This is a genomic window from Citrobacter sp. MGH 55 (genome assembly GCF_016906145.1).
Taxonomy (GTDB): domain Bacteria; phylum Pseudomonadota; class Gammaproteobacteria; order Enterobacterales; family Enterobacteriaceae; genus Citrobacter_A; species Citrobacter_A amalonaticus.
The window spans coordinates 3,395,561-3,436,406 of the sequence record NZ_CP070239.1; the positions used below are offsets into that span (position 1 = coordinate 3,395,561).

Annotated in this window: 41 protein-coding genes; 22 read left to right on the forward strand and 19 right to left on the reverse strand. The window is 53.8% G+C overall.

Translation table 11 applies throughout. From position 1 onward, the window contains the following. A partial coding sequence (locus JTI98_RS13820; protein WP_252869590.1) for a hypothetical protein occupies positions 1-335 on the reverse strand: 335 nt, incomplete at its 3' end. Positions 336-667: 332 nt separating this feature from the next. Between JTI98_RS13820 and pphA the strand changes: the two genes are divergently transcribed. Then, positions 668-1,330: a protein-serine/threonine phosphatase gene (pphA, locus tag JTI98_RS13825; protein ID WP_043000390.1), complete on the forward strand. Its 663-nt coding sequence runs from the start codon at positions 668-670 to the stop codon at positions 1,328-1,330. Here pphA and JTI98_RS13830 read toward each other — a convergent pair whose 3' ends face one another. The 5 genes from JTI98_RS13830 to yebS all read right to left on the reverse strand — a co-directional run bounded on the left by JTI98_RS13830 (position 1,331) and on the right by yebS (position 7,377). Continuing rightward, entirely contained in the window at positions 1,331-1,522 is a 192-nt protein-coding gene (locus JTI98_RS13830; protein WP_043000391.1) for a YebW family protein, read from the reverse strand. Positions 1,523-1,623: 101 nt separating this feature from the next. Further along, positions 1,624-1,860: a YebV family protein gene (locus JTI98_RS13835; RefSeq protein ID WP_161215572.1), complete on the reverse strand. Its 237-nt coding sequence runs from the start codon at positions 1,858-1,860 to the stop codon at positions 1,624-1,626. Between the two features lie 114 nt (positions 1,861-1,974). Beyond that, on the reverse strand, positions 1,975-3,414 hold the full coding sequence (rsmF, locus tag JTI98_RS13840) for a 16S rRNA (cytosine(1407)-C(5))-methyltransferase RsmF (protein ID WP_216081383.1): 1,440 nt from the start codon (positions 3,412-3,414) through the stop codon (positions 1,975-1,977). 77 nt (positions 3,415-3,491) lie between these two features. Further along, a complete protein-coding gene (locus tag JTI98_RS13845) occupies positions 3,492-6,125 on the reverse strand; it encodes a PqiB family protein (protein ID WP_216081384.1) in 2,634 nt (877 codons plus the stop codon). After that, complete coding sequence (yebS, locus tag JTI98_RS13850; protein WP_043000395.1) at positions 6,094-7,377, reverse strand: membrane integrity lipid transport subunit YebS; 1,284 nt, start codon at positions 7,375-7,377, stop codon at positions 6,094-6,096. The genes JTI98_RS13845 and yebS overlap by 32 nt, the downstream gene beginning before the upstream one ends. Positions 7,378-7,507: 130 nt before the next feature. On the opposite strand from yebS, the gene JTI98_RS13855 reads away from it, so the two are divergent. The 4 genes from JTI98_RS13855 to htpX all read left to right on the forward strand — a co-directional run bounded on the left by JTI98_RS13855 (position 7,508) and on the right by htpX (position 11,931). After that, entirely contained in the window at positions 7,508-8,005 is a 498-nt protein-coding gene (locus JTI98_RS13855; protein ID WP_043000396.1) for a GAF domain-containing protein, read from the forward strand. Positions 8,006-8,102: 97 nt separating this feature from the next. Next, the gene (gene proQ / locus JTI98_RS13860) at positions 8,103-8,789 is read left to right on the forward strand and encodes an RNA chaperone ProQ (protein ID WP_043000397.1); all 687 of its coding nucleotides are present in this window, start codon (positions 8,103-8,105) and stop codon (positions 8,787-8,789) included. A gap of 19 nt (positions 8,790-8,808) precedes the next feature. Next, positions 8,809-10,857, forward strand: a complete 2,049-nt coding sequence (gene prc, locus JTI98_RS13865; protein ID WP_043000398.1) for a carboxy terminal-processing peptidase — start codon at positions 8,809-8,811, stop codon at positions 10,855-10,857. A 192-nt stretch (positions 10,858-11,049) separates the two neighbouring features. Then, the gene (htpX, locus tag JTI98_RS13870) at positions 11,050-11,931 is read left to right on the forward strand and encodes a protease HtpX (RefSeq protein WP_042318474.1); all 882 of its coding nucleotides are present in this window, start codon (positions 11,050-11,052) and stop codon (positions 11,929-11,931) included. A 45-nt stretch (positions 11,932-11,976) separates the two neighbouring features. On the opposite strand, the gene JTI98_RS13875 is transcribed toward htpX, so the two are convergent. After that, a complete protein-coding gene (locus JTI98_RS13875) occupies positions 11,977-13,350 on the reverse strand; it encodes an MFS transporter (RefSeq protein WP_216081385.1) in 1,374 nt (457 codons plus the stop codon). A 176-nt stretch (positions 13,351-13,526) separates the two neighbouring features. Between JTI98_RS13875 and kdgR the strand changes: the two genes are divergently transcribed. Beyond that, positions 13,527-14,318, forward strand: coding sequence for a DNA-binding transcriptional regulator KdgR (kdgR, locus tag JTI98_RS13880; RefSeq protein ID WP_043000400.1), 792 nt, complete (start codon positions 13,527-13,529; stop codon positions 14,316-14,318). A gap of 111 nt (positions 14,319-14,429) precedes the next feature. Here kdgR and JTI98_RS13885 read toward each other — a convergent pair whose 3' ends face one another. After that, on the reverse strand, positions 14,430-14,669 hold the full coding sequence (locus JTI98_RS13885) for a YobH family protein (protein WP_043001907.1): 240 nt from the start codon (positions 14,667-14,669) through the stop codon (positions 14,430-14,432). A gap of 160 nt (positions 14,670-14,829) precedes the next feature. Between JTI98_RS13885 and mgrB the strand changes: the two genes are divergently transcribed. From mgrB to rlmA, 6 genes are all read left to right on the forward strand, one after another. After that, positions 14,830-14,973, forward strand: a complete 144-nt coding sequence (mgrB, locus tag JTI98_RS13890; RefSeq protein WP_042318479.1) for a PhoP/PhoQ regulator MgrB — start codon at positions 14,830-14,832, stop codon at positions 14,971-14,973. Between the two features lie 74 nt (positions 14,974-15,047). After that, positions 15,048-15,335, forward strand: a complete 288-nt coding sequence (locus tag JTI98_RS13895) for a YebO family protein (protein ID WP_043000401.1) — start codon at positions 15,048-15,050, stop codon at positions 15,333-15,335. Positions 15,336-15,991: 656 nt separating this feature from the next. After that, the gene (locus JTI98_RS13900; protein WP_043000402.1) at positions 15,992-16,135 is read left to right on the forward strand and encodes a DUF2627 domain-containing protein; all 144 of its coding nucleotides are present in this window, start codon (positions 15,992-15,994) and stop codon (positions 16,133-16,135) included. Between the two features lie 12 nt (positions 16,136-16,147). Further along, complete coding sequence (gene cspE, locus JTI98_RS13905) at positions 16,148-16,357, forward strand: transcription antiterminator/RNA stability regulator CspE (protein WP_001062678.1); 210 nt, start codon at positions 16,148-16,150, stop codon at positions 16,355-16,357. 220 nt (positions 16,358-16,577) lie between these two features. Beyond that, a complete protein-coding gene (gene ftsI, locus JTI98_RS13910) occupies positions 16,578-18,323 on the forward strand; it encodes a peptidoglycan glycosyltransferase FtsI (protein WP_216081386.1) in 1,746 nt (581 codons plus the stop codon). Positions 18,324-18,386: 63 nt separating this feature from the next. Beyond that, a complete protein-coding gene (rlmA, locus tag JTI98_RS13915) occupies positions 18,387-19,196 on the forward strand; it encodes a 23S rRNA (guanine(745)-N(1))-methyltransferase (protein WP_044326810.1) in 810 nt (269 codons plus the stop codon). On the opposite strand, the gene mntP is transcribed toward rlmA, so the two are convergent. The 5 genes from mntP to manX form a co-directional block, all read right to left on the reverse strand. Next, positions 19,193-19,759 carry a manganese efflux pump MntP gene (gene mntP, locus JTI98_RS13920; RefSeq protein ID WP_043001909.1) on the reverse strand — a complete coding sequence of 189 codons (567 nt, stop codon included), beginning with the start codon at positions 19,757-19,759 and terminating at the stop codon, positions 19,193-19,195. The two genes, rlmA and mntP, sit on opposite strands and share 4 nt — an antisense overlap. 417 nt (positions 19,760-20,176) lie before the next feature. After that, on the reverse strand, positions 20,177-20,635 hold the full coding sequence (locus tag JTI98_RS13925; RefSeq protein ID WP_043000404.1) for a DUF986 family protein: 459 nt from the start codon (positions 20,633-20,635) through the stop codon (positions 20,177-20,179). A 61-nt stretch (positions 20,636-20,696) separates the two neighbouring features. Then, positions 20,697-21,548, reverse strand: a complete 852-nt coding sequence (locus tag JTI98_RS13930) for a PTS mannose transporter subunit IID (protein ID WP_043000405.1) — start codon at positions 21,546-21,548, stop codon at positions 20,697-20,699. Positions 21,549-21,560: 12 nt separating this feature from the next. Then, positions 21,561-22,361, reverse strand: a complete 801-nt coding sequence (locus JTI98_RS13935; RefSeq protein WP_042318487.1) for a PTS mannose/fructose/sorbose transporter subunit IIC — start codon at positions 22,359-22,361, stop codon at positions 21,561-21,563. A gap of 58 nt (positions 22,362-22,419) precedes the next feature. After that, positions 22,420-23,388 (reverse strand): PTS mannose transporter subunit IIAB, encoded by a 969-nt coding sequence (manX, locus tag JTI98_RS13940; protein WP_044264749.1) that lies wholly within the window; start codon positions 23,386-23,388, stop codon positions 22,420-22,422. A gap of 371 nt (positions 23,389-23,759) precedes the next feature. On the opposite strand from manX, the gene JTI98_RS21460 reads away from it, so the two are divergent. Next, entirely contained in the window at positions 23,760-23,843 is an 84-nt protein-coding gene (locus JTI98_RS21460; protein WP_371811935.1) for a hypothetical protein, read from the forward strand. Then, positions 23,831-25,390: a CNNM family cation transport protein YoaE gene (yoaE, locus tag JTI98_RS13945; protein ID WP_043000408.1), complete on the forward strand. Its 1,560-nt coding sequence runs from the start codon at positions 23,831-23,833 to the stop codon at positions 25,388-25,390. Before JTI98_RS21460 ends, yoaE begins: the two co-directional genes overlap by 13 nt. 6 nt (positions 25,391-25,396) lie before the next feature. Here the strand turns inward: yoaE and JTI98_RS13950 are convergent, their stop codons facing one another. The 4 genes from JTI98_RS13950 to pabB all read right to left on the reverse strand — a co-directional run bounded on the left by JTI98_RS13950 (position 25,397) and on the right by pabB (position 30,640). Continuing rightward, positions 25,397-26,995: an EAL domain-containing protein gene (locus JTI98_RS13950; RefSeq protein ID WP_043000409.1), complete on the reverse strand. Its 1,599-nt coding sequence runs from the start codon at positions 26,993-26,995 to the stop codon at positions 25,397-25,399. Between the two features lie 151 nt (positions 26,996-27,146). Then, positions 27,147-28,511, reverse strand: coding sequence for an L-serine ammonia-lyase (gene sdaA, locus JTI98_RS13955; protein ID WP_216081387.1), 1,365 nt, complete (start codon positions 28,509-28,511; stop codon positions 27,147-27,149). Positions 28,512-28,696: 185 nt separating this feature from the next. After that, positions 28,697-29,275 (reverse strand): CoA pyrophosphatase, encoded by a 579-nt coding sequence (locus JTI98_RS13960; RefSeq protein WP_043000411.1) that lies wholly within the window; start codon positions 29,273-29,275, stop codon positions 28,697-28,699. Between the two features lie 3 nt (positions 29,276-29,278). Beyond that, positions 29,279-30,640, reverse strand: coding sequence for an aminodeoxychorismate synthase component 1 (gene pabB / locus JTI98_RS13965; RefSeq protein WP_216081388.1), 1,362 nt, complete (start codon positions 30,638-30,640; stop codon positions 29,279-29,281). A 73-nt stretch (positions 30,641-30,713) separates the two neighbouring features. Between pabB and JTI98_RS13970 the strand changes: the two genes are divergently transcribed. Then, positions 30,714-30,893 carry a YoaH family protein gene (locus JTI98_RS13970; RefSeq protein ID WP_043000413.1) on the forward strand — a complete coding sequence of 60 codons (180 nt, stop codon included), beginning with the start codon at positions 30,714-30,716 and terminating at the stop codon, positions 30,891-30,893. Between the two features lie 7 nt (positions 30,894-30,900). Here JTI98_RS13970 and JTI98_RS13975 read toward each other — a convergent pair whose 3' ends face one another. Next, positions 30,901-31,245, reverse strand: a complete 345-nt coding sequence (locus JTI98_RS13975; RefSeq protein WP_043000414.1) for a RidA family protein — start codon at positions 31,243-31,245, stop codon at positions 30,901-30,903. A gap of 129 nt (positions 31,246-31,374) precedes the next feature. On the opposite strand from JTI98_RS13975, the gene JTI98_RS13980 reads away from it, so the two are divergent. From JTI98_RS13980 to rnd, 5 genes are all read left to right on the forward strand, one after another. Beyond that, complete coding sequence (locus JTI98_RS13980; RefSeq protein WP_044257647.1) at positions 31,375-33,285, forward strand: ATP-dependent DNA helicase; 1,911 nt, start codon at positions 31,375-31,377, stop codon at positions 33,283-33,285. Between the two features lie 57 nt (positions 33,286-33,342). Then, positions 33,343-34,038 carry a tRNA (adenosine(37)-N6)-threonylcarbamoyltransferase complex dimerization subunit type 1 TsaB gene (gene tsaB / locus JTI98_RS13985; protein WP_044257648.1) on the forward strand — a complete coding sequence of 232 codons (696 nt, stop codon included), beginning with the start codon at positions 33,343-33,345 and terminating at the stop codon, positions 34,036-34,038. A gap of 59 nt (positions 34,039-34,097) precedes the next feature. Further along, positions 34,098-34,679, forward strand: coding sequence for a Slp family lipoprotein (locus tag JTI98_RS13990; RefSeq protein ID WP_216081389.1), 582 nt, complete (start codon positions 34,098-34,100; stop codon positions 34,677-34,679). A 204-nt stretch (positions 34,680-34,883) separates the two neighbouring features. Continuing rightward, entirely contained in the window at positions 34,884-36,569 is a 1,686-nt protein-coding gene (fadD, locus tag JTI98_RS13995) for a long-chain-fatty-acid--CoA ligase FadD (protein ID WP_061070023.1), read from the forward strand. Positions 36,570-36,800: 231 nt separating this feature from the next. Next, positions 36,801-37,928 carry a ribonuclease D gene (rnd, locus tag JTI98_RS14000; protein ID WP_081048514.1) on the forward strand — a complete coding sequence of 376 codons (1,128 nt, stop codon included), beginning with the start codon at positions 36,801-36,803 and terminating at the stop codon, positions 37,926-37,928. Positions 37,929-37,972: 44 nt separating this feature from the next. Here rnd and JTI98_RS14005 read toward each other — a convergent pair whose 3' ends face one another. Next, positions 37,973-39,058, reverse strand: coding sequence for a tartrate dehydrogenase (locus tag JTI98_RS14005; protein ID WP_043000420.1), 1,086 nt, complete (start codon positions 39,056-39,058; stop codon positions 37,973-37,975). A gap of 103 nt (positions 39,059-39,161) precedes the next feature. Here JTI98_RS14005 and JTI98_RS14010 point away from each other — a divergent pair, with 103 nt between their 5' ends. Together JTI98_RS14010 and leuE are read left to right on the forward strand one after the other, a co-directional pair. Next, a complete protein-coding gene (locus JTI98_RS14010; protein WP_044257651.1) occupies positions 39,162-40,079 on the forward strand; it encodes a LysR substrate-binding domain-containing protein in 918 nt (305 codons plus the stop codon). A 94-nt stretch (positions 40,080-40,173) separates the two neighbouring features. Beyond that, the gene (leuE, locus tag JTI98_RS14015; RefSeq protein WP_044327136.1) at positions 40,174-40,812 is read left to right on the forward strand and encodes a leucine efflux protein LeuE; all 639 of its coding nucleotides are present in this window, start codon (positions 40,174-40,176) and stop codon (positions 40,810-40,812) included. The last annotated feature ends 34 nt before the right edge of the window (positions 40,813-40,846 follow it).

The following is a 40,846-nucleotide window of genomic DNA, read 5'->3' on the forward strand; positions in this document are numbered from 1 at the left end:
TCTTTGATGGCTTGAGGCAAAAGGCGTTTTGACTCAGCTATGAGCCATTCAATAACCTCGAGAGGAATGTTGTCCTCACAATATGTCAGAACAAAATCATGCGTCACGTCTGAATAGAACACCTCAGCCAGTTGTCTGATTGGTGATGTGTTTGCTTCTGACAATTCGAGGTACATGCCATCACGTACGATGTCACTACCGCGAGTGAGCTGATATTTGGGATAAGTCATTACAAAAAGTGGTGCGTACCGGTAATGATTTAAAAGGAGTATTAACTTTAAAGAATACTGGTCAGTTTGTGAATTGATGAATTCTAAAAGTAGGGGCTTTGGCATATCTAGCGATCCCGAAGATTCCACGTCGCGCACTCGAAAAGAGTGGCAACTGTTTGATCTTGAAAGGATGCACTGATAAGTATTGGAAGGTGTATTTTATGGGTATTTGTAATCTAACTTACTGTAACGTAAAAGATAATTCAGGTTGGGCCATAAACAGGAATCGTATTCGGTCTCTTTTTATCTATAGAACGGGTGCTTTTCCTGAGCCTAATGGCATTTCGCACTTATCATTCTGAGTAAACCATACCCACACCCGGGCATAAACGTCCAGCGTTTTTTGCTGCTATTGTTAAATTTGTGTTAGGGCGTGACTGAGGACAAAAACTCTCATGAAACAGCCTGAAAAAAGCTACCAAATGATCGAAGGGGCACAGTGGCGACACATCTGGGTGGTCGGGGATATCCACGGCTGTTTTGCGCTGCTGATGGCAAAGCTGCGGGCCTGTCGCTTTGATCCCTGGCAAGATTTACTGGTCTCTGTGGGCGATCTCATCGATCGCGGTCCTGACAGTTTGCGCTGCCTGCAGTTGCTGCATAAGCGCTGGATGGTGGCAGTCAGAGGGAACCATGAACAGATGGCGATAGATGCATTGCGTACGTCACAGTGGTCGTTGTGGACGATGAATGGTGGCGGCTGGTTTACGGCGTTGCCTGAGCAGAAACGGCATCATGCAACGCTGGCACTGGAATACTGCCAGCATCTGCCGTGGATCCTGGAATTGCATTGCCGCGAGGCGACCCATGTGGTCGCCCACGCCGATTACCCGGAAGATATTTATCAGTGGCAAAAGCCGGTTAACCTTACGGAGGTGTTGTGGCGACGCGCGCGACTGAGTGCGCATCTGGCAGGAGAAGGGACAGCTATCGCCGGCGCTGACCATTTCTGGTTTGGCCATACGCCGTTGCGTCAACGTGTAGACAGCGACAATCTGCACTACATCGATACGGGAGCGGTATTCGGCGGCGAGTTAACGCTGGTACAACTACAGTGATTAAAAGTCGCTGTATTGCTGGGCGGGCGCCCAGAATCCATCGATAAAATCCTCAACCGGAAAGCAGCCGCCCTGACGAATCCGTTGATCGTCCATATAATATAGGCACTGCCGCTCTGTATCGTAAACATCCACTACGATATCTTCGCAACCGCCATCCAGATAACAGACAAACAGAACCAGTGCGAACATCCTATCCTCATTTTGTACAGCCATAACAAAAGTGTAGGAGGAATTAACGCAAGCGGGAAGGGGGAAATAAATAACCCGCCGGCAGACGGGTTCTTTTTGAATCAGGCAAGACGCATGATCCAGGCATCAGACTTACGATCGTAGTGTTTACGGAAAAGAACCGAATGTTCGCCATTCAGTAGGGCCGGAACGCTGGTTTCGTCGTCCCAGGCATCCAGTTGCATGCATAAATCCGGATCAGATTTACACGGAATGGTTAACGTTCGGTCTCCCGGCGACTCGCCGTGTAACTCGGCATCGTCAATTTCAAAGGCGCCAATGCGCACACTGGTTTTCATCATCGTGCTCTCCGTTAATTCGCTGATTGTGGTACGACCAGTTAGGCCGTCCATTTTTCAGCGTAGCCAACGCAGGCAAAAGCGCCAGTCAAAAAATGCGCAAATTTTCTGATTTCAGACGTTACCGGTAAACAATTTGCCATCACGAACCAGTTCACGCGGGTAACTGTTTTTCAGGCGCGAGCCGATCCGTTTGGCAAGGCCAATCGGCTGATGCTGGAAGGTCACCAGCACATCGTCAGTGGCGGGGACGGTCTGCGGATAGACATCGCGACCGCGATACCACTCTTCGGCTTCCTGCTGAGACAGTTCAAACGCACAGCGATGATTGACATCAGCCAGCGCGATGACCGCTTCGTGCTGCCAGCGATAACCTTTATTATGCGTTTCAGCCAGCTTAATACCGAGGCGGGAGAAACGGACTTTGCCGATCAGCGGTTCTATCTCCGCCGGGAAAAGCCAGACCTCTTTATCACGCTGCCAGAGGTGCAGGTTTTCGCCCCAGTGCAGACTGAGGGCATTAGCTGCCTGGGTCAGATTCGCGGCTTCGCGACCTTTGACGGGGGTGAAGGGGAAGTTGCCCACTTTGTACTTCGGTGCTGGCAGTGCGGGAATGGAGGCCGTTTTACGCAGGCGGGCGACGAAGAATCCTTCGCAGTCATAAATCTGCGGGAACACATGCAAGAAACCTTCTGCCGTCAGCGCCTGATTCGCCTCAGGAAAAAGATCGCCCAACGGTAAAAATTCCACCGCCTCCGGCCAGGTCTCTTTCAGCCAGGCCAGCACCGACTCGTTTTCTTCACGATTCAACGTACAGGTTGAATAGACCAGCGTACCGCCAGGGCGCAGGGCGTGAAACGCACTTTCGATCAGTTCGCGCTGGGTTGCGGCAATCTCAAGATTGCTCTCAACGGACCAGTTTTTTAGCGCATCCGGATCCTTACGCACCACACCTTCACCCGAGCAAGGTGCATCAAGCAAAATCGCATCGAACATTTCCGGCAGCGCCGCACCAAATACCCGGCCGTCAAAATGGGTCAGTGCCACGTTATTGATCCCACAGCGACTGATATTGGCATGCAGCACTTTCACCCGACTGGCTGAGTATTCGTTCGCGAGGATCGCGCCCTGATTACCCATGCGCGCAGCGATTTGCGTGGTTTTTGAGCCAGGCGCGGCAGCAACGTCCATCACGCGTCTGGGGCAATTCTCGTCGGCAAACAGGGCGGCAACCGGCAACATGGAACTGGCTTCCTGAATATAAAACAGACCACTCAGATGCTCGGCGGTACTGCCGAGCGGCAGCGCATCTTCATCCTCACGCTCAATCCAGAAACCTTCTTCGCACCAGGGAACGGGCGTCAACGACCAGCCATACGGGGCGGTTAAGGTGAGAAAATCGGCCACAGAAATCTTAAGCGTATTCACGCGGATGCTGCGGCGTAATGGGCGCTGGCAAGCGGCGAGAAAATCGTCAAAAGAGAGATGCGCAGGCATTGCCTCGCGCATTTGCGTTAAAAAGGCGTCAGGAAAATAAACAGCGTGTTGAGTCACGGGGGAGTACCACCGGCAGAAAAACAAGCGCACAGTGTAGCATAAAGGCTCCGGCGCGAGCACGCCGGAGCCTGATACTAACGTGGCAGCGCGGTGCCCCATTCACGCCACTCTTTCGGTTCACTTTCCAGCAGCAGGAAGTGTTTACCCGCCTGCGCTTTCGGCGCCAGCGGAGTGCCAGGCGGCGTGGCGAAGGCAATGCCGCCGCGAATAAACTGATTAAAGGTACCGGTCTTCACTACGCCGCCCGTCAGGCCGAAGTCCAGACTGTAACCGGACGCCAGCCAGAAGACGGAGTTGTTGCGGACCAGGTGCTGGTAGCGTTGACTGATGCGCAAGGCGATCATCACGCGGTCAGACAGAGTACCGAGCGTCATGCCGGTGACAGTACCAACTTCAATCCCGCGGAACAGTACCGGCGTACCGATCGCCAGCGAGCCAGCTTCGGGAACTTCGAGCACAATACTCAGCCCGTCAAGGTAGCGTGAGTCGGTAATGGTCGCTTCTTGCAGTTCAAAGTCACGGCGCGGATTACCCCGACCCGGCTCGACGTTGATGTAGGGTTGCAGGATCGTGTCGAGATGTTCCACGCCAGCGGCCGAGATTTGCGGCGTAATCACAGAGAAGCGCGTCCCGCCACGGGCGAAGGTCTGCACATATTCCGGATACAATACTGCCTTCGCCTGTACCTCGTTGCGCGAAGTGAGCAGTTCAAGCGTCTGGATCTGTCCGATATCAATACCGAGGTAGCGAATGGGCATTCCTGCCGCCAGTTTCCCGGCATCAAAGGCGTGAAGGGTAATCTGCCCGCCAACCGCACGTGCGGCGGTTTCGGAAGCATACAAAATGCGCTTGTCGCCTTTGCGCTGGCTGGCGCTGGCGCCGCTGAGGTTATCAAAGCTGATCGCCCCCTTCAGCGCACGTGACAGGGGAGAGGCCTGCACGGTCAACCCGCTGCCGTTGAGCTGCACTTTAGCGCCACCTTCGGCCCAGAAGACGCTATTGCTGGTCAGCAGGTTGCGGTACTCCGGTTTGATGTGCAGATCGATGTCAAAGGCGTCGGCGCGCGGGCGTACGGTAATCACTTCACCCACTTCAAATTTACGATACAGCACCACGGAGCCGGCCTGCACGTCTGGCAATGTTTCCGCACGCAGGCTCAGGGTAGTGGTCGGCAGATCGCTCAGGCTATTCTCTACCGCTTTTTCCAGGTTGGCATACAGCGGATAGCTTGACTTCATTTCCCCTTTGCTGCCGGGCAATATGCGAATACCGCCACTGATCCATTCGCTGGCGCTGGCGCCGAGGAACTCCACGCCATCCAGACCTACTTTGACATCCACGCGGCTGTTGACCACGAATTTGCTGTCACCCTGGACCAGGCCACGATGTTGCGGATCGACCGCCACAATAAACTCGACCCCTTTGCTGGTCAGCTTACGTTCGATCACTTGCCCCACCTGGACGCCGTGAAGGATCAGCGGTTGACCTGCATCGATACCGTAGCTTTCAGGCGCGGTCAGGGTAAAGGTCAGGACGTCCGGTTCGTGGAGCAGTGCTTTTTCACCGGGGACGACCACGAACTTGCTGCGCGGTTCACCGGCGCCGGGCACCAGTTCAAAGGTTTTACCCGTCAGTAACGAACTGATATTAGCGTCACTGAGCGAAAGTTTGGGACTGCGCAGTTCAATGCGCGTGCCGTCGCGTAACAGCGCTACGACGCTGGGGTCAACGGTCATTTCACCGGTGACTTTGCCACCGGATTGTAAATCCAGTTTGGTGAGCTGGCCGACTTCGAGCCCCTGATACATCAGGGGAGTAGAATCAGCCTTCAGTCCTTCGCCGCTCGGCAGTTCAAGTTTAATAATGACGCCGCGCTGACTGTGGGCCAGATCTTTATACAGGCTGAAGGTATCATCTTGCTCTGCCGTTTTTGAATCATCGGGTGAGTCAAAGGCGATTGCACCATTCACCAGGGCCGCCAGACTTTCCAGTTTAACCTTCGCACCACTCAGGCTGACGTCAGCATCCACGCCGGAAACGTTCCAGAAGCGACTGCCTTTTTTCACCAGATTGGTAAATCGGCGTTCAACCAGCACGTCGATGGTGACGCCCTGTTTGTTCGGGTTAATGCTGTAGTCGTAGACTTTACCGACCGGGATTTTACGGAAATAAACCAGCGAGCCGCTGTTCAACGATCCGAGGTCGGGCGCGTTGAGATGTATCATCAGATCGCCGTTATCCAGCCGATATTTCGGCTGGGTGTCGAGGGCGACGAAATGATCTTGCTCTTTACCTTTACCGGGCATCATGCCGATATAATTGCCGCCGACCAGCGCATCGAGGCCAGAGACGCCTGCGAGCGACGCTTTAGGCGTCACCAGCCAGAACTGCGTCTCTTCGCGTAGCGCGTCTTTCATGTCGGACTTGATGCTGACCCGCACCTCAATTTTGCGTAAATCCTTGCTCAGGCTGATGTCCTGAACCGTACCCACCTCAACGCCCTGATAGCGAACAGGCGTACGGCCCGGGACAATGCCATCCGCAGACATGAAGTCGATGGTCACAGTGTTACCGCGATCTTCATAGCTGTTCCATATCAGCCATCCCGCAATCATTAATGCGATCAGCGGGAGTAGCCAGAATGGTGAGATACGGCGTTTCGTTTTAATCTGCGCTTCAGTCTGCGAAGCGGGCGTTTCCTGACTCATGTGCATCCCAAAGTAAGCGGCTGTCCAGCCATTCCACTGCAAGAATAGTCAAAATGACCGCTGAGCCGAAATAAAACGCAGCCGGTCCCATAGTAAAAGCAAGAATCTGGTCGCGGTTAATCAGCGACATGGTTAAAGCGATAACAAAAAGATCCAGCATCGACCAGCGACCGATCCACGTGACCAGACGCAAGAGTTGCATTCGCGTGCGTAAACCCTGTTCGCATTTGAACTGAATGCTGAGTAGCAGGGTAAACATGACGATCACTTTAGTGAATGGCACCAGAATACTGGCGATAAAGACCACGGCGGCCACGGCGACATTGCTGTTCGCCAGCGACAGGATACCGGACATGATTGTATCTTCCTGTCGTCCACCGTTCACGTAGATAACCGAGATAGGCAGAAGGTTAGCAGGCAGCAGCAAAACAATCGATGCCAACAATGCCGCCCAGCATTTTTGGATGCTCTGGTTTCGGCGCTCGCGTAAAGGAATATGGCAGCGCGGGCAGCGGCCACGCGGGTCCGGATAGCCGGTAAAATGGCAGCCGAGACAAACCCGCAACTGCTCATCCGGACGCTTTGCCGGTCTCTGCGGATAAAAACGTTCCCACAGTTGTTCGATGTTCAGGTGCGACAGCGTCAGGATGCTCAGGACCACCAGCGCAATAAAGGCGTAAAGTCCTACGCCCGGCTGCAAAAAAGCGTAATCCTGAACTTTGATCGATGCCACACCAATGCCCACCAGATAGATGTCCAGCATCACCCACTCTTTAAGCCTTTCCAGCATTAGCAGCACCGGGCGCAAATTCATACCGAGAATATTGCCGAACCACAGATACGCAATTGCGGTAACGAGGATCAGCGGCGCGCCCGCGACACAAAACAGCACCATCGCCGCGGTAATGGGATCGCCTTGCTTTGTCATCTGCCAGATCCCCTGCATCACATTGGCATCAATACGGATGCCCAGCAGATAGATGTGCAACAGCGGCTCGCCCCAGGCGAAGGGCATCAGCAACAGCATGGTGACCGCCATCGCCCCCAGCCGCGTCAGCGACCAGTCGCGGCCATCACGAATTTTCGCCTGGCAGCGGGGACAGTATGCGCTCTGGTGAGAACGCATCTTCGGCAGACTAAACAGCAAATCGCACTGAGGGCAACGCTGATAGTGCGCACGAGGCAGTGCTTCGCTGATGGATCGGATCGCTATTTTTTTTGTCGGCGTGATCTGGGGTGTCTTGAGAGCCATGTATCGCGAATCAAAGTGTTAGATTTATGTAATCTTAACTCATGACGGGAATGATCTTGAGCATTAACGCATTTAATGCTTATTTTAATAGGCTGGCAGTATCAGAGTAAGACAACTAAGTGATTATATAATGAACAAGACAGAGCTATACGCGGAACTGAACCGCGATTTCCAGGCATTAATGGCAGGAGAGACCAGTTTTCTGGCCACGCTGGCGAACACCAGCGCACTGTTATACGAACGTCTTTCGCAAGTGAACTGGGCCGGGTTTTACCTGCTTGAGGGCGATACGCTGGTATTAGGTCCGTTTCAGGGCAAAATTGCCTGTGTACGAATCCCGGTGGGTCGCGGTGTGTGCGGCGCAGCCGTTGCCCACAATCAGGTGCAGCGGGTTGACGACGTTCACGCCTTTGATGGTCACATCGCCTGCGATGCGGCCAGTAATGCGGAAATTGTCCTGCCATTAACCGTCAATGGTCATATTATTGGCGTGCTGGACATCGACAGTACGGCGTTTGGGCGCTTCACCGCTGAGGATGAAGAGGGGCTTCGCCGGCTCGTTGCGCAGCTTGAAACCGTGCTTGCAATGACGGATTACAAAAAATTCTTTGCGAGCGTCGCAGGATAATCAACGGATAACGTAGCAATTACTGATGGCGTCATTATAATGACGCCTGTTCATGCCTGCTGCTTGTTGGCTACGTCCGTTGTAATCAGGAAATTTCATGGAAAATCAACCTAAGTTGAATAGCAGTAAAGAAGTCATCGCGTTTTTGGCCGAGCGTTTTCCGCAGTGTTTTAGTGCGGAAGGCGAAGCGCGCCCACTGAAAATTGGCATTTTTCAGGATCTGGTAGAGCGTATTGAGGGCGAAATGAACCTCAGCAAAACGCAACTTCGTTCCGCTTTACGTCTTTATACTTCAAGCTGGCGTTATTTGTACGGCGTTAAGCCGGGCGCAACGCGTGTCGATCTCGACGGCAACCCGTGCGGTGAGCTGGATGAGCAGCACGTTGAACATGCGCGTAAGCAGCTTGAAGAAGCGAAAGCTCGCGTTCAGGCGCAGCGTGCAGAACAGCAAGCGAAAAAACGTGAAGCTGCCGCTGCTGCAGGGGAAACTGAAGACGCCCCGCGTCGTGAACGTAAGCCGCGTCCTGCACCACGCCGCAAAGAAGCGACTGAGCGTAAACCGCGTGCTGAAAAACCTGCCGCGAAAGCGCCTCGCGCACCTCGTGAAGAGAAATTGACTCCGGTTTCGGATATTTCAGCGCTGAGCGTTGGACAGTCTCTGAAGGTGAAAGCGGGCAACGATGCGATGGATGCCACCGTATTAGAAATCACCAAAGATGGCGTCCGTGTACAGCTGAATTCGGGTATGTCTTTGATTGTACGCGCAGAACACCTGGTGTTCTGAAACGGAGGCCAGGCCTGGCATGAACACATTTTTTAGGCTTACCGCGTTAGCTGGCCTGCTTGCAATAGCAGGCCAGACCTTCGCAGTGGACGACATTACGCGTGCCGATCAGATTCCTGTTCTTAAGGAAGAAACCCAGCACGCGACGGTGAGTGAACGCGTCACGTCGCGTTTTACGCGTTCTCACTACCGTCAGTTCGATCTCGATTCGGCCTTTTCCGCCAAAATTTTCGACCGCTATCTGAATTTACTCGACTACAGCCACAACGTGCTGTTGGCGGGGGATGTCGAACAGTTTGCGAAGAAGAAAGGGCAACTGGGTGACGAATTGCGTTCGGGTAAGCTCGACGTTTTTTACGATCTCTATAATCTGGCGCAAAAACGCCGCTTCGAGCGTTTTCAGTACGCACTGAAAGTGCTGGAACGTCCGATGGACTTCACCGGGACTGACACCTTCAATCTCGATCGCAGCAAAGCACCCTGGCCAAAAGATGAGGCTGAGCTGAATGCGCTGTGGGACGGTAAGGTGAAGTTCGATGAGTTAAGTCTGAAACTGACCGGCAAAGACGATAAAGAAATTCGTGAGACGCTGACGCGTCGTTATAAATCCGCGATCCGTCGTCTGACGCAAACTAACAGTGAAGATGTTTTCTCACTGGCGATGACCGCGTTTGCGCGGGAAATCGATCCGCATACCAACTATCTCTCGCCACGCAATACCGAGCAGTTTAATACCGAGATGAGCCTGTCCCTTGAAGGGATTGGTGCCGTGCTGCAAATGGACGATGACTATACGGTCATTAACTCCATGGTGGCTGGCGGTCCGGCGGCGAAGAGCAAGGCAATTAGCGTCGGCGATCGCATTGTCGGTGTGGGTCAGACCGGTAAGAGCATGGTCGATGTGATCGGCTGGCGCCTGGATGATGTGGTTGCGCTTATTAAAGGGCCAAAAGGCAGCAAGGTTCGTCTTGAAGTTCTGCCTGCCGGCAAAGGCACAAAAACCCGTATTGTCACACTGACGCGTGAGCGTATCCGTCTGGAAGACCGTGCCGTTAAAATGTCTGTGAAGACGGTAGGTAAAGAGAAAGTCGGCGTACTGGATATCCCGGGCTTCTACGTTGGCCTGACTGACGATGTCAAAGTTCAGTTGCAGAAACTGGAAAAACAGAATGTCAGCAGCATCGTCATCGATCTGCGGACCAACGGCGGCGGGGCGCTGACGGAGGCTGTTTCGCTGTCCGGTCTGTTTATTCCTTCCGGTCCGGTGGTTCAGGTTCGTGACAACAACGGTAAAGTCCGTGAGGACAGCGATACCGATGGCGTTGTTTATTACAAAGGCCCGCTGGTGGTGCTGGTCGATCGCTTCAGCGCGTCGGCATCGGAAATTTTCGCCGCGGCCATGCAGGATTACGGTCGTGCACTGATTGTTGGTGAGCCGACTTTCGGTAAAGGTACCGTGCAGCAGTATCGTTCGCTGAATCGTATTTACGATCAGATGCTGCGTCCAGAATGGCCCGCACTGGGCTCCGTTCAGTACACGATCCAGAAGTTCTATCGTGTGAATGGCGGCAGTACTCAGCGTAAAGGCGTCACGCCGGATATCATCATGCCGACGGGGAATGAAGAGACCGAAACCGGTGAGAAATTTGAAGATAATGCGTTGCCGTGGGATAGCATCGATGCCGCAACGTATGTGAAATCAGACGATCTGACACCGTTCGGCCCTGAATTACTCAAAGATCACAACGCGCGTATCGCGCAGGATCCTGAGTTCCAGTACATCATGAAGGATATCGCCCGTTTCAATGCGATGAAGGATAAACGCAACATCGTATCTCTGAATTACGCGCAGCGTGAAAAAGAGAATAACGAAGATGATGCGCTGCGCCTGGCGCGAATCAATGACCGGTTTAAACGAGAAGGAAAACCGGTTCTGAAGAAACTGGACGACCTGCCAAAAGATTACCAGGAACCGGATCCGTATCTTGATGAAACGGTGAAGATTGCGCTGGATCTGGCGACGCTCGAGAAAGCGAAGCCCGCGGTACAACCGACCGCAACGAAATAACCTCATACAGGCACAAGAAATTGTGCCTGTTTTTTTAACAAGCGCATGAAGTCGTCAGCCTGATGCAGAAAAATGTAAAGTTGTGTCTTTCTGGTGACTTACCGGGCATTGATGCTTGAAAATAGCCGTACGACCCATACGATGTGGGTAATCGCATAGTGCGTTTTGTTAAGTTGAGGTTAAAAGAAAATTATGATGCGAATCGCGCTTTTCCTGTTGACGAACCTGGCCGTCATGGTCGTTTTCGGGCTGGTGCTGAGCCTGACAGGGATTCAGTCGAGCAGCGTTCAGGGCCTGATGATTATGGCGCTGCTGTTCGGTTTCGGTGGTTCCTTCGTTTCACTGCTGATGTCAAAGTGGATGGCCTTACGCTCCGTCGGTGGGGAAGTGATCGAGCAACCGCGTAACGAAAGAGAGCGTTGGTTGATGAATACGGTCGCCACGCAGGCGCGTCAGGCCGGTATTGCCATGCCGCAGGTCGCTATCTACCATGCGCCGGACATTAACGCGTTTGCCACCGGGGCGCGCCGTGATGCCTCTCTGGTTGCGGTCAGTACCGGTCTGCTGCAAAACATGAGCCCGGATGAAGCTGAAGCCGTTATTGCTCACGAAATTAGCCATATCGCGAACGGTGACATGGTTACCATGACGCTGATCCAGGGGGTGGTGAACACCTTTGTTATCTTCATCTCGCGCATTCTGGCGCAGATCGCCGCTGGTTTTCTCGGTGGTAACCGTGATGAAGGCGAAGGCAGCAATGGCAACCCGATGATCTACTTTGCGGTCGCAATGGTACTGGAACTGGTGTTCGGTATTCTGGCGAGCATCATTACCATGTGGTTCTCTCGTCACCGTGAATTCCACGCTGATGCGGGGTCCGCCAAACTGGTCGGCCGTGAAAAGATGATTGCTGCGCTGCAGCGTCTGAAAACCAGCTACGAACCGCAGGAAGCATCCAGCATGATGGCCTTCTGCATCAATGGTAAAGGTAAATCGCTGAGCGAACTGTTTATGACTCACCCGCCGCTGGATAAACGTATCGAAGCGCTGCGCAGTGGGGAATACCTGAAGTAAGCCTGTCGGTAAGAAGAGAAAGCGCGTCCATGGACGCGCTTTTTTTTACGCCTGTGCCCGGGGCTGTGTGATGCGTAGACCGCTCACCACCGCTGCCACGGTCGCCAGAATCCCTGCCATCAGCAAAGAAACATGCGTGCCGTTATCCCCAAACTGGTTCAACAACAGCGCGACCAACGCCGCACCTGAGCTTTGTCCTAACAGACGGGCGGTGCCCAGCATGCCGCTGGCGCCGCCGCTGCGTTCACGTGGCGCAGAGGTGATGATCGTGTGGTTATTGGGGGATTGAAATAAACCAAACCCGGCGCCGCAGAGAATCATCGGCCAGATGATATCCAGATCGGACGGCGCGGCAGGAAGTAATACCAGGGCAAACAGTCCACTTGCCATCACCAGCAGGCCCAGCGCGCCCAGTAAACCGGCATGGACGCGTTCAATCAGATACCCGGCCAGCGGCGCCATGACCATCGTTGCCAGTGGCCAGGGGGTGAGCAACAAACCGGTTTCTACTTCACTCCGCCCCAGTACCGTTTGCAGATAGAAGGGCAGGGAGACCATCGCCAGCATCTGCGCGCAGAAAGAGCAGATTGAGGTGCCTATCGACAGTGAAAAAAGAGGAATACGCAGCAGGTCGACCGGCAATAACGGTACCGGTAATGAAAGCTGACGACGGATAAAGAAATAGCCCACCACCATCAGCGCCGCCACTTCGGCCCCGATCAGCGTCAGGGGCTGCCCCTGTGCAAAACCACTCAGTGCGGTGATCAACAGACCAAACGTCAGCGCATTCATCACGGCGCTGGGGAGGTCAAAACGCGGTTTATTGCTGCGTGAGCCATTAGGCGGCAGAAAGCGCATTGCCAGAATCAACGCAATAATCCCTAACGGCACATTGATCAGAAACAGCCATTTCCACGAGGCAATTGAGAGGATAGCGGCCGCGATGGTTGGGCCTGCGGCCGCAGAGACGGCAACGATAAAGGAGTTGATACCCATCCCGCGACCCAGATGGCGCTGAGGATAAATCAGACGAATCAACGCTGTGTTGACGCTCATCAGCGCCGCGCCGCCGAACCCCTGAACGACACGCGCTATCGTCAACATTTGTAGCGAGTCCGCGAGAGCGCAAAACAGTGAGGCCAGCAGAAAAACCACCAGCCCGCATTTGTAGATGCGTCGATAGCCAAACATATCGCCGAGAAACGACAGCGACAGTAACGAGACGACAATGGCGATCTGATAGGCGTTGACGACCCATATTGAGCTGGCGGCTGAAGCGTGTAAGTCAGTGGCTATCGTGGGGAGCGCCACGTTGGCAATGGCGCCGTCCAGTACGGCCATCGAAATACCAATAACGATGGTTAAAATAGCACCATATCGCTGTGGAAGCGGCAGGCCGTCGGCCTGGGATTTATTCATGTGATTGATAGTTTTTGCGAAGAATATGATCAGGGTAGCGATTTTAGCATTGATATTCAGGCTTTATATCGCAGATTTGTAACGAAGTAAGCAAAGATGGATTGCGGGGGCCTGGCCATGAAATTATAATAAAAAATCGTTCTGATTTTTATAAAACACTCGTAATGAGGTGATAGATGGCTAACGCAGATCTGGATAAACAGCCTGATTCTGTATCTTCCGTGCTGAAGGTTTTTGGCATTCTGCAGGCGCTGGGTGAAGAGCGCGAAATAGGGATTACCGAGTTATCACAACGCGTCATGATGTCAAAAAGCACCGTTTATCGCTTTTTACAGACCATGAAAACACTGGGATATGTGTCACAGGAAGGTGAATCCGAGAAGTATTCTCTGACGCTGAAACTGTTTGAACTGGGCGCTCGCGCGCTACAGAATGTTGATCTTATCCGCAGTGCGGACATCCAGATGCGTGAACTCTCTCGTCTGACGAAAGAGACGGTGCACCTCGGCGCGCTGGACGAAGACAGCATCGTCTATATTCATAAGATTGATTCGATGTACAACCTGCGTATGTATTCGCGTGTGGGTCGCCGCAACCCGCTTTACAGCACCGCGATTGGTAAAGTGCTGCTGGCCTGGCGCGATCGTGACGAAGTGAAGCAGATTCTGGACGGCGTTGAGTACAAGCGCAGTACCGGGCGCACTATCACCACCACGGAAGCATTGCTGCCGGTGCTGGATAAAGTCCGCGAACAGGGTTATGGCGAAGATAACGAAGAACAAGAAGAAGGTTTACGCTGCATTGGCGTACCGGTATTCGATCGTTTCGGCGTCGTGATTGCGGGGCTGAGTATCTCCTTCCCCACGCTGCGTTTTTCTGAAGAAAAATTGCATGACTACGTTTCGATGCTGCATACCGCGGCGCGTAAAATCTCTGAGCAGATGGGTTACAACGATTATCCGTTCTGACGATGTCATGCTGTCGATAGTCAAGAAACGGCCGGCATTTTCGCCGGCCGCTTTAATCCTGTGATATTTTGCTTAAGCAATACGCCAGGCGCGACTCACGACGACGGGATATTAACCGTTATCGACGACCACGGTACTCTTACGCAATATCGGACAATCCGTTAATCCGATGATACCGCTATCGGTATGAACATATTGCGCGGTGGCGGTTCCTCGCGCGGTGAGATACTTGCATTGCAACCCCAGCCCGGCAGCATTCTCCTGACTACCTATCAGCACACCATACCCACTGAGTAATAATCCAATCCATACAAGCGCAAACAACACGATAGCGCGAATAATCAAACGCATTATGACCTCTTTTCTTCTATAAGTTAGATTGAGCTTAGCGCTTACGCTCATTGATACAAGTAAATGATTCTTAAAAAATCGCGAATGTCTGCTGTAGTTAGTCCTGGTTTAAGATACGCATGATAATTTGGTGGCATAAGATGTTGATGCGGAGAGTGGAGTGAAAAAGTTTCGATGGATAATTCTGGTGGTGGTAGTGCTTGTGTGTCTGCTGCTGTGGGCCCAGGTGTTCAACATCATGTGTGACCAGGATGTACAATTTTTCAGCGGAATTTGCGCCATCAATAAATTTATCCCCTGGTGAGATCATTTTTTCATCCGTTGATTTCCTTCCTGTGGCGCGGTGGTAAAATGGCGCGTCTACATTGAGGTGGTGAAATGAACGAAGTCCTGAATTCCGGCGTGCTTAATTTTGCGTCGTTGATTGTATCGGTGGGGGTTCTGGTTGTTGGGCTGGTGCTGTGGTTCTTTATCAACCGTGCGAGCTCGCGAACCAATGAGCAGATTGAGCTGCTTGAAGCGTTGTTAGACCAGCAGAAGCGACAAAATGCACTATTGCGTCGTCTCTGTGAAGCGAACGAGCCGGAAAAAGTGGCAGAGGCATCGCCTAAGGCTAATGACCCGCAAGAGGATGAGGATATCATCCGTCTGGTCGCAGAACGTTAATCCTCGTGTAACAGGAAGCGAAGGGGCTGGCGTCTCGCCAGTCTTTCCTTCCTGGTTTGTTATCCTGCACCCTATTAGTGCAGTCGCATGCCGCTTCGCTATATCCGTTCCTTTTTGTGTCATTGTGCGAGTTATTGCCAGCACACACGTAATTATATTTTTCCATACGTTAATAATGTGATCTTCCCCGTTTTGTGAGAATGATCGGCTTTATAATAAGCGAAACGTTTCTTTCCCTATTTTTGTGCATTGTCATCATTCTTTCATTAAATGAGTGCATAAGAACAGTAGATATCAAGATGGAGCGAAATGTGGCGTTATTATGATATCGGGTCATTTTGCGTTGAAACAAATTATGCATAACAAAGCAGAATTTGTGATAACCGCAGATCGCTACGTTTTGACATCGCAACGATCTGGAAGTCGCGAAATTATTGAGCTATGGTTGAAAAGACCCCGCCGCGCTGCGGGTCTGGTAAGGGCTCAGCGAGCGCGCGGGAATATATCGGCTTGAGGATTGACGCATAACTGTGCAGATACTCTGTATCGACTGGCGAGATTTGTGCGACCGATCGAGACACGTTTAAAAATGGCTTGCCATAATTAACGTTGTATGTGATAACACGTTTTGGGTTAAACGAGGTACAGTTCTGTTTATGTGTGGCATTTTCAGTAAAGAAGTCCTGAGTAAACACGTTGTCGTTGAATACCGCTTCTCTGCCGAGCCTTATATTAGTGCCTCAAGCAGTAATGTCTCAGTTTTATCTATGTTATGCCTGCGGGCGAAGAAAACACTCTAAGGAATTTTGCAAATGGCAAAGATTAAAGGTCAAGTTAAGTGGTTCAACGAGTCTAAAGGTTTTGGCTTTATTACTCCGGCTGATGGCAGCAAAGACGTGTTCGTACACTTCTCCGCTATCCAGGGTAATGGCTTCAAAACTCTGGCTGAAGGCCAGAACGTTGAGTTCGAAATTCAGGACGGCCAGAAAGGTCCGGCTGCTGTTAACGTAACAGCTATCTGATCGACACCACTGATTTGAAGCGCATCTGCGCATCAACCTCAGATTTAAAGCCTCGCTGATGCGGGGCTTTTTCATTCATCTTCCTTCAAAGTATGTCTGAATGCCTCCTCCGTTAGCGCTTTGTTGCAAAGCCGTGATGTTATTAGCATAGTTTTCACCGCTTTTCCGCCGTTATTCCCGTTAAATCAGTCACCTGAATATCATGTTTGCCGGAGAACAGGTGAAAAAGAAAAGTGATGGTACGGTGCGAAGTTTCACACCGCTGCGTTTTGCGCTGCTTTGTATCGCCATATTGCTGAGCCTGGGACTGCTGCTGGGGCGCGTCGCCTGGTTGCAGATTGTCGAACCCGACCGTCTGGTCAAACAAGAAGATATGCGCTCATTGCGTGAAGTCACCACGGCATCGCCGCGTGGAATGATCACCGATCGGCAGGGGCGACCGCTGGCGGTCAGCGTACCGGTGAATGCGGTGTGGGCTGACCCCCACACGTTATTGAGCAAAGGAGGCGTAGGCGACAACGAACGCTGGCAGGCGCTGGCCAACACGCTACATCTTTCACTCACGAACCTAGCGGCGCGCGTTAACCACGATCCGTCGGCAAGGTTTATCTATCTTGCGCGTCAGGTCTCTCCTCAACAGGCGCAGTGGATCGATAAGCTGAACCTGCCCGGCATCAATTTGCGCGAAGAGTCCCGGCGCTTTTATCCGGCAGGACATGTCGCGGCGAATCTGATTGGTTTCACCAATATCGACGGGCAGGGCATTGAAGGGGTTGAGAAAAGTTTTAACGCACAGTTAATCGGAAAGCCGGGCTCCCGCCTGGTCCGCAAAGATAAATTCGGTCACGTGATTGAAAACATCACGGAAGTTAATCCTGTGCCAGCGCATGAACTACAACTCAGCATTGATGAGCGGCTGCAGACCGTCACCGAGGATGCGCTGGACAATGCGGTTAGCTGGAACAAAGCGGAATCCGGCGCCGCCGTGCTGGTGAACGTTGCCACTGGCGAGATCCTGGCGATGGCCAGCTTCCCCGATTTTAACCCCAACAATCGTGATGGTGCGGTGCTTGATGATTTTCGCAATCGTGCGATTAGCGATACTTTCGAGCCGGGCTCGACGGTGAAACCGCTGGTTATCATGACGGCGCTTGAGCAAGGGATTGTCCAGCCTGATAGCGTGATCGACACGCATCCGTTTTACCTCGACGGGCATCGGATTCGCGATGTGGGCTTTTATCCGGAACTGACGCTGACCGGCATTTTGCAAAAATCGAGTGACACCGGGGTCTCGCATCTTTCATTAGCGATGCCCGTCCAGCGTGTCGTCGATACCTATCGCCGCTTTGGCTTTGGTCAACCCACGGGGCTGGGACTCACCGGTGAGAGTCAGGGGGTGATGCCGCAACGTCGTTACTGGAGCGATCTGGATCGCGCGACCTTTGCCTTTGGCTACGGCCTGATGGTGACGCCGCTGCAACTGGCGCACGTCTATGCCACGATTGGCAGTTTTGGCCTGTACCGACCACTCTCTATCACGCGCATCGACCCGCCCGTTATCGGCAAGCGCGTTATGTCGGAAGCGCTGGTCAGACAGGTGGCGCACATGATGGAAAGCGTCGCCCTGCCGGGGGGGGGCGGGACGAAGGCGGCGGTCCGGGATTATCGCGTGGCGGTTAAAACCGGGACGGCGAAGAAGATCGGCGCTGACGGTAAATACGTTGATAAATATGTGGCTTACACCGCAGGGGTGGCACCGGCAAGCAACCCGAAGTTTGCGCTGGTGGTAGTGATCAACGATCCGCAGAACGGGGCCTATTACGGTGGCGCGGTGTCGGCTCCGGTTTTCAGCCAGATAATGGGCGATGTGCTGCGACTGGAAAACGTCAAACCGGATGGGATGCCCGCCGACTCCAGCCATTTGCTGGTGATGCAGAGCAATTCGCCGACACACTCCACGCGCTAAGTGATTCTCCCGGGGCGTAAATCGCGTTACACTTGCGCCCTGAATTTACCTGCCGGAGTTGTTATGTCGTTTTCCTGTCCACTTTGTCACCAGCCCCTTGCGCACGTTAATAACAGTTTTATCTGTCCGCAGCGGCATCAGTTTGATGTGGCAAAAGAGGGATACGTTAACCTGTTGCCGGTACAGCATAAGCGTTCACGCGATCCGGGCGACAGCGCGGAGATGATGCAGGCACGGCGTGCGTTTCTGGATGCCGGACATTATCAACCCTTGCGTGATGCTATTGTTGAGCAGCTTTCCGCGCGTCTCGACGCGTCGGCAACCTCGATTCTTGATATCGGCTGTGGGGAAGGGTATTACACTCATGCCTTTGCCGATGCGTTGCCGACGGCGACCACCTATGGACTGGACGTGGCGAAAGTGGCCATTAAAGCGGCGGCCAGACGCTATCCGCAGGTGACATTCTGCGTCGCCTCGAGCCATCGTTTGCCGTTTGCAGATGCAAGCCAGGACGCCATTGTGCGGATTTACGCGCCGTGTAAAGCGCAAGAGCTGGCGCGCGTGGTCAAACCGCAGGGGTGGGTGATGACGGCAACGCCGGGACCGCGCCATTTAATGGAGCTGAAAGGGTTGATTTACGATGAGGTCCGACTCCATGCGCCGCATGCTGAGCAACTGGAAGGGTTCACCCTGCTGGAGGATATCGCACTGGCGTATCCGATGCGCCTGAACGGAAAGGAAGCGGTAGCGCTATTGCAGATGACGCCTTTTGCCTGGCGGGCAAAGCCGGAGGTCTGGGAACGTCTGGCGAGTACAGAAGTGTTTAACTGCCAGACAGATTTTCGTCTTCACCTCTGGCAGCGTGCGGATTAACCGTGAAAGTGCGTCCAGAGGATCTGGACGCCGATACCGATCAGTACCACCCCGCCCAGAATTTCAGCCCGTTTGCCAAGCAGCGGGCCAATGAAGCGACCAACCATCATTCCCAGTGTGGACATGATAAGCGTGGCACAGCCAATAGCCAGTGCCGTCGCGATAATATTGACCTGTAAGAACGCCAGACCCACGCCGACCGCCATAGCGTCGAGGCTAGTGGCGATAGCGGTGGTGACCAGTAACCAGAAACCGTGACGGCGCAGCGGTTCATCATCTTCATTATCCGCGCCGCGAAATCCCTCAATAATCATTCGTCCGCCCAGAAAGACCAGCAGGATGAAAGCAATCCAGTGATTCCATTCCAGCACGAATTTGCTGGCTAACATACCGAGCGCCCAGCCGATTAGCGGCGTTAATGTTTCAACTGCGCCGAAGATTAAACCGGTACGCAGGGCTTCAGAGAATTTGGGTTTATGCAGGGTAGCGCCTTTGCCAATTGATGCGGCAAAAGCATCCATCGACATGCCAAAAGCGAGAATAATAGTGGCGGTGATATTCATGACAGCGTCCTGACCGGGGTTTCCATAAAACACACCACTGCCCCCAGTAAACATGCACACCTGAACCCGGGGTTCATACAGTATGCATAGCAGTTGATGTGCCTATGGTCTCGCCTGACTGAAAGAGATTTCAGTCCGTACGTGCCACGTTTTGCAACGAGTATGTTGACACGTACATTTCCGGAGTCTGGAAATCGGCTACTCCCCAAATGACGGCGCAACCTTAACATATTTTGAGAATATAAAACAACAACGGAGAAATATTATTTGATCTCTAATTGAAAACGATTTTCATTTGGGTTTATTGGTAGATAGAACGTTAAAATAAATAACATTTGCGCTGTCGTATTATAGCCTTAGCTATGTTTTTAACTGCAAGTAAATTGCGAAAAATAAAGCCCAGGCTATATCTCTAACTTACTGAGAGGAAACGAGAAGTTTATATATCTTTTCCAGATCGTCGATATTCCGTACACGAATAAGCAGACGCCGTTGCTCTAATTGCATCACCAGAACACCATCTTCCGATAAATTCATCGCTTTAATGCGGTTATATTCTATCCAGACGTTGGCGAAGAAAAATCCATCCTGTTTGAAGAGGATCTTAGGGACCCGGATCCAGAAAATATAAAACCCCATTAAGGCCAGAGCACATAATAACCAGGTGGTGATGATTGCCCCATGGCTGGTGACATTGTTGTAGATAAGAATTGCGATGAGGCCAATGAAGATGATGCTGTCGACGCGGCTTCGGCGCAGCAGGGGAATAGCAAGCAAAGTCGGGCCATTGCGGCGTGGCATGATGAACTGATCGTAAATGGCATAAGCCAGTAACGCGGCAATAAAGAAAACCAGCACCAGGTCCGTGATAGTCATTGATCCTTGTTCCTCCAGATAAAAAAAGGGGCCTTATAGGCCCCGGTAGTGTACTACAGTCTTACAGACCCAACAGGCCGAGCGCATAACCCGCGATACCGATGACAAAGAAGCCAACGATAATCCACAGCGGGTTGACTTTCTTACGCAGCAGCCACATACAGGCGAAGGTCAGCAGCAGCGGAACCAGACCCGGCATCAACTGGTCGAGAATGGTCTGTACGGTGGTAACACGTGTCTGCCCATCCTGACCGGTGATAGTTGAAACCACCAGTGGGATGTTCACATGCGTCCACTTGTTCACCAACGCACCCATGACAAACAGGCCGAGGATTGACGCCCCCTCAGTCAGTTTCTGCAGGAAGCCACCGCCCATATCCTTAACGATATCGACACCTTTGCGATAACCGTAGGCGACACCGTAGTAACGGGTCAGCAGACGGACTGCGTTGAACAGAATGAAGAACAGCAATGGACCGAGCAGGCTACCGCTCATCGCGATACCCGCACCTAACGCGGCGAATACCGGACGCACAGTACCCCAGAAAATCGGGTCGCCCACGCCTGCCAACGGGCCCATCAGACCGACTTTGATACCGTTAATGGCACCATCGTCAATTTCTGCGCCGTTAGCACGCTGTTCTTCCATCGCCAGCGTTACGCCGAGCACCGGCGCGGCTACATACGGATGGGTGTTAAAGAATTCCAGGTGACGCTTGATGGCTTGCTTACGCGCATCGTTGTTCTCTGGATACAGGCGACGGATAGCCGGTACCATGGAGAAGCAGAAACCCAGCGCCTGCATACGTTCGAAGTTCCATGAACCCTGAAACAGGTTAGAACGAATGAACACGCCACGAATGTCACTCTGTGTGAGTTTTTTCTCAGTGGTAGTTTTAGTCATATCAACCATTTCGCTCACCTGTTAGTCCAGTTCGTTATCGAGGGAGTTGTCACCCGCAGCCTGTGCTGGTGCACCCGCCACGCGGTTATATTTCGGGCTCAGTTGGATGTAGAGGATGGCCATGACCGCACCAATCACACCCAGAGCAACCAGGTTGAAGTTAGTAAATGCCGCAGTCACGAAGCCGAGGTAGAAGAACGGCATCAGGTAGCCTGCACGCATCATGTTGATAACCATCGCGTAACCGACCACAACGATCATGCCACCGGCGATGTTCAGACCGCCAGTCACCACTTCCGGAATCGCATTCAGCATGCCCTGAACTTCGCTGGTGCCTACGGAAATCGCAACGATAACCGCCGGGATAGCGATACGCATCGCCTGCAGGAACAGGGAAGAGACATGCAGCCAGGAGAGCGCTGTCAGGTTACCGTTTTCCGCCGCTTTATCCGCCGCGTGCTGGAATGCCACGGTGATAGTACGAACGATGATCGTCAGAACCTGGCCTGCTGCAGCCAGCGGAATCGCCAGCGCGATACCGGCACCGATGCTTTGGTGACCTGCAATAACCAGAACGGTAGAGATAATGGACGCCAGTGCGGCATCAGGTGCAACGGCAGCACCGATGTTCATCCAGCCAAGGGCGATCATTTCCAGGGTACCACCGATGATAATACCGGTTTTCATATCCCCGAGAACGGCACCAATCAGCGTACAGGCCACCAGTGGGCGGTGGAACTGAAATTCATCGAGTACCGACTCCATACCCGCGATACATGCGACGATGAACACCAGCACAATCTGAAGAGTGGTAATCTCCATTGTACTTCTCCTATTGCTATAACAGCCTTAAGTGTGAAAGCTCATTCAATGCCAGGGGTTACTTGCCCACTTTGGCAATCAAATCCATCATTTTCAGTTTCTGATCGGTTGACACTTTACGCGCCTCAAGCTCAATACCGCGGGCATTAAGTTTGTTAAAGGCTTCGATGTCTTTCTCATCGACAGAGATGGCGTTGTTGACCTGCGTTTTACCCTGACGGAAAGCCATGCCGCCAATGTTTACGGAGGTGATTTTTACGCCGCCTTCGACAATGCGTTCAACATCGGTCGGATTGGTGAACAGCAGCATTACACGTTCGCCCGCGTATTTCGGGTTGTTGTAAACGCGAATCATCTTGGCAACATCCACCACGTGAGCGGTCACGCCAGGAGGCGCCACCTGTGTCAACAGCGTTTTACGCACGGTGTCTGCCGCCACTTCATCGCTGACTACGATAATGCGGGTCACGTTGGTTTCTTTGGTCCAGCGGGTAGCCACCTGACCATGGATCAAACGGTCATCAATACGGGCAAGACCGATTTGCATGTAATCGTTCGGTCCCATCGGTTTTGCCGGAGCCGCGGCTTTGGGGGCCGCTGCGACGGGGGCAGGGGCGGCTTTTTCCACCGGTTTCGCTTTCAGCGCTTTCACGCCTTCGCGACCGGTTTCAACTGCCAGCGCGACCAGTTCATCGAAGCTTGGGTTGTCGTCACGCGCCATCAGCGTTTCGACCAGCATAGGGATGTTCACCCCGGCAATCACTTCATACTGTTCTTTGTCGACGACAATGCGGCTGGCAGCGTTGAACGGACTGCCTCCCCATGTATCGACGAGAAACAACACGCCGTTACTGGTATCGAGTTTTGCCAACTGAGCGTTGTACTTTTCAATCAGCGTTTCGGCATTTTCGCCGGGCACGAAATCGATCCAGCCGACGTTTTCCTGCTCGCCTAACAGCATTTCTGCTGTCTTGAGTAACTGCTCTGCAGCCCAACCATGTGTGCCTATAACAATAGCAATGGTCACTTGCTACCTCCTTTATTATCGTTAACACATCAACGTGAGAGATGTATTTGAATCGCCGTCCGCAACAGAATCGATTCAGATAAGGGTTACAATGAAAAACATATGATGTCCGTGAATTATTTTAGATATCGAAAAAAATATTTTATGTGATGAAGATCCGTAATTTAGTTTTCGGCAATGAGAAATTTCGTAGAGTAAAATATCCCTGTTACAACGCTTTGCAAAGGAAGGTAAATCTTTGCCAAAAACAGGTTGCCTCTGTTATGTTTACGTTCTGTTTAACTCACCAGGAGTATAGGGCACTAGCCCGCTGTATGGATCGTCACCGACGTCATTTCACCTTCAGGCCGCATCGCGCCTGCCAGTCTGGCATGTCTTGCCACACGTTTTATCTGCACCGTGTTTTATCGCCTGTTAACCATTCCTTAAGCAGGAGCTTGTCATGGAATTCTTAATGGACCCCTCGATTTGGGCGGGTTTGCTCACGCTTGTCGTCCTGGAAATTGTCCTGGGTATCGATAACCTGGTTTTTATTGCGATTCTTGCGGATAAGCTGCCGCCGAAGCAGCGTGACAAAGCGCGTCTGATTGGTTTATCCCTGGCGCTCGTGATGCGTCTGGCCTTGCTGTCCATTATTTCGTGGATGGTCACTCTGACCCAACCGCTGTTCACCGTCATGGACTTCACCTTTTCCGGTCGCGATCTGATCATGCTGCTGGGGGGGATCTTCCTGTTGTTTAAAGCCACGACGGAACTTCATGAACGGCTGGAAAACCGCGAACACGACTCCGGGCATGGTAAAGGTTATGCCAGTTTCTGGGTGGTCGTGACGCAGATCGTTATCCTGGATGCGGTATTCTCGCTGGATGCGGTGATTACTGCCGTCGGTATGGTGAACCATCTGCCTGTGATGATGGCGGCGGTTGTGATCGCGATGGCGGTGATGCTGCTGGCGTCCAAGCCGCTGACGCGTTTCGTCAACCAACATCCGACGGTGGTGGTGCTCTGTCTGAGCTTCCTGCTGATGATTGGTCTGAGCCTGGTCGCCGAAGGTTTTGGTTTCCATATTCCGAAAGGCTACCTGTACGCCGCAATTGGCTTCTCGATCATCATCGAAGTGTTTAACCAGATTGCGCGTCGCAACTTTATTCGCCATCAGTCAACACTGCCGCTGCGTGCGCGCACGGCTGACGCGATCCTGCGTCTGATGGGGGGTAAACGTCAGGCGGCGGTAGCGCATGAATCCGACAGCCAGGCCGCCGTTCCGATCCCGGAAGGAGCATTTGCGGAAGAAGAACGCTATATGATTAACGGCGTGCTGACGCTGGCACAGCGCTCGCTGCGCGGTATCATGACTCCGCGCGGTGAAATCAGCTGGGTGGATGCTAATCTGAGCGTTGATGAGATCCGCGAGCAGTTGCTCTCCTCGCCGCACAGCCTGTTCCCGGTGTGTCGTGGCGAACTGGATGAGATCATCGGTATCGTGCGGGCGAAAGAGCTGCTGGTGGCGCTGGAAGAGGGCGTTGACGTCGCGGCTATTGCGTCGGCTACACCGGCTATCGTGGTGCCGGAAACGCTGGACCCTATCAACCTGTTGGGTGTCCTTCGTCGTGCACGCGGTAGCTTTGTTATCGTCACTAACGAGTTTGGCGTGGTGCAGGGGCTGGTTACGCCGCTGGATGTCCTTGAAGCCATTGCCGGTGAGTTCCCGGATGCTGATGAAACGCCGGAAATAACCGTTGACGGCGAAGGCTGGTTAGTCAAAGGCGGTACCGATCTGCATGCCCTGCAACAGGCGCTGGCGGTGGATAACCTGGTTGATGAAGACGAAGACATCGCCACGGTCGCGGGACTGGTGATTGCGGCTAAGGGTCACATTCCCCGTACGGGCGATGTGATTGAGGTTCCTCCGCTGAGCATTACCATTGTCGACGCTAATGACTACCGCGTGGATCTGGTGCGAATTGTTAAAGAACAACCTGCGCAAGAAGAAGAGGAGTAATCTTCTCTAACGCAGGGGCATAACGGGCGCGATGCGTCCGTTATGCCTGGGCGGTGGCGGGTGACTGCCCGCCAGCCACTGCGGAAAATCGCGCAGCGGCATCGGTTTCGCAAATAAAAATCCCTGCAGTAAATCCACACCGTGGCGACGCAGATGCTGCGCCTGCTCCTGCGTTTCAACCCCCTCCGCGACCAGTTCGATATTCAGTCGTTGCCCAAGGGCGATGATGATGTCGGTCACCGTTGAATTGACCGCATCAGTACCAATCGCATGGGTAAAGGACTTATCAATTTTTAGAATGTCAGGGCGCAACTTTTCCAGCCATGACAACGAACTGTTGCCGGTTCCAAAATCATCGATCGCCAGCTTGATGTTTTGCCGTTGCAACTCGTGAACGATTCGGTAATCAACATCCTGCAGCGCATCCCGCTCGGTCAGTTCTATCACCAGTTGCTGAATGGGCTGCTGACTGAACCAGTACTGATCGAGATCTTTTAGCAATTCACCCTGCTGAAAATGGCTGGCAGCGACATTAATACCAATATGAAACTGGCTGCTCATGGGGAAAAAATGACGTTGCCGAATGGTTTCCGCTAGCACATAACGCGTCAGCGGTGCGATCTGGTGATGCTCTTCGGCAATCGGGATAAAGACGTCCGGTGAAATCCACCCCTGACGTGGATTATTCCAGCGCAGCAGGATCTCCACCCCCATGCACTGTCCGGTCCGCCCGTTCAGTAGCGGCTGGCAAAAAAGCTCAAATTCGCGCTGTGCCAGCGCGAGATTAATCTCCCAGGAAAAACTCATTCGACTGGCGGTGGCCAGCCACGCCAGATAGCCCACCAGCAGACTGAGCAATAATGCCAGCGGCAACTGCGCGGGCAGGGCTTTGAGCGCCAGCGCCTCTGCCGCTGGCCCGGTCACGCTAATAGTAAAGGGATAGTGCTGTGAGGTGAGTTGATAGCGTTGCTCATCGTTGAGCGCAGGCAGGCGCTGTACTACGCCGCTCCCGTAAATTAAATGTCGGTTGCCGACTGTCAGGCTGGCAGCGGTAATCTGCGGCTTACGCGGTTCCAGCAGCAGCCTGGTAAGCAGGTCGATATTGATAATCTCCAGTATTCCGTCCTTTCCGTCGGGAGAGGCCGGGTACCACTGGACGAGAATCGGGCTGCCTTTAATCAGCAGCGGATCGGTGGACAACAGCAGTTGCGCGTTTGCGGTGGGAAGGTCGGGCTGAAGCTGATGAACCGGGATATTGCGATAGCCAAAGACGCTGGAACAGTACAGTATGCCGCGCTGGACCAGGGCAATTGCGCGTACCGTTTGCAGTCTGGCAGCCTGTTTGCGCAGCGGGAGATGCGTAGCGGAGCAGGGAAGGCCAATCAGTGGTAACAGGATATCACGGCCATTCTGCAACGGACGCAGTACTTCATCGAGCGTGGCGACCGCCCTGGAGGCAAAGGTAACGGTGTGATGGTGATTTAAATTGCGCTGTGAAATAAATCGGACGCCCAGGGTCAGGATGAGCGTAATGAGCGCGCAAAGTATGCACAGGATAAAACGTTTACGACGATATTTTTTTATGATCCGTTGTGCTGTCTGCATGCGGGCCGCCTGATAACCGTCAGCCACAAAAGCCAACCGTAACAGAGCAAGTGTAGTGGGGAAATGGCGAGCAGACGAGAAAGGGGGCAAAATTTCGCCCATCCGTTGCAGATGGGCGAGGAAAAAGTATTAGTGTTGCTTGCTGAGGTGTTTAGTCACACTGAACTTTAATCGCCAGGCCGCCGCGTGAGGTTTCGCGGTATTTGGCGTTCATATCCTTACCGGTTTCGTACATCGTTTCGATGACTTTATCCAGTGAGACGCGCGGTGCGCTGGTACGACGCATCGCCATCCGTGCGGCATTGATCGCTTTTACAGAGGCAATTGCATTACGTTCAATGCACGGTACCTGCACCTGACCGGCAACCGGGTCGCAGGTCAGCCCCAGGTTATGCTCCATGCCAATTTCAGCGGCGACACACACCTGCTCCGGGCTCGCGCCCAGCAGTTCCGCAAGACCGGCGGCCGCCATTGAGCAGGCCACGCCCACTTCGCCCTGACAGCCGACTTCCGCTCCCGAAATCGAGGCATTCATCTTATACAACGCGCCGATGGCGCCTGCCGCCAGGAAGTAGCGGGTATAAATATCGGGGCTGACGGACTCAATAAAGTGATCGTAGTAGGCCAGAACGGCTGGCACGATACCGCACGCGCCATTGGTTGGCGCGGTGACCACCCGACCGCCTGCCGCGTTCTCTTCGTTGACCGCGAGGGCGAACATGTTCACCCAGTCGATCACATTCATCGGGTCGTTAGAGAGTTTATCGCTGGAAACCAACATCCGACGCAACGCAGAGGCGCGACGCGGAACGCGCAGTGGACCTGGCAATACGCCTTCGGTATTCATACCGCGATCGATACAGGCCTGCATGGTCTGCCAGACATGACCGAAGTATTCTTCAATCTCATGTTTGTCGTGCAAGGCCAGTTCGTTCTGCATCGCCAGTCCGGAAAGGGACAGGCCAGTGTTGTTGCAGTACTCCAGCAACTCGGTTGCAGATTTGAACGGATAAGGAACGCTTACCTCATTTGCCGCATCCTGACCAAAGTGCTCTTCATCGACGATAAAACCGCCGCCGATGGAGTAGTAGGTTTTGCTGTAAACGACGACATCGCCGTTATACGCATGGATCTGCATGCCGTTTTCGTGCAGCGGCAGGTTGCCGTTATGAAAACGCATGCCGTCGTTTTGGGGGAAATCCACTTCGTGCTGACCGTGCGCCAGCAGCAGGCGACCGCGCGCCTCTACGTCGCGGATGAAACCTGGGATACTATCAATATCCACGGTGGCTGGCTCATTGCCTGCCAGACCCATAATAATGGCGATATCGGTGTGGTGACCTTTACCCGTGAGCGACAGTGAACCATACACGTCGACGGCAACACGAGTAACGCTATCCAGTAATCCTTTTTCGACCAGGTCATCGACGAACTGTTTACCCGCCTTCATAGGCCCTACAGTATGGGAAGATGAGGGACCAATCCCCACCTTAAACATGTCGAATAGACTAATCACGATAATACTCCTGACAGGGTGACTGGAAACTTCCAGAAACGATGTAATAACTGCGCATAGTGTAAGAGGGAACGCGGGGATCGGCTTAACTATTCACATGAATTAAACTAATGGGTAACCGCGTTTTTACTAATGTTGTGACGGGAGTTTCAGGTTGTGTCTTCTGCGCGTAAAGATAAGTATAGTCAGGGCTTCACACCAATTTGTAGCGCCAGTTCACGAATAATTCCGGCGGTCATTCCCCAGACGAAATAATGCTCATACCAGGAAAGCCACACGCGATGCGAATCCCCGCGACGCCAGACATCCAGCGGGTGATAGCGGCCTAAATGCAGCGCCTGCGCCAGCGGCATTTCAAAGACGGCGGAAACCTCGTCTTCGCTGGCGCGGTAAGGCAGATTAGGCGGAATAATGCCCACTACCGGCGTGACCTGGAAGCCGGTCACGCTGTCCACCGGCGGCAGCACGCCGATCACATCAACGGCTTCTGGCGGGATTGCCACTTCTTCTTCGGCTTCACGCAGCGCGGCGGCGATGAGAGAGGCGTCGGTGCTGTCAACCGCGCCGCCGGGGAAGGCCACCTGCCCGGCGTGTTTGCGTAAATGCACCGAACGCTGGGTCAACAGCAGCCCTGGCTGGGGGCGGCGAACCACGGGAATGAGCACGGCGGCCTGGCGCAGGTTCAGCGACTCGCGATTAATCTGCGGGCGCAAAAGTTGGAAGCGCGATAGAAAATCATCCAGCGTCAGGCTCTTGTTCTCCACGTTTCAGTTCTCCAGTTGTTGCAGGATACGATTCACTTTATCAAAGGTTTCCTGATATTCCGCCTGTTCCTCGCTATCGGCAACAATACCGCCGCCAGCGGAACAGTACAGTTGACCGTTCACGGCGGTCAGGGTGCGGATGGTAATGCTGGTATCCATATTGCCGCAGACGCTCAGATAACCGATGCTGCCGCACCAGGCGTTACGGCGGTGGGGTTCCAGCTCATCAATAATTTCCATGGCGCGCACTTTCGGTGCCCCGGTAATCGAGCCGCCCGGAAACGCGGCGCGGAGCAGGTCACTAGCATGCCGTGTGGGGGGTAACCGCGCGGTCACGGTGCTGACCAGATGATGCACCGCCGGGAAGGGTTCAACCACGAACAGTTCCGGCACCTTCACCGAACCCGGTACCGCCACGCGACCAATGTCGTTGCGCATCAGATCGACAATCATTACGTTTTCCGCCCGATCCTTTGCTGAGTTCGCCAGTTTCTGCGCCTGTTTCCGGTCTGCCTCTTCCTGCGGCAATCGCGGCAGGGTGCCCTTAATGGGGCGGGTCTGAATGTCGCCATCAGCCAGAAGAATAAACCGTTCAGGCGACAGGCTCAGAATGGCGCCGTCATCCAGGCGTAAAAACGCGCTGAACGGGGCGCGGTTCGCCTGATTGAGCCGCGCGAAGGCCAGCCACTCATCGCCCTGATAAGACGCCTGAAAACGCTGGGCCAGATTGACCTGATAGCAGTCGCCACTGTGCAGATACGCCTGCACCTGGCGGAATTTTTCGCCGTATTGCTCACGCGTCATGTTCGATTGCCAGTCGGTGGTTAGCCTGAACGGCACACGCGCAGGAGGTTGCTGGCTTTCCAGCCAGGCGAGTCTGGCGTGGGCGTCCGTGTGGCTGAGTAAGCTCACGGTCTGGCGCTGATGATCGACAATCAGCGCCCAGTCGTAGAGGCCTATCGCCATGTCCGCCAGCGCGATATCCTGCCGGGCATAGCTGGGTAAAGATTCGAAGCGGCGTCCCAGATCGTAGCCAAATAACCCCAGCGCGCCACCCTGGAACGGTAAATCGGCGTTCACTGGCGGCTGAAGATTCAGCACGGTCAGTGCGCTTTGCAGGACGGCCAGCGGATCGTCATGAGTAAGACGACAGCCTTGCGCATCGCAAATCTGCGTGGTTTCGCCGTGCGTTTTCACGGTGCAAAGCGGATCGGCTACCACAATGTCAAAACGGCTATGTGGGTGATCCGCGTGACCGGAATGCAGCAGCATCGCCCACGGCAGATGGCTTATTGACGCGAAATACTGTTCGGCGGCGTCCTGACGCCAGGGGAGCGTGATAATAGCGGGAGATAACGTCTTCATTGATCCTGACTGTGCTGGCTATGTTCCGGGTTGCATGAAATAATTAGCGCAGACAATTTAGCAGGAGTTAACGATGTTTGCAGGTTTACCTTCACTCAGTCACGAACAGCAACAGAAAGCGGTTGAGCGTATTCAGGAACTGATGTCACAGGGAATGAGCAGCGGCCAGGCGATTGCGTTGGTGGCCGAAGAGTTGCGCGCCACCCATACCGGTGAGCGGATTGTGGCGCGTTTTGAAGACGAAGACGAGTAGCCCCGGCTTACACCGCGGCGACGATTTTAATCTCAACTTTATATTTCGGGTTCATTAATCCAGCCTGAACCGTACAGCGTACCGGCGCATGACCGGCCACAACCCAGGCGTCCCAGGCTTTGTTCATCGCTGCGAAATCATGCTTATCGGCAAGGAAAATGGTGGCATCAAGAATGCGTGACTTGTTGCTGCCTTGCTGTTCCAGCGCGGCGTCAATCTGTGCCAGCGTGTTGGCGGTCTGCTCGAAGGCATCGGCATCAAGGTTTGCCGGTACGCCAGTGTAGTAGAGCGTGTTGTTGTGGATCACCACGTCAGACCAACGATCTTCGGCATCAATACGGATGATAGTCATAAAGCCTTCCTCTTTTACGTTCTGCATAAAATGGCAAGACTGCCATATTGTCAGGGCGGCGTCACCTCTTCAACTGGCGTAAGCCGCTGCGGCCTGACATAATCCCTGTTCAAATCAACAGGGGGTAGTGTGACGGACGATTTTGCACCAGAAGGTCAACTGGCTAAAGCGATACCGGGTTTCAAACCGCGCGAACCACAGCGGCAGATGGCGATGGCCGTCGCTCAGTCCATCCAAAAATCACAGCCTCTGGTGGTAGAAGCCGGAACGGGGACAGGGAAAACCTACGCCTATCTGGCACCGGCGCTGCGCGCAAAAAAGAAAGTGATTATCTCGACCGGTTCGAAGGCGTTGCAGGATCAGCTATACAGCCGCGATCTGCCAACGGTGGCTAAAGCGCTGAAGTACACCGGAAGGCTGGCCCTGTTGAAAGGACGTTCAAACTATTTATGCCTGGAGCGCCTTGAACAGCAGGCGCTGGCGGGTGGCGATCTGCCTGTTCAGACCTTAAGCGATGTGATCCTGCTGCGCTCGTGGTCGAATCAGACCGAAGATGGCGACATCAGTACCTGTGTCAGCGTAGCCGAGGATTCTCAGGCCTGGCCGCTGGTCACTAGCACCAACGACAACTGCCTCGGCAGCGACTGCCCACTGTATAAAGACTGTTTTGTGGTGAAAGCACGTAAAAAGGCGATGGACGCGGACGTGGTAGTGGTGAACCATCACCTGTTTCTGGCCGATATGGTGGTCAAAGAGAGCGGTTTCGGTGAGCTGATCCCGGAGGCGGAGGTGATGATTTTCGATGAAGCTCATCAGCTACCGGACATCGCCAGCCAGTATTTTGGCCAGTCGCTCTCCAGTCGTCAGCTAATGGATTTGGCGAAGGACATCACCATTGCCTATCGTACCGAGCTGAAAGACACCCAGCAGTTACAGAAATGCGCCGACCGTCTGGCGCAAAGCGCGCAGGATTTCCGCTTGCAACTGGGTGAGCCGGGATATCGCGGCAACCTGCGTGAACTGCTGGCCGATCAGCGGGTGCAGCGCGCGTTTTTACTGCTCGATGATACGCTGGAGCTGTGTTACGACGTAGCGAAATTGTCCCTTGGACGTTCGGCGTTGCTTGATGCCGCGTTTGAGCGCGCTACGTTGTATCGCGCACGTCTCAAACGGTTGAAAGAGATCAACCAGCCCGGTTATAGCTACTGGTACGAATGTACCTCGCGCAATTTTACCCTCGCGCTGACCCCGCTGACGGTGGCGGACAAGTTCAAAGAGGTGATGGCGCAGAAGCCAGGAAGCTGGATTTTCACCTCGGCAACGCTGTCGGTGAATGATGACCTGCATCACTTTACGGCGCGTCTGGGGATTGAAGAAGCGGAATCAATGCTGTTGCCGAGTCCGTTTGATTACACCCGTCAGGCCCTGCTCTGTGTGCCGCGTAATCTGCCACAAACCAATCAACCGGGCGCGGCGCGACAGCTGGCGGCAATGTTAAGACCGATCATCGAAGCGAACAACGGACGCTGCTTTATGCTCTGTACCTCGCATGCGATGATGCGCGATCTGGCGGAGCAGTTCCGCGCTACCATGACGCTTCCGGTGCTGTTGCAGGGTGAAACCAGCAAAGGCCAACTGCTGCAACAGTTCGTCAGCGCGGGTAACGCGTTGCTGGTGGCGACCAGCAGCTTCTGGGAAGGGGTGGACGTGCGCGGCGATACGCTGTCGCTGGTGATCATCGACAAACTGCCGTTTACATCGCCAGACGATCCGCTACTGAAGGCGCGGATGGAAGACTGCCGTTTACGTGGCGGCGATCCGTTTGATGAGGTACAACTGCCCGACGCGGTGATTACGCTGAAGCAGGGCGTCGGTCGTTTGATCCGTGATGCCGATGACCGTGGCGTGTTGGTGATTTGTGACAATCGACTGGTGATGCGACCTTACGGCGCGACGTTTCTTGCCAGCCTGCCGCCGGCACCGCGCACCCGGGATATCGCCCGTGCTGTGCGATTCCTCGCAATACCATCCTCCGAGTAATTTGTTACGGAGTATGGTAAGATGCGGGCCATTTTATTGATCTAAGCACGAAGACTCATGCGAATTCTGGCTATCGATACCGCCACAGAAGCCTGTTCTGTGGCGCTGTGGAACGACGGTACTCACTCTGCTCATTTTGAGCTTTGCCCACGAGAACATACTCAACGCATCCTGCCGATGGTGCAGGATATCCTTGCCGCTAACGGCACCTCTCTGACTGAACTCAATGCGCTGGCCTACGGGCGCGGGCCGGGCAGTTTTACTGGCGTGCGCATCGGAATTGGCATTGCCCAGGGGCTGGCGTTAGGTGCCGACCTGCCGATGATCGGCGTCTCCACACTGGCGACGATGGCGCAGGGCGCATGGCGTAAAACCGGCGCGACTCGCGTTCTGGCGGCCATTGATGCGCGAATGGGCGAGGTCTACTGGGCCGAGTATCAGCGTGATGAAAAGGGCGTCTGGCACGGTGAAGAAACCGAGGCCGTGTTGAAGCCTGAGCAGGTCACCGAGCGCTTACAACAGCTTTCCGGCGAATGGGTGACTGTCGGGACGGGCTGGCCTGCCTGGCCTGAACTTGGCAAAGAGAGCGGACTGGCGCTGCGCGACGGTGACGTCCTGCTGCCTGCTGCGGAAGATATGCTGCCGATCGCCTGCCAGATGTTGGCTGACGGTAAAACCGTGGCGGTCGAACACGCGGAACCGGTTTATTTACGTAACAACGTGGCCTGGAAGAAACTTCCCGGAAAAGAGTGAATCTCAGTAGTATGACCCGTAAAACATCGGGTTAGACGTTTGAGAAAAGGAGTCGCAGTATGGCGGTTCAAAAACAAGTTGTGAAAGGCCTGCTCGCGGGCGCCATCGTCCTCATGTTAAGCGGGTGCGTCACGGTTCCGGAGGCGATTAAGGGCTCCAGCCCCATGCCGCAGGACGATCTGGTGCGGGTGATGAATGCCCCGCAGCTGTATGTCGGACAGGAAGCGCGCTTTGGCGGTAAAGTGGTGGAGATTCAAAACCAGCAGGGAAAAACCCGTCTGGAAATTGCCACTGTTCCGCTCGATAGCGGGGCGCGGCCGATTCTGGGCGAACCGTCGCGTGGTCGTATATACGCCAATGTGAATGGCTTCCTCGACCCGGTTGATTTCCGGGGGCAACTGGTGACCGTCGTTGGGCCGATTACGGGTACCGTTGAAGGTAAAGTGGGTAGCACGCCGTACAAATTCATGACCATGGACGTGACGGGCTACAAACGCTGGCGGCTTGCTCAGCAGGTGGTGATGCCACCACAACCGATCGACCCGTGGTTCTACGGCGGGAGAGGCTGGCCGTATGGCTATGGCGGTTGGGGATGGTACAACCCTGGTCCTGCACAGGTTCAAACGATCGTCACAGAGTAACGCGTTGTATTATCAGTAAAAGAAACAGCGGCTGGTCCGCTGTTTCTGTTTTATTAACGTCATAACAAAAATAAATAGTGACGCGCTTCGCAACCTTTCAGTTGAGTAATTAATAAACTGGTACGCTGAGTTAATATTATGTTAACGACTTGTTTATTATCTGGGGTTGAGATGACGACGAACACTCATTTTAGAGGTGATGCAGTGAAGAAGGTTTGGTTAAACCGTTACCCCGCAGATGTGCCTGCGGAGATCAATCCTGACCGTTATCAATCCCTGGTGGAACTGTTTGAACATGCTGTCGCGCGTTATGCCGATCAGCCCGCGTTTATGAACATGGGGGAGGTAATGACCTTCCGCAAGCTGGAGGAGCGTAGCCGCGCCTTCTCAGCTTACCTGCAACAGGGGCTGGGGCTGAAAAAGGGCGATCGCGTCGCGCTGATGATGCCAAACCTGCTGCAATATCCGGTGGCGCTGTTTGGCATTTTGCGTGCCGGGATGATTGTAGTGAACGTCAACCCGCTTTATACCCCGCGTGAACTGGAGCATCAGTTAAACGACAGCGGCGCGGCGGCGATTGTGATTGTCTCCAACTTCGCCCATACCCTGGAAAAAGTGGTTGATAAAACCAGCGTTAAGCACGTCATTCTGACCCGTATGGGCGACCAGCTTTCCACGGCTAAAGGCACGCTGGTGAACTTCGTAGTGAAGTACATCAAACGACTGGTGCCGAAATATCATCTGCCGGATGCGATCTCTTTTCGCAGTGCGCTGCACGCCGGGTACCGTATGCAGTATGTTAAACCGGAAGTGGTTTCTGAGGATCTGGCGTTTTTACAGTACACCGGCGGAACGACCGGAGTGGCGAAAGGGGCGATGCTGACGCACCGCAATATGCTGGCTAACCTGGAGCAGGTGAAAGCCACTTACGGACCGCTTTTGCATCCGGGTAAAGAACTGGTGGTGACCGCGTTGCCGCTGTACCACATTTTTGCCCTGACCATGAACTGCCTGCTGTTTATCGAGCTGGGAGGGCAGAACCTGCTGATCACCAACCCGCGCGACATTCCGGGGCTGGTTAAAGAGCTGGCGAAGTATCCGTTTACCGCGATGACCGGCGTGAACACTTTGTTTAACGCCTTGCTGAACAATAAAGAGTTCCAGCAACTGGATTTCTCTTCGTTGCATCTTTCTGCGGGTGGCGGCATGCCAGTGCAACAGGCGGTGGCAGAACGCTGGGTAAAACTGACAGGACAGTATCTGCTTGAAGGGTATGGCCTGACCGAATGCGCGCCGTTGGTCAGCGTTAACCCGCACGATATTGATTATCACAGCGGCAGCATCGGCCTGCCAGTGCCATCGACCGAAGCCAAACTGGTGGACGATGACGACAACGAAGTGTCGCCGGATCAGCCGGGTGAACTGTGCGTGAAAGGGCCGCAGGTGATGCTGGGCTACTGGCAGCGTCCGGACGCGACCGATGAAATCATCAAAGACGGCTGGCTACACACCGGTGATATCGCAGTCATGGACGATGAAGGCTTCCTGCGCATTGTCGATCGTAAGAAAGATATGATTCTGGTCTCCGGCTTTAACGTTTATCCGAACGAGATCGAAGATGTGGTGATGCAGCATCCGGGCGTGCTGGAAGTGGCTGCCGTCGGTGTTCCGTCCGGCAGCAGCGGCGAAGCGGTGAAGATTTTTGTGGTGAAAAAAGAGGCTTCACTCACCGAAGAGGCGCTGGTCACTTTCTGCCGCCGTCAGCTCACGGGCTATAAAGTCCCGAAACTGGTTGAATTCCGCGATGAACTGCCGAAATCAAACGTCGGCAAAATTTTACGTCGAGAATTGCGTGACGAAGCCCGTGCCAAAGTGGACAATAAGGGCTGAGCGTTAAGCAACACGTCAAACGCCGGGTGAATCCGGCGTGAGAGTGATCGCAAACCTTATGCCGATACCGGACAAGCMSAGATCACCTTATTAAAAACCAGGAAAATCAATTTATTGATTTTCGGCTGATAACCACAAAGAAGGAAAAACCACGCTTTTTTCTTCTTTGTCAGCAATCTGACGCCGGGTGAATCCGGCGTTTTTTTTGGCGTAAACCGAAGAGAATGCAATTTGAATTACCAAATGATCACCACTGACGACGCGCTGGCGACCCTGTGCGAAGCGGTCCGTGCGTTTCCTGCGATTGCCCTGGATACCGAATTTGTTCGTACCCGCACCTATTATCCGCAACTGGGCCTGATTCAGCTGTTTGACGGCGAACATGTCGCGCTGATTGATCCGCATGGTATTAGCGACTGGTCGCCGCTGAAAGCGATTCTGCGCGATACCGCCATCACCAAGTTTTTGCACGCGGGCAGTGAAGATCTGGAAGTCTTTCTGAATGCGTTTGGCGAACTGCCGCAGCCGCTGATCGATACCCAAATCCTGGCGGCATTTTGCGGTCGTCCCCTGTCGTGGGGTTTTGCATCAATGGTGGAAGAGTACACCGGCGTGGCGCTGGATAAGAGCGAGTCACGTACCGACTGGCTGGCGCGTCCACTGACTGAGCGCCAGTGCGAATACGCGGCAGCCGACGTCTGGTATCTGTTACCGATTGCCGGGAAACTGATGGCGGAAACCGAGGCGGCGGGCTGGTTGCCTGCGGCGCTGGATGAGTGTCGTCTGATGCAGACCCGTCGTCAGGAGATCCTGGCGCCGGAAGATGCCTGGCGCGAGATCACCAACGCCTGGCAGCTACGCACGCGTCAACTGGCCTGCCTGCAACTGCTTGCCGACTGGCGTCTGCGTAAAGCGCGTGAACGCGATCTGGCGGTTAACTTCGTGGTTCGCGAAGAGCACCTGTGGTCTGTGGCGCGCTATATGCCCGGCAGCATGGGCGAACTCGACAGCCTGGGGCTTTCTGGCAGTGAAATTCGCTTCCACGGCAAAACGCTGCTCTCGCTGGTTGCCAAAGCGCAGGCGTTGCCGGAAGAGGCGCTGCCGGAACCGCTGCTGAATCTGATGGATATGCCGGGCTATCGCAAAGCGTTTAAGGCGATCAAGGCGCTGGTGACGGAAGTGAGTACGGAACATCAGGTCAGCGCAGAGCTGCTGGCGTCACGTCGTCAGATCAACCAACTGCTCAACTGGCACTGGAAGTTAAAGCCGCAGACAACGGAACCTGAACTCATTTCCGGCTGGCGTGCGGCGTTAATGGCGACGAAGCTCAATACGCTACTGCAGGAATACCCGCAATAAGCGGCTGTTGCCGGATGTCATTGGCGGCATCCGGCACGATGGTTTTACGACTCTAACACCTTACAAATGGCATCACCGACCTGCTGCGTCGATGCGCTGCCTTTCAGATCCGGCGTTTTAGGGCCAGTGGCAATGACGTGCTCAATCGCTGCCAGAATTCCGTCATGCGCGGCGGTGTACTTCGCTTCTCCTGCACCGAGGAAATCCAGCATCATCGCCCCCGCCCAGATGGTCGCAATCGGATTGGCGAGGTTTTTGCCATAAATATCCGGTGCGGAACCATGTACCGGTTCGAACAACGAGGGGAAGTTACGCTCAGGGTTCAGGTTAGCCGAGGGGGCAATGCCAATGGTGCCGGTACAGGCCGGGCCGAGATCGGAAAGAATGTCGCCAAACAGATTCGAGGCGACCACCACATCGAAGCGCTCCGGCTGCATCACAAAACGGGCGCAAAGAATATCAATGTGCTGCTTGTCCCAGCGGATATCGGGATAGTGCTGCGCCATGGCTTCTACGCGTGTATCCCAGAACGGCATACTGATTGCCAGACCATTGGATTTGGTCGCCGACGTCAGCGTCTTACGCGGGCGGCTTTGGGCTAATTCAAACGCATAGCGCAGAATACGATCCACGCCCCGACGGGTGAAAACGGACTCCTGGATGACCACTTCATGCTCAGTGCCTGGGTTGATATGTCCGCCCAGTGAAGAGTATTCCCCTTCAGTGTTTTCACGCACGACGTAGAAATCAATATCGCCAGGCTTCTTGCCGGCCAGCGGGCAGGGCACGCCGGGGAAGAGGCGAACCGGGCGCAGGTTCACATACTGATCGAATTCCCGACGGAATTTCAGCAGCGACCCCCACAGGGAAATATGGTCCGGAACCGTCTCCGGCCAGCCGACGGCGCCAAAGTAAATCGCGTCAAAGGAGGATAACTGTTCGCGCCAGTCATCCGGCATCATTTTCCCGTGCTCAAGGTAATAATCGCAACTGGCCCATTCGAACGTCTCAACGCTGAGCGACAGATCCCAACGTCTGGCGGCGGCCTGCAAAACGCGAATGCCTTCTGGCAGCACTTCCTTACCGATGCCATCACCAGCAATGGCGGCAATACGACAGGTTTTTTTCATACCAGTTCTCACTTGTAGGGTAGCAAAATTGACTTCCTCCTTATCCTATAATTGACTGATCCACAGTTAATCTCCCTAACTGGTGAAACATAAAACACAGATCATGAATAATCCTCCTCTGCTGACTGATTTACGCGTCTTTATGCTGGTCGCCCGTCGGGCGGGATTCGCTGCCGTCGCCCAGGAACTGGGGGTCTCACCCGCCTATGTCAGCAAACGCATTGCGCTGCTTGAACAGAACCTGAATGTGGTTCTGCTGCACCGCACCACGCGTCGCGTCACCATTACGGAAGAGGGTGAGCGCATCTATGAATGGGCGCAGCGTATTCTGCATGATGTCGATCAGATGATGGATGAACTCTCTGATGTCCGGCAGGTTCCGCAAGGGATGCTGCGCATCATCAGTAGCTTTGGTTTTGGTCGACAGGTGGTGGCTCCTGCGCTGTCCGCCCTGGCAAGACAGTATCCGCAACTGGAGTTGCGCTTTGATGTGGAAGATCGGCTGGTGGATTTGGCTAATGAAGGTGTCGATCTCGATATCCGTATTGGCGACGACATTGCGCCAAATTTGATCGCCCGCAAGCTGGGAACGAACTACCGAATCCTTTGTGCATCGCCGTCGTTCCTGGCACAGCACGGTACGCCAAAACAGCTTGCCGATCTTGCTACCTGTTCCTGCTTAGTGATCAAAGAGCGTGACCATCCCTTTGGGATCTGGCAATTGCAGAATAAAGAGGGGGAGCACGCCATTAAGGTGACCGGGCCGCTGTCATCGAATCATGGTGAGATTGTGCATCAGTGGTGTCTGGACGGACAGGGGATTGCGCTGCGCTCCTGGTGGGATGTCTGCGATAACATTGCCAGCGGTCATCTGGTGCATGTCCTGCCGGAGTATTACCAACCGGCCAATATCTGGGCGGTGTATGTTTCACGACTGGCGACGTCAGCCAAAGTGCGTATTACGGTGGAATTCTTACGCCACTATTTTGCCGAGCGCTATCCGGCATTCTCACTGAAATAAAACGGGGGATAAGCGCTTCCCTTGGACTGGTGCATCCGTTAGCATATTGTTTCGCAGTTAAGCGAAAAAGTGGTTTCAGGAAGAAGAGGTTAACGTGTTTGCAGAGTATGGTGTACTGAATTATTGGACTTATCTGGTCGGGGCTATTTTTATTGTCCTGGTTCCGGGACCGAACACGATATTTGTGCTGAAAAACAGCGTCGGACGTGGAATGAAGGGCGGTTACCTTGCGGCAAGCGGGGTATTTATTGGTGACGCGGTGCTCATGTTTCTGGCGTATGCCGGGGTGGCGACGCTGATTAAAACGACGCCAGTGCTGTTTAATATCGTCCGCTATCTCGGTGCCTTTTACCTGCTTTATCTGGGCGCAAAAATCCTCTATGCCACGCTTAAAGCAAAAAGCGGTGAGACAACTGAAGACGCGGTTCCCTTTGGCGCCATTTTTAAACGTGCGCTGGTATTGAGCCTGACGAACCCAAAAGCCATTCTGTTCTACGTCTCCTTTTTTGTGCAGTTTATTGATGTGAATGCGCCGCACGCGGGACTGTCATTCTTTATTTTAGCGATCACGCTTGAAGTGGTGAGCTTCTGCTACCTGAGCTTCCTGATTATCTCGGGCGCCTTTGTCACACAGTACATTCGTACCAAAAAGAAGCTGGCGAAGGTCGGGAATTCGCTGATTGGCCTGATTTTTGTCGGTTTCGCCGCACGGCTGGCGACCCTGCAGTCGTAAGCCATGGAGCCCGCCACCGGCGGGTTTTTTATTG

Excerpts from the sequence above, each read along its gene's own strand:
- pphA (WP_043000390.1), top strand. The coding sequence starts at position 668 with ATGAAACAGCCTGAAAAAAGCTACCAAATGATCGAAGGGGCACAGTGG.
- JTI98_RS13830 (WP_043000391.1), bottom strand. The coding sequence starts at position 1,522 with ATGTTCGCACTGGTTCTGTTTGTCTGTTATCTGGATGGCGGTTGCGAA.
- JTI98_RS13835 (WP_161215572.1), bottom strand. The coding sequence starts at position 1,860 with ATGAAAACCAGTGTGCGCATTGGCGCCTTTGAAATTGACGATGCCGAG.
- JTI98_RS13845 (WP_216081384.1), bottom strand. The coding sequence starts at position 6,125 with ATGAGTCAGGAAACGCCCGCTTCGCAGACTGAAGCGCAGATTAAAACG.
- yebS (WP_043000395.1), bottom strand. The coding sequence starts at position 7,377 with ATGGCTCTCAAGACACCCCAGATCACGCCGACAAAAAAAATAGCGATC.
- JTI98_RS13855 (WP_043000396.1), top strand. The coding sequence starts at position 7,508 with ATGAACAAGACAGAGCTATACGCGGAACTGAACCGCGATTTCCAGGCA.
- proQ (WP_043000397.1), top strand. The coding sequence starts at position 8,103 with ATGGAAAATCAACCTAAGTTGAATAGCAGTAAAGAAGTCATCGCGTTT.
- prc (WP_043000398.1), top strand. The coding sequence starts at position 8,809 with ATGAACACATTTTTTAGGCTTACCGCGTTAGCTGGCCTGCTTGCAATA.
- htpX (WP_042318474.1), top strand. The coding sequence starts at position 11,050 with ATGATGCGAATCGCGCTTTTCCTGTTGACGAACCTGGCCGTCATGGTC.
- JTI98_RS13875 (WP_216081385.1), bottom strand. The coding sequence starts at position 13,350 with ATGAATAAATCCCAGGCCGACGGCCTGCCGCTTCCACAGCGATATGGT.
- kdgR (WP_043000400.1), top strand. The coding sequence starts at position 13,527 with ATGGCTAACGCAGATCTGGATAAACAGCCTGATTCTGTATCTTCCGTG.
- JTI98_RS13885 (WP_043001907.1), bottom strand. The coding sequence starts at position 14,669 with ATGCGTTTGATTATTCGCGCTATCGTGTTGTTTGCGCTTGTATGGATT.
- JTI98_RS13895 (WP_043000401.1), top strand. The coding sequence starts at position 15,048 with ATGAACGAAGTCCTGAATTCCGGCGTGCTTAATTTTGCGTCGTTGATT.
- JTI98_RS13900 (WP_043000402.1), top strand. The coding sequence starts at position 15,992 with ATGTGTGGCATTTTCAGTAAAGAAGTCCTGAGTAAACACGTTGTCGTT.
- cspE (WP_001062678.1), top strand. The coding sequence starts at position 16,148 with ATGGCAAAGATTAAAGGTCAAGTTAAGTGGTTCAACGAGTCTAAAGGT.
- rlmA (WP_044326810.1), top strand. The coding sequence starts at position 18,387 with ATGTCGTTTTCCTGTCCACTTTGTCACCAGCCCCTTGCGCACGTTAAT.
- mntP (WP_043001909.1), bottom strand. The coding sequence starts at position 19,759 with ATGAATATCACCGCCACTATTATTCTCGCTTTTGGCATGTCGATGGAT.
- JTI98_RS13925 (WP_043000404.1), bottom strand. The coding sequence starts at position 20,635 with ATGACTATCACGGACCTGGTGCTGGTTTTCTTTATTGCCGCGTTACTG.
- JTI98_RS13930 (WP_043000405.1), bottom strand. The coding sequence starts at position 21,548 with ATGGTTGATATGACTAAAACTACCACTGAGAAAAAACTCACACAGAGT.
- JTI98_RS13935 (WP_042318487.1), bottom strand. The coding sequence starts at position 22,361 with ATGGAGATTACCACTCTTCAGATTGTGCTGGTGTTCATCGTCGCATGT.
- JTI98_RS21460 (WP_371811935.1), top strand. The coding sequence starts at position 23,760 with ATGTCTTGCCACACGTTTTATCTGCACCGTGTTTTATCGCCTGTTAAC.
- yoaE (WP_043000408.1), top strand. The coding sequence starts at position 23,831 with ATGGAATTCTTAATGGACCCCTCGATTTGGGCGGGTTTGCTCACGCTT.
- JTI98_RS13950 (WP_043000409.1), bottom strand. The coding sequence starts at position 26,995 with ATGCAGACAGCACAACGGATCATAAAAAAATATCGTCGTAAACGTTTT.
- pabB (WP_216081388.1), bottom strand. The coding sequence starts at position 30,640 with ATGAAGACGTTATCTCCCGCTATTATCACGCTCCCCTGGCGTCAGGAC.
- JTI98_RS13970 (WP_043000413.1), top strand. The coding sequence starts at position 30,714 with ATGTTTGCAGGTTTACCTTCACTCAGTCACGAACAGCAACAGAAAGCG.
- JTI98_RS13975 (WP_043000414.1), bottom strand. The coding sequence starts at position 31,245 with ATGACTATCATCCGTATTGATGCCGAAGATCGTTGGTCTGACGTGGTG.
- tsaB (WP_044257648.1), top strand. The coding sequence starts at position 33,343 with ATGCGAATTCTGGCTATCGATACCGCCACAGAAGCCTGTTCTGTGGCG.
- JTI98_RS13990 (WP_216081389.1), top strand. The coding sequence starts at position 34,098 with ATGGCGGTTCAAAAACAAGTTGTGAAAGGCCTGCTCGCGGGCGCCATC.
- JTI98_RS14005 (WP_043000420.1), bottom strand. The coding sequence starts at position 39,058 with ATGAAAAAAACCTGTCGTATTGCCGCCATTGCTGGTGATGGCATCGGT.
- JTI98_RS14010 (WP_044257651.1), top strand. The coding sequence starts at position 39,162 with ATGAATAATCCTCCTCTGCTGACTGATTTACGCGTCTTTATGCTGGTC.